The sequence below is a fragment of the Pseudomonas sp. Q12-87 genome (assembly GCF_001269755.1).
In the GTDB taxonomy this organism is placed as follows: Bacteria; Pseudomonadota; Gammaproteobacteria; order Pseudomonadales; family Pseudomonadaceae; genus Aquipseudomonas; species Aquipseudomonas fluorescens_S.
Map to the genome: position 1 here is coordinate 1 of NZ_LHVI01000037.1, position 57671 is coordinate 57671.

Genomic DNA, 57671 nt, shown 5'->3' on the forward strand with positions numbered 1-57671 from the left:
CGAAAGCTCCGGCTCGGTGAACTTCGTCACGCAAGACAACGCCCTGGCAGGCGGAGACAACCTGAGCGTCAAAATTGACGACGCCAAGGGCGGTAACTACGAAAAACTGGCTATCGACGAAAAACCGGCTGACACGTCGGTGACCGATACCCAGGACACCACTGGCCTCACTTTGACCGCGACCGACACGGTTACGGAAGGCGGCCAGATCACTTACACCGCAACACTGACTAACGCTGCTGGCTCGCCTGTCACCGTTACGTTGAGCAACGGCGCGGTCATCAACGTCGCTGCCGGCGCCACCACCGGCACCGTCACTGTCGACGCGCCAAAAGACGACGTCTACAAAGACGCCGGCAAGGTCGAAGTCAGCATTGATAAAACAACTGGCGGTAACTTCGAGAACCTCGTTCCGAGCACCACCCCAGCCGTCACCGACGTCACCGACACCATCGACACCAGCACTGTTTCGCTCTCAGCGACTTCGACCGTCGCTGAAGGCGGCACCGTGGTTTACACCGCTTCGGTCAACGCTCCAGTGACCGGCGCTCCGCTCGTTGTGACATTGAGCAACGGCCAAACCATCACCATCCCAGTCGGCGAAAGCTCCGGCTCGGTGAACTTCGTCACGCAGGACAACGCCCTCGCAGGCGGCGACCACCTGAGCGTCAAAATCGACGACGCCAAAGGTGGCAACTACGAAAAACTGGCCATCGACGGCAAGACCGCCGACACCTCGGTCACCGACACCCAAGACACCACCAGCCTGAACCTGAGCGCCACCGGCACGGTCGCCGAGGGTGGCCAGATCACCTACACCGCCACCCTGACCAACGCCGCCGGCTCGCCGGTCACCGTGACCTTGAGCAACGGCGCAGTCATCACTATTGACGCCGGCAAGACCACCGGCACGGTGAGCGTCGATGCACCAAAAGATGACGTCTACCTGGACTCCGGCAATGTCGCCGCAACCATCAAGACCGCCACCGGCGGCGGCTTCGAGAACCTCGTTCCGAACACCGCTGCGGCAGTTACCACCGTAACCGACACCGTCGACAACACCACCGTCAGCATCACCGGCAGCACATCGGTGACCGAAGGCCAGACCGCCACGTACACCGTCAGCCTGACCAACCCGGCGCAGACTGAAGTCACGCTCAAAATCGTCTACAGCGGCACCGCCGCAGACGGCACGGACTTCACCGGTGTCTACACCGTGAAAATCCCGGCCAACGCCACCAGCGCCACCTTCAACGTGGCGACGCTGGACGACAAGATCACCGAAGGCACCGAGAACATCGTGGTCAGGATCGACTCGGCCACGGGCGGCAACTTCGAGCACCTGGCAGTCAGCGGCACCAACGGCAGCGTCAGCACTTCGATCATCGACAACGACGCACCGCCGGCGCTCGACCTGGACGCCAACAACTCCAGCGGCAAGACCGGCGCCGATTACCAGGTGACCTTCACCGAAGGCACCACCGGACCGGGTGTGTCCATCGGCGACACGGACCTGAAAATCACCGACCCGGACAGCACGATGCTGACCGGCGCTACCATCGTGCTGACCAACCGTCAGCCCGGCGATGCGCTGAACCTGGGCAACAGCGTCAACGGCATCAGCATCAACGCCAACAGCACCGACGGCAAAGTCGTCCTGACACTGTCGGGCAACGCGACGCTGGCCGACTACATGCAGCAAATCAAGAACATCACCTTCATCAACACCAGTGAAGACCCGAGCACCGTACCGCGCATCATCACCGTGACGGTGACCGATGGCACCAGCTATTCCAACACCGCCACCACCACCGTGAACGTGGTCGGCGTCAACGATGCACCGGTGGCCACCGGCGGCGCGGTCACCGGCACCGAAGACACCGCGCTGGTTCTTGGCTGGTCGACTTTCGGCGTCAGCGACGTGGACAACTCCGCCGCCAGCCTGGGCGTAAAAATCACCGGGCTGCCGAGTGACGGCAAGCTGCAGTATCTGGACGGTGCAACCTGGAAGGACGTGGCCAACAACCAGACCTTCACCAAGGCTGACATCGACGCCGGCAAGCTGCGCTTCACCCCGGATGCCAACGAGTCCGGCGCCAATGGCAACCCGGCCGGCGTCGGCGATCAAAAGGCCGATTACGCACAGATCAGCTTCCAGCCAACCGATGGCCAGGCGCTGGGCAGTACCGGCACCGTGAAAATCGACATCACCCCGGTTGCCGATGCACCGAGCCTCAACGTCGCTGGCAACAACGTCACCTCCACCGGCCTGATCAAGGAAGTCTGGACCGGCCTTTCCGGCCTGGGCACCGATGGCAGCGGCGCGCCATCCGGCACGCTCAAGTCGGTGATCGATGCCGCCGGCGCGCCGAATAGCAGCACCAACGTGACCAACGTGCAGTCCGACAGCAACGTCAATCCTGGCACCGCATCGAAAACCTCGGGCCTGATTTTCCTCGAAGCCGGCAAGACCTACACCTTCAGTGGTGCCGGCGATGACAGCCTGTTGGTCACCATCGGAGGCAAGACTGCCGCGGCAACCACTTGGGGTGCGGGCGGCCAGTTGAACGGTTCGTTCACACCGACCACCAGCGGCTACTACACGCTGGACATCTACCACCACAACCAGACCGGCCCGGGCAGCTACGACGTGAACCTGTCGGTCAACGGCAGCACCCCGGTCGACCTGAGCAGCGCCGGCGTGCCGCTGTACACCGGCGTGACTGACTTGGCGAATGCCGGTGTGACCGTCTCCGACCTGCACGGTAGCAATGGCGAAGGCTACTACGACGGCTTCAAGCTCAACGAAGCCGCCGAAGGTACCAGCGTGCACCTGTCCAAGATCACCACCGGCCTGACCGACACCGACGGTTCGGAAAGCCTGAGCGTGAAGATCGGCGGCATTCCGGAAGGCAGCGTCCTGACCGACGGCGCCGGCCACACCGCGACCGTGGGCGCCAACGGCGAAGCCTTGGTCAGCGGCTGGAACCTGGGCAGCCTGACGCTGACGCCACCGACCTACTACAACGGCCAATTCAACCTGACCGTGACGTCCACCTCCACCGAAGCCCTCGGCGGCTCGGCCGTCAGCACAGCGCAGATCCCGGTCACTGTGTACCCGGCGACCTACAACACAATCACTGCCACCTCAGGCAATGACAACGTCACCGGCACCGATGGCAACGACATCGTGGTCGCTGACATCGGCGGGCTGACCGTGGTGCCGGGCGTCAACTACAACATCGCCTTCATGGTCGACAGCTCCGGCAGCATGAGTTCGTCGTCCATCACTGCGGCCAAGAACTCGTTGACCTCGGTGTTCGCCACCCTCAAGCAGAGCCTGGGCAGCAACTCCGGCACCGTGAACATCTTCCTGGCGGATTTCGACACGCAGGTGAACAAGAGCGTGTCGGTAAACCTCAACGACTCGAACGCGCTGACAATTCTGAAAAGCGTGCTCGATTCGATGGTTTCGGGCGGCAACACCAACTACGAAGACGTGTTCAAGACCACGGCGAACTTCTTCAATAGCACCCAGGCCCTGACCAACGCCGGCGCGAAGAACCTGACGTACTTCATCACCGACGGCCAGCCGAACCTTTACCAGTCCGGCGAACAGACCAACCCAACGTTGTACGGCAACGTTAAGCTCGATTCCGTATTGAGCGCGGCCAACTACACCGTGGGCAAGTTCTACACCCAGACGATCGACAGCACGCACAAATACACCATTTATGAAGACGGTGAGATGTACCTGTCGACCAAAAACGGCAAGAACTGGAATGACAGTTATGTCGGCACGGTGCATGCCGAGGGCAACGGTACGTTTGAACTCTCCTATACGGACGGTGGGTATTGGGACGCGGCAGCTGGCTCGACCGCCAGCTTCACCCTACTCAAAGGCCTGAGCAACGTCGAAGCCATCGGCCTGAACAACGGCGTGACGCTGAGCGATCTCTCGCCGTACGACTCCGATGGCAAACCACAGACCAACATCGATCCCAAGGACCTGGCCAACTCGATCATCGGTCACACCGAAGCCACCCTGCCGGGCGCCGACACGGTCAACGGCGGTGAAGGCAACGACATCCTGTTTGGCGATCTGGTGAGCTTCAACGGCGTTGCCGGCGAGGGCTACCAGGCCATTCAGGCCTTCGTCGCCCAACAGAGCGGCGTGGACGTGAGCAAGGTCACCACCAGCAACGTGCACCAGTACATCACCGAACACTACACCGCGTTCGATGTGTCCGGTGCCCACGATGGCAATGACACCCTGCTCGGCGGCGGCGGCAATGACATCATTTTCGGCCAGGGCGGTAACGACTCACTCGACGGCGGCAAGGGCAACGACATCCTCCTGGGTGGCACGGGTAATGACACGTTGATTGGCGGTCTGGGCAACGACACCCTGATCGGCGGCCTGGGCGGCGATACCTTTGTCTGGAAATCCGGTGACACCGGCAACGATGTGATCAAGGACTTCAAGGCCAGCGAGGGTGACCGGATCGACTTGCGGGATCTGTTGCAGGGCGAAACCGGGAGCACCATCGACCACTTCCTGAAAATCAGCACGGTCGATGGCGTGTCCTCCTTGCAAGTCAGCACCACTGGCCAGTTCAACGGGGCCAATGGTGCAGCGGCCACGCCGGACGTGACGATCAAGCTGGAAGGCAACAACTGGTCGAACGTCAACCTGAACTCGTTGATCGCCGGCAGTGACCCGACCATCAAGGTCGATCACAACAACAGCTGAGCCTGACACGAACCCGTGGCAAGGGAGCAAACTCCCTCGCTGCGGGATAAGTGTGCATACTCCCGCGCAGTTGGCCTATGCTGCCCAGCATGACGCCGCTTCATACATGAGGGATGCCCGATGTTTTATGTGCAACGCGATGCACAAGGCCTGCTGGTGCGCGTGGAAGCTGCCGCTTACGCCGAAGCCACCGAAACCCTGCCAGCCGACAACCACGAAATCCAGGATTGGTTCGCCAATCAAGCGGTAGAAAACAGCCTCAAGCAGCTCAAGCAGAGCGACCTGGAAATGATCCGGGTACTGGACGACCTGATCCAGGTGCTCACCACCAAAGGCGTAATCCGCGTCACCGACCTGCCACCGGCGGCCCAGGCCAAGCTGATGGACCGCAACCAGGCCCGGGAAGCGTTGGGCGGGTTGAGCCGGCTGATCGATGATGATGAGAAGGGGTTGATCTAGGCTGTACACAGCCTCCGTGGTGAAGGAGCTTGCTCCCGCTCGGCTGCGCAGCAGTCGCAAAACCAGGCAACGCGGTCTGCTTGAAGAACTGCTGGGGGCCTGCTGCGCAGGCCAGCGGGAGCAAGCTCCCTCGCCACGGGTCTTTGGTTGCCTGGGCTGCTCGCGATCGCGATCCTCAGTTCGTTACGGGCCTGTCAGCTCGGCGCTTGAACCTCCAGCCGATCCATCGCCCGCTCCACCAACAACTGCACCCCATCGGCCATCCGGCTGATCGCCAGGATCACACTGCGACGCGAGCCGTCGACATCGTCAGCCAGGTCGGCGGCGATGGCGCTGATGGACAGCAAGTCTTCGGAGGCGTTGGCCAGTAGGGTTTCGGTGTCGATGTCTGGGGAGACCATGAAGAGCTGGGCGGTTGGGGTTTTTCCCGGGGCTTCATCGGTTGGTTTGGGATTGAGGTAGTAGTCGAGGGCGCGCTCGGCGGCTTCGTCGAGTGTGTTGGAACTGTGTGAAGTGTGTTTGTTTCCGCTGTTGTCATTGGGAGCTCCTAAACGACTAGTAAGGAGCCTTTGCTACACAGCGAATCCAAAAATGAGATCGCTGAATGGCATGGGCCGTTTCGCCCTAAACAGATATTTCGGACTTGCACGTCCGTGTCACCGTTTTTTCGGTGACAAACCCAGACTAGCCACGAGGCAGATGCCGAACAAGTTCACTAAGTTCGCTACAACTCGAAGGAAATCTCCTAGGACCTTACTTTTAGAGGGGGGTGTATATCCGTTTCTGCGGTAACGGCCACTTAGGGTTCCGCCCTTACGGCGGCTCACTTTTGAGAAGCCTGCGCGGCCCGGCGAAAAGTAAGCAAAACGCTCTTGCCCCACCACTCGGCACCTCGCCTAGGCTCGGTGTGCCCTCACTCCGGCATTGCTCCGTGGGCCGCCGCGAAGGGCCATCCATGGCCCAGCGCGGCTATCCCGGCATCCATGCCGGGATGCCCACTGCGCAATGCCTGCGTTCGGCCAGCGTGGTTTAACGGGGCGCCCAAGATCAAAAGCCAGCGCGAGGCGGCCTGATAGCCGACCTGTTTCTTGGAGGGACCACGTTTCCCCTGTGGGAGCGGGCTTGCTCGCGAAAAGGCCGGCAAACCCAGCATCCATGTGACTGAACTACCGCTATCGCGAGCAGGCTCGTTCCCACATAGGTTTTTGGCCGTTTATAAGATCAGTGTTCACCGCCGGTCCCTGTGGGAGCCGAGCTTGCTCGCGATAGCGGTGGGTCTGCTTGTATCAATGCTGAATGTACCGCCGTCTTCGCGAGCAAGCCCGCTCCCACATGGTTTTTGGTCGTTTACAAGATCAGTGTCCACCGCCGATTACTGTGGGAGCCGAGCTTGCTCGCGATAGCGGTGGGTCTGCTTGTATCAATGCTGAATGTACCGCCGTCTTCGCGAGCAAGCCCGCTCCCACATGGTTTTTGGTCGTTTACAAGATCAGTGTCCACCGCCGATTACTGTGGGAGCCGAGCTTGCCCGCGATAGCGGTGGGTCTGCTTGCATCAATGCTGAATGTACCGCCGTCTTCGCGAGCAAGCCCGCTCCCACAGGGAAACGCGGTCCCCATCAAGAGCCAGGTCGGCTATAAGGCCGCCTCGCCGTGGACGTTGATCTCGGCGCCCCGTTAACCACGCTGGCCGAACGCAGGCATTGCGCAGTGGGCATCCCGGCATGGATGCCGGGATAGCTGCGCTGGGCCATGGATGGCCCTTCGCAGCGGGCCCACGGAGCAATGCCGGAGTGAGGGCACACCGAGCCTAGGCGAGGTGCCGAATGGTGGGGCATAAAGCGTTGCTTACTTTTGCGCTTCTCAAAAGTGAGCCGCCGTAAGGGCGGAACCATAAGTCGCCGTTACGAAAAGAACGGATATGTACTCGGTCAACAACATCCAGGCCGGCTACCAGGCCGCCTCGTCAACAAGCCTCACCCCCACCGCCTAGGCTCCCCAACCAACTGCCCCTGCACCCCAAACAACCCCATCTCCCGAATCACCGCCAACTCCCCCTCAGTCTCCACCCGCTCAGCAATCAAAGGCAGGTCAATACTGTGAGCAGCACGCTGGATCGCCTCGATAAACAAACGCTTATCGCTTTCCTGATCAATGGCGCGGATGTAACTGCCATCAATTTTCAAATAGGCCAGCCCCAGCCGAGACAAGTTGCCGATCATGCTGAAACGCCCACCAAAGCGCTGCAGGCTCAAGGAGAATCCAAGCTCGCGCAGACGACGGGTCAACTGCTCCAAAACCGCTTGCTCCGGCAGTTGTTCCTCGCCAATTTCCAAGGTCAGGCGCGGCCCAAGGTTGGAATGAGCACGCAGGATTTCGAAGATTTTGTTCAGCGCCTGCGGATCGGCCAAGGTCGCCGAGGACAGGTTGAGCGCGAGGGATTGGTCGTGCCCGACCATTTGCTTGAGCACCTGTTCAAGCATCAAGCGGTCCAGGCGCGCAGTCCAGCCGAAGCGCTCCAGCCAGGGCAGGAAGCGGCCGGCGGGAATGGTCTGGCCCTGATCGTCCAGCAGCCGCGACAGAACCTTGTAGTGCAGCACCACTTGGGTGTCCTGGGCGGCCACCACCGGTTGGAAGTACAGCTCGAATCGCTGATGACTCAAGGCCTGGTCGAGCAGCGTGTGCCAGGCATGGTGATCATCGCCAAAACTGGACACTGCGGCATGGTCCAGGCAGGCCCAGCTTGGCTCCCCCTGGCTTTCGGCCTGGGCCAGGGCCTGGTCGGCAAGCTGGAGCACCGATTGCGGCGAGTCGCCATGAACGAACGGTGCCAGTCCGATGGAAGCCACCGAGGCCACGTCGGTTGCGCCCGTGGCGTGCAGGCTCGCCAACGCGCTTTCAAGGTTCTGCGCCAGCTGCAGCGCTTCCTCGCGCACCAGGCCTGGCGCCAGTACGGCGAACTCGCCGCCACGGATGCGCGTCACCAGATTCTGGGTTTCGGGGTATCGGGCACTTTCACGCAGCAATTGCTCGCCGACCGCTTTGAGCAATTGATCGGTCCGCTGGCCGCCCAACCGCTGGTTCAGGCCGGCCAGGTCCTTGACCCGCAGCAACAGCAGATAACCGGAACTGGCCTGCTCCGTGTTGCTCACCCGGGCATTGAGTTGCATCTCGAAATAGCGTCGGTTGGCCAGGCCCGTGAGGTTGTCCTGGTAGGACTCGGCCCGCAGCTTCTCGCTGCGCTCGGCCTGCTCCTGGAACAATGCCTTGAGCTTTTCGACCATCTGGTTCATCGCCTGCACCACACGGCGCAGTTCCGGGGTGCGCGGCAGTTCCGGCAGGCTGAGGAACTCGCGTCGGGCGATGGCGTGGGACTGATGCACCATGTAGTCCAGCGGCTTGAGCTGGCGACGCAGCAGCAAGGCCCCCAGCACCGCGCTCACGGCGCCGCACAGCAGCAACCAGCCCAGGCTGCCCAATGCGCTCTGCCACAGCTTGGCGAGGGCGAACATCGGGTGGCTGACCACCTCCACCCGCGCTGCCTGCTCCCAACCGCGACTGACGATGGCATCGCCGCCGGCCGGTTCCAGGCCGATCAGCTTGACGAACCATTGCGGCACGGTGCCCGCGTCCGGCGTGCCCGTGCGCTCGACGAGGGTTTTGTCGGTGGCCACGTCCACCACGCGAATGCTCGCGTAGTAACCGCTGTCGAAGATCGAACTGACCATCAGTTCCACCATCGCCGGGTCGTCGATGTTCGGCGTCAGCGACAGCGCCAGCGCCGTGGCCGCGTCCTGGGCGTGGGAACGCAACTGGTTGACGTACTGGGCCCGCGAACTCTCCAGGCTGACCATGAAGCTGCCGCTGAAGGCAACCACCAGGAACAGACAGATAGCGATCAACAGCTGTTTGAACAAGGACATCTGAGCGCGCGCTCCTAGTTAGTCGTCTCGACCGGAAAACCTTCGGCCTGCATTTTTTTCAACACATCCTGCCACCGGGACAGGCGCTTGGTGTCACCCACTTTCTTGTTGCCCTTGGCACCCGGCAGCCACAACCCTTCGGCGTTGAAAGAGTAGACCGGCAGCAGGTCGGTTCGCTGGCTGGCCGGCTGGATGCCGTCGATCAGGCTGTCGAGCACCAGCGGCATCGCCTCGGGCGTGGCGTAATAGGTCAGCACCATGTGCGCACGGTTCTGTCGCAGGGCCTTGACGTAGGTGATGCGCAGCTTGTCACTGGAGACCCCGAGATGACGCAGGCTGAAGTACTTGGCGATGGCGTAATCCTCGCAATCGCCGGCGCCCTTCCACAGGGCCTGGATCGGCGTTTCCCAGTAGTCGACCTCATGCCACAGGTCGATGTCTTCCACGTAGCGCACCTGCTTGTTGAAGAACAGGTTCACCACCTTGAGCTGCTCCAGCTCCGGCGTCTGCTTCTGGGTCGCCAACAAGTGCTGCCAGGCGTCGATCCGCTGTTGCCCTTCGCCCAGCGGGCCATATAACGCCTGCGCCCGCCGGCTGATCTGCGTAAAGTCCCAATCCGCCCGCAACCCGCCCAGCATGAGGCCGGCCAGCAACAATGCCGAACACAGCCAGCGCAAGGACCTGGAAACGGGGAAAGGTGCAGCCAAGGGAATACGTCCGAAAGAGGCCGTTGGAAATTCGTTGGATGGTGAAGCCTGGGCAGGCAAAAAACAATGGCAAGGTGCAATCACCCTAGGCACGCTAAACTTTAGTTCAGCCCCAGGGCCGCGAGACTTTGACGGCGAGATAATCTGTAACTAATGTTCGCCTGGATCCAATTCGTTACTACCAGTCAGGATGCGCTGTCGTGACAAAGAAGCCCTCACCGTTAAGCACTATCCCGGTCAACGGGCCGATTCCCGCAGCCCAGGCACGCGCGATCATCGAAGAATCCCTGCGCGCGGCCATTCTCGACGGACGCCTGCCCTGCGGCACCGCCCTGCGCCAGCAGGAAATCGCGGATCTGTTCGGCGTCAGTCGCATGCCGGTGCGCGAAGCATTGCGCCAGCTTGAGGCGCAGTCATTGCTTAATGTGGTCCAGCACAAGGGTGCCGTGGTTGCCCCGCTGATCACCAGCAATGCGCTCGAGACCTATGCCCTGCGGTCGGTACTGGAAACCTTCGCCTTGCGCCTGTCCATCCCGCTACTCGATGACAACGACCTGGCAATGGCTGCCGGGTATATCGAACAGCTGGAAACAGAAACCAACCATGCCGAGATCGGTAAGCTCAACCGGCTGTACCACATGTCGCTTTATCACAAGGCGCCCAATGGCAAACTGCTGGACCTGATCGAACGCGAGCTCAACGAAGAGGAGCGCTTCTTGCGCTTCCATCTGTCGTCCATGGGCTTGGGCAAGTTGAGCCAGGACGACCATCGTGCACTGCTCGACGCCGCACGAGCGAAAGACATCGATACAGCGGTTGTCTTGCTCGAGCGTCATTTGGAAAAAGCCTCCGTCACCATGCGCCGCTATCTGGAACAGCAGTCGCATCAGTGATCCGACGCCGGCCGCCCGGCCGGCGTAAAACCTTCTTACATATCCTTCCTGGCCGCTTCTCGCCGACCCGGCGCGGCCAAGCAGCCGCTGCGACTCGCCGCCACAATCAGTTCAATGGCACTGCCATCGATTTGGGCTCACTCTTGCGTTTATCGATTCAAAAACAGACCTGAAGAAGTCAGCGCCGAGCTGCACAGCCCGGCGAATCGAAGCCAATAAGCAGGAGCTTGCGCACCGGCGGGATGATCGGACGTCCGACCGATCTCTCACCCATAAAAACATCCACACCCTAACTCCCCGTCCCTTGAAGTGCTCCGAGTGAGGCATTCACTCGAACTATTCGATTCTGATATCACCCAGTCGGAAGGAGCCTCTTCGCCTGAATAAAACTTATATTAAAAGTTTTAAAGAACCTCTTCGCGCCCAATAAAAGCCGCACTTTAAATAATTAAAAAATGACTTGCCGCTTAGTTGCCAGGTGTATTAGTTTTTTATTCGTCGAGTGGTTATCGACCGCTTATTACTTCCGTAGACCCACCAAAATTCGGCACTTCGCGCCGAAAAGTGGGTACTTATAAGCGCATCTTAGAGTGACTTTGTACTTCATGGATTCCGGTTCAGGCGCCCGCTCGCCTTCCTAAAAAAGCGGGCAACTAGCCGGGCACAACATCATTGATGAGGACGTTCCAATGCAGCCAACCAAAGAACAACTATTTCTGAAGAAACATGAACTTGGCCACCATCCGGTTTTTTCCGAAATTACATCAATTGATCTGTTACGCCGGTTTATGGAAAGCCATGTCTTTGCCGTCTGGGACTTCATGTCCCTGACCAAGCGGCTGCAACGCGAGCTCACTTGTGTCCACCTGCCCTGGCTGCCACCGGCCGATCCGCACGCGGCACGCTTGATCAATGAAATCGTCCTGGGCGAAGAGTCGGACGATCGTCCCGGAGCCGGTTATTGCAGCCATTTCGAACTGTACCTGGACGCCATGCGCGAGGTCGGTGCGGATACCCGCGCCATCGAGCAATTCATCACCCTGCAACAGGAAGGCGTCAGCCCCGAAACGGCACTGGAAAGCGTCGAGGTGGAACCGGCGGCGGCGCGCTTCGTTCGCCAGACCCTGCACACCGCCCTGCACGCCCCGGCCCACAGCGTGGCTGCGGCGTTCGTACACGGTCGCGAGAGCGTCATCCCGCAGATGTTTCAACGCATGCTGGACGCCTGGGGCATTGGCCTGGATCAGGCTCCGACCTTTCGCTACTACCTGCAGCGGCACATCGAAGTCGATTCCGAAGACCACGGTCCCGCCGCGGAAAAACTGCTGGCCCGGCTGATCGACGGCGACCCGCAGCGCGAAACCGAGGTGCTGGCCGCCGCCCTCGCCGCCGTCCACAGCCGCGCGGCCCTGTGGGACGGCTTGCGCGAGAGCATGGCGCAGCCGGTTGCGCAGGTGATGCCATGAACGCCATCCACTACCAGTCTTTCGCCGATGCCTGGGAAAGTCGCGCCACCATCCGCACCCGGCCACGGCGCCGGGTCGAAAACGACGACAAGCTGATCTTCCCCATGAGCCGCCAGCCGTTGGTGCACAGCCAGACCTTTCTCAGCCATTGCCCACAACTGCGCGATTTCGTGTTGGTGCAGAGCCTCTACAAGTTCATCAACGACGTGGTGATCTTCGAGACCGAACTGGTGGACCACACCGCTCGGCGCATCGCCAAGAACCGCTTCGGCATCGAGTTCCCGTTCGCCTGCCGCTACGACGCGATGACCGTGGTGGTGGATGAGGACTACCACGCCCTGGTGGCAATGGACTTCATGCAGCAGACCATCGACATGACCGGCATCGAGCCGATCCCGTTGCCGGCGCAAATCGAACTCAGCCGCGCGATACCGGCCACCTTGGCCCAGGCACCGACACATTTGCTCAGCGCCGTGGAGCTGATCTGCATCGCCATTGCCGAAAACACCGTGACCAACGAAGTGGCCGCCTTCGCCCGGGACGACTCGGTCAAGGCCTCGATCAAGGGGCTGATGGCCGACCACTTGCTGGACGAGGGACGGCATTCCGGTTTCTGGACGCGGCTGGTGCAGATCTACTGGCGCACCGCACCCGAGGAAGACCAGGAAACCATCGCCCGACTGATGCCCGGATTCATCGCCCAGTACCTGGCCAGCGACCTGCAGCAGGCGTTCGATTTCGAGCTGATCGCGCACCTGCCCGTCGACGAACCGGTGCGCCAGTCGCTGCGCGAAGACGCCAATGCGCTGGCCTACCCCATCAATCGTTTCCACCCGTTGGTGGGCAATATCACGCGTTTCTTTCGCAGCAGCTCAATGCTTGCGTCCCCCTGCGTGCGCGATGCCCTCGCCGATTACCTGACCCCATGAGGACCTTGCGATGAGACGCCTCGAAATTGCAGTGCCTGGCACCAGCCAGGCAATGGTCGAACTGGCCCGGGAACTGGAACTGCACGGCCATGGAGTCGTGAACTTTCAGTCGCCGGCCGATCACCCGGCGGTCGACTTGTTGATCGATGACGGTACGACGCCATGGGCCATTGACGCCCACACACGCCTACAGATTCGCGTGACGCTGCGCCCGGTGCCCGGTGAGGCACTGCCGCAACCGGTGCTGTTTTTTCACGACGGCCCACAGCGGCTCCTGGCCCGGGAGGTTATCCCCCAGCAAAGCTGCGGTAACGGCCAATCCTTGCGCCTGCGAACACTGGCGGCGGTGGTGGAGATCGGCGCGCGGATGGTCAGCGAGCTGTCACGGGATGAACACTGTTTCGAAAATTGGCCTTCGCCACCGGCCAATCTCATCGAACAGCCGCTGCTCGGGCTCGACGTGCTGGAGCCGCTGGCCTTTGCACACCGTTTCAATCGGCCACCGGTGCCCTGGCTCCTGGCCGCTGCCGAAGTGCCGGTCATGCACAGCATCGAACAGCGCATGCTGGATGACGCTGCGCAACCGGCCCTGTGGGTGGATGGGCAACTGACCGACTACAAAGCCTTGCGCAACCTGACCCTGAGGTTGCAACAAGCAATGCTGGAAAAACTCCAGGATGCAAGCGGCCGCCCAACGGTGATCGGCGTATGCCTGCCCAAATCCGCGCAGCTGTATGCGGCGATCCTGGCAGTGCTGGGCTGCGGCGCGGTGTACCTGCCGCTGGACCCGCAGCATCCGGCGCAACGTCGGCGTTTCATCCTCGAAAATGCCCAGGCCGACCTGCTGCTGCACGACGGCGACAGCGACCTCGGCGACCTTCTGTTGCCGAGCGTGAATGTGCATCGGCTGCCGCCGTCCAAGCCGGGCATTCCAGTCTCGTTGATCCGCCGCGTGCTGGACATCGACGAACCGGCCGTGGCGATCTACACCTCCGGCACCACCGGCCAGCCCAAGGGCGTATTGCTCAGCCATCGCAACCTCAGCCATTTCTGCGCCTGGTATGGCGACTACGTTGGCTTACAGCGCGACAGCCGGGCGTTGCAGTTTTCCACCATCAACTTTGACGCATCACTGCTGGACGTCCTGCCGACCTTCATTCATGGCGCCCTGCTGGTGGTGCCCAGCGAAGACCAGCGCCGCGATCCACAGCAATTGGTGGCGTTGATTCGCGAACAAAAGGTCACGCACGCCTTCCTGCCGCCCGCCCTGCTGAGCGTGATGCCGTTGGATACGCCGTTGGGCCTGGCGCACCTGATCACCGGCGGAGACGTCTGCGAGCCCTTCGTGATCGAACAGCTCGCGCCACAATGCCGGTTCCATAACATCTACGGCCCGACCGAAACCACGGTGCTGGCGACCACTCGGCTGTTCGGCGTCGGCGACAGCAATCGCAACCTCGGCGTCCCCATCACCAATGGCCAAGTGTTGATTCTGGATGAACAACAGCAACCGGTGCCCCAAGGCGCGCCCGGCGAGTTATACATCGCTGGGCCGGGGGTTGGCCTGGGCTATCTGAACGATCCGGCGCTGACCGCCAGCCGCTACCTCAACCTGACGTTGCCCACCGGGCAAACGCTGCGCGTCTATCGCACCGGTGATATCGGCCAGTGGACCGACAGCGGCATCGAGCTGAGCGGACGGCGTGATAACCAAGTGAAAATCCGCGGCTTCCGGGTCGAGCCGGAGGAAATCGAACATTGCCTGCGCGAAAGCCAGTTGTTTCGCCAGGTGGCGGTGGGTGTCGATGAGCGGCGGCGGATCCTGGCGTTCCTGGTTCATCCCGAGCAAGACCTGCCCGGCGCCGCGCTCCAGGCGTTGCGCGAGCACGTGCAGAACACGTTGCCCAGCTACATGCACCCGGTGGCCTACGTCGAGTTGCCCGCGCTGCCCTACACCAGTAACGGCAAGGTGGATCGTCGGGCGTTGCTGGCAACGGCGGTGCAGGTCCACATCGGCAGCCAGCGACGCCAGCCGCAAAACGCTCTGGAAACACAGCTGCAGCAACTGTGGGCCGAACTGCTGGAACTGCCAGTCGAAGACATCGCCACCGACGAAAGCTTCTTCAACCTGGGCGGGCATTCGATCCTGCTGTCGCGACTGCTGTTGAGCATTCGCCAGACGTTCGGTCGCAGCCTGTCGATCAATCGCTTCATTGAAGCGCCCACCTTGATCACCCTGGCGAAGTTGCTGGGCGATCCGGAGCAAGACAGTGCCCCAACCCTCAGTCCCCAGGCCTTCATCGATGCCGAGGCCGAACTCAACCTCGAGCCGTTGCCCATCAGCCAGTGCGGCGATGTGCACAAGGTAGTCGTGACGGGCGCCAACAGTTTTCTTGGGGTGCACATCGTCGAAGCCTTGCTGGCCTGGGGCGCCACCGAAGTCGCCTGCCTGGTGCGCGCCAGCGCCGGGCAGAGCGCGGCCGAGCGTTTCTCCCAGGCCCTCCAGGACAATCACCTGACCCACCTGGACCTGGACCGCGTCAGCGTTTACGCCGCCGACATCACCCAACACCAATTGGGCTTGCCGGACGAGGTCTACGCCCGCATCGACAGCACCTTCGGCGCGCTGGTGCACAACGCGGCCCACGTCAACCATGTGCTCGACTACGAGTCCCTGGCGCGGGACAACGTCGAGCCGATCTTCGAGTGCCTGCGCCTGTGCGAGGGGCGCAGCAAGAAGATTTTCAATTTCGTTTCCACGCTTTCCGCCTCCAGCGCCATGGACGCCGCTGGCCAGGTGCTGGAACAGCCCGCCGCGCCGACACCGCCGATCTACATCAAGAACGGCTACAACCTGTCCAAATGGGTCGGCGAACGGATCTTGCAACGGGCCCGGGATCGTGGGGTGTGGGTCAATCTGTTTCGCCCGGGCAACATCAGCTTCAACAGCCTGACCGGGGTCTGCCAGCCCCATAAGAATCGTCTGATGCTGATGCTCAAAGGCTCGATCCAGCTCGGCCAGGTGCCGGAACTGTCGCTCAATTTCGACCTGATGCCGGTGGACTTTCTGGCTCGCTTCATCGCCTTCCACGCCAGCCGTTACCAGCCGACGCAAGCGGTGTTCAACCTGCATAACCCCCAGCCGTTGAGCTGGGACGCTTACGTGGCGTCGTTTCGCGACAGCGGCCGGGAGTTTTCCCTGGTCAGTATCGCCGAGTGGCAGCGGCAATTGGCCCGGGTCGATGCCGACAATGCGCTGTTTGGCGTGCTGGGTTTCTACCTCAACGGCTTCGAGGAAGACATTGGCGACATCTCGCTGATCAGCCACGACAACGCCCGCGCCGGCGTGCGGCAAATGGGCGCCAGTTACCCGGAAAAATCCCCGGCCCTGCTACGCCGCGGCGCCGACTACCTCAAAGCCATCGACTTCATTTGAACCAACTCAACCCCAAGCAAGGAGCAAGACCATGAGTGCTTTTCAACCCGACACCCTGATCAAAAATCCCCACGCCTGCCAAGTCGAAACCTCGGTGGAAGTAGCCGCCGACGCGGCAAGCGTCTGGGACGTGGTGGGAAACTTTGGCCGATTCGATCGATTCATTCCGGCGCTTGAGCACATCGAAATGACGGGGGATGGGGTGAGGTCCCTGCGCAAGAAATTCTTCCGTGACGGCCAGAACCTGGTGGTGGAACAGCTCAACAGCCGGGACGACCAAGCCATGCATATGACCTGGACACTGATCTACAACACCCTGGGCATCGACAACCTGTGGGCGGCCATGCGCGTCGAACCCCTGGCGGACAACCGCTGCCGCGCCACCTGGACCATCATCGCCGACCACACCGATGCCCACACACCCTCGGGCTTCAGGGATTTCCTCCAGGGCTTCGCCGATGAAGCAATGGCGAATGTGCAAGTGATGTTCGCTTAAGGCATAGCCCATCCACGGTGTGGGAGCGGGCTTGCTCGCGAAAGCGGTGGTCCTGTGCCGGTGATGTTGGCTGGGCTGACGCCATCGCGAGCAAGCTCGCTCCCCACAATGGTTCCTGGGTGGGCCCGAGATCCAGGGTCACCGCCAATCCCCTGTGGGGGCGAGCTTGCTCGCGATGGCGGTGGGTCGGTTGGCGGCTGGGCGTCAGATTTTGAAGCTGTCTACCAGTTGCTTCAGCCGGTTGGCCTGTTGCGACAAGGCATCGCAGTCCTTCAGGGTTTCATTGAGGTTGGCCACGCTTTGCTGGTTCAGCAGGTTGATGTGGCTGACGTCCATGTTGAGGGTTTCCACCACGGCGGTCTGTTCTTCGGTTGCGGCAGCCACCGACTGGTTCATGCCGTCGATCTCGCCGATGCGCTGGGTCACGCTGACCAATCGCAAGCCGGCCTGGTTGGCGACTTCCACGCTTTCTTCGCTGGAGGTCTGGCTGGCGTTCATCGTGGTCACCGCTTCACGGGAGCCGACCTGGAGCGAGGTAATCATCTTGTGGATTTCTTCCGCCGATTCCTGGGTGCGATGCGCCAGGTTGCGCACTTCATCGGCCACCACCGCAAAACCGCGTCCTGCTTCCCCAGCACGGGCCGCTTCGATGGCCGCGTTGAGGGCCAGCAGGTTGGTTTGCTGGGAGATGCCCTTGATCACATCCAGAATGTGCCCGATGTTATCGGTGCTGGCATTCAGGGTTTCGATCTGAGTGCACGAAAGACTGATTTTCTGCGACAACTCGGTCATGGCCTGGATGGTTTTTTCCACCACCTGGCGACCATCATCGGCCTGCTCGCTGGCGCCGCTGGCATGTTGCGAAGCATCGGCGGCATTGCGGGCGATTTCCTGGGTAGCAGCGCCCAATTGGTTGATCGCCGCGGCGACGCTGTTGGTGCGAGCACTCTGTTCATCGGAGCCAACCAGCGAAGCGTTGGACGAGCTCATCACCCGCTGCGAAAGGTCATGCACTTGGCGGGTAGCGGAAGACACTTCCGAAATCGACGCGTGAATCCGCTCTACGAACTGGTTGAACGAACCACCCAACACAGCGAACTCGTCCTTGCCCTGCACGACCAGGCGACGGGTCAGGTCGCCTTCACCTTGGGCAATGTCCTGCATGGCACGGCCCATGGTGGTCAACGGACGCATCAGCACTTGGATCAACAAGCTCAGCAGCAACGCAATGGCGGCGACCGCGACAAACATGGCAATCAGCGCAGACGTGCGGAACTGGCTCAGCGGCGCGTAGGCCTTGTCCTTGTCGATCGACAGGCCGATGTGCCACTCAGCGTTCGGCAAGCCAGTGACCGGGGTGAAGGAAAGAATGCGGTCCTGCCCGTTCAGCTCGACCTCCTGGATGCCTTTGCCAATGCGTACCGGCGTTCCAGGATAGATGTCCTTGAGGTTTTTCATCACTTGGTCTTTGTCCGGGCTGACAATCACCTGACCGTCGCCGCTGACCAGGAACGCATGGCCAATACCACCGAAGTCCACGGAGTTGATGATTTTCACCAGGGTCTCCAGGCTCAGGTCACCGCCCACCACACCCAGCAATTCCCCGTTGTGCTTCACCGGCAGGGCGATGGTCACGACCAGGCCACCGACTGCTGCCGAGTAAGGCGGGGTCAGCATGGTTTTATCGGCACTGACCGCCTGCTTGTACCAAGGACGCTGGCGTGGGTCATAGCCGTCGGGCATTTTCGCGTCAGGGCGCTGAGTGAAGACCCCATTGGCCTGGCCCACGTAAGTGAACTGGAAATTCGACGTCAACGCCGGCTGGTCGACCAGCCCCGGCAGATCGGCACCGGAGCCCTGGTGCGCGATGTTCTGCGCAAGGTTTTCCAGCACCAATATCCGGCCACTCATCCAGTTCTGGACGCTACTGGCCGTCAGGTCGCCGGACTGTTCAATCGACGACTCGAGGCTGCGAGCAATGGTGTTGCGCTGCAGGTAGTCGTTGTAGAGCGTAAACAAGGCGAAAGCCAAAACCACCACACCAGAGGCGGCCAGAAGGATTTTATGACTGAATTTTAGATTCATCGACGGGACTTCTTATGCAGGGAGTGGGGGTGCATTCCGGTTGCAACATTCCATGTAGCAGCGCGGGCGAGACGCGAGGTCTGCTCCACTTTGGTGCACGCTTACCACTCTGTCGGCCAGTCCCCAAAAAAAATGAGCATTTTGTAGGACAAGTCGACGAGGGGTCCCCCAGCAGCTTTCTCAACCCCTTACCGTATCCCCCCTATCGCGCACCCTCTCTTCTTGGCGCACGAACCGATTCGCCCGGGCAAAGGTGCCAAAATCATTGAACCGCACGCCCATCTCCCGCATCACTTTGTGCGCCACCGGCACCGTCAATTGGCGAATATAGAACGGCTCCTTCACCACGAAATGATGAATCCCGTGGCTGCTGCCGAAGTTGAAGCAGAACGCCTGCAACGGCCACAACCACCAAGGGTTGAGCACCTGGGTTTGCTGGATGACATTGCCCGGCTCGATGTCGCCGTAGTAATGCATGTTCGAGCTGATGAAGTGCAGGCAAAAGGTGCGTAAAACATTCGGCCCGATGATCACCACCGCCGCGATATCGATCATCTGCATCATGGACAGCGTGCTCGCCGACCAGTCGATCGACGTACCCAGTAGGCTCGCGACGCCGTTCGCCCCGTGGAAACCGAGGAACACATACCAGGCGCCCCAATGCAGCAGCGCCAGCGGGAAGTACACCTTCAGCGTGCGCTTGAGGATGCTGCGCTTGTGGGCCCAGGTCTTGGCCCGCAACAGGCGAATGAACGCGGACATGACGTTGTCGCCGACCATCAGCAACCGCGCCGGCCCCCAGGGTTCGCCGTTGGTGATGGCTCGCTCCTCCATGTCGGCTTCGCTGCCGGACACCTTGTGATGGTTGAGGTGCAAATGGCGACGGATCCACGGATTGATGGTGCTCGGCCGCGCCAGCCAGACCAGGCCCATCATCAGGTTGTGGGGCAGGCGTTGCTTGCGAAAATACATACTGTGGATCAGGTCGTGTTCCAGCTCGTGGGTCAGGGACGCGAAAAAAGCGTTGAGCAGCAGGCACGCCCACCCGGGCATGTCACCGTTGATATACAGCCATGCCGAACCGAACATCCCGGCCAGGGCGAACGCCAGGATGCCCGCGCCCAGCGCATCCTGGTGGCGCAAGATCGGATAGCGCTGGCGCAGTTCTTCGCCTTGCGCCAATACCACTTGGCGAATATGGGCGGATCGCTGTTGTGCATTCAATCGCTCGGGGCTTGCGCAAGTGCCGTGCATGGCTTACATCCTCTGTTAGAGATGTGCTCATCCTGCCGGGCGTTGTCCCATGGGGTGGTAGCCGTAAACGCCAACCTGTTGACCGCAAGCGCCAATCGTCATGACTGAACCGACTTCCCTCGCCAGCTGGACCCGCGCCCTGCGCAAACAGCTCGATGCGCTGGGCCTGGACAGCCATGCCCTGTGCGTCGAGGCCGGCCTCGATCCGCAGTGGATGGACGACCCGAACGCCCGCTACCCGCTGTCGGCCACCACGCGCCTGTGGACATTGGCGGTGCAGGCCAGTGGCGATGCGGCTATCGGCTTGCGGGTGTCGCGCTTCGTCAGCCCCACCACCTTTCACGCGCTGGGTTATGCCTTGGTCGCCAGCGGCAGCCTTCGCGAAGTGTTCGAACGCATCGTGCGTTACCACCCGGTGGTCAGCGATGCGCTGACGCTGCAACTGAGCCGCGGCGAAGATCGCTACCGCTTCAGCCTGGATGTACCTGTGGGCCGTCCGGCGCCGGCCTTCGAAGCCATCGATGCATTCGCGGCAATTTACGTGCGCACCTGTCGCAACCGGCTGGGTCGCGACTACGCACCGCTGGCCGTATACCTGCGACGCCCGGAACCGTCTGACCCAAGCCCCTGGCACAAAGTGTTCCGCTCGCCGGTGTATTTCAGCGCCGGGCAGGACTGCCTGGAGTTTGACCTCACGGATTTCGACAGTCACTTGGACGACGCCAACCCGGAGCTGGCCGAACACAACGAAACGGTGCTCAAGCGCACCCTCGCGCAGCTCCAACCGCTGACATGGGAGCGCAAGGTACGAGCCGCCATCGAGGCTCAACTGCCCGAAGGCGAACCCAGCGCCGAGCGCATCGCCCAAGCCATGCACCTGAGCCTGCGCAGCCTGCAGCGGCACCTCGCCGACGAAGGCTGCCGCTTCGACGCGCTGCTCAATGAATGCCGGGAAAACCTCGCGCTGCTGCACCTGCGTGACCCGCAATGCTCGCTGAGCGAAGTCAGTTATCTACTGGGGTTTGCCGATACCAGCAGCTTCAGCCGCGCATTCAAGCGCTGGACCGGAATGACCCCGGGGCAGTTTCGGGATGGGTTGGGTTAAGGACCTGCGGCGGCTATGCGGGCCTCTTCGCGAGCAAGCTCGCTCCCACATTGGGAGCGGTGTGACCGCGCTATCTGCGGCAACACTCGCTCCCACAGGGTTCAGGTCGGTTTCAGATTGTGGTCAAGGTTCGCAGCCGCTCGATATCCAGGATTTCGATCTCGCCATAACCAAGGTGGAGAATGCCCTGGGCCTGCAGCTCCTTGAGGATCTGGTTGGTGGTCTGGCGCGACAGCGAGAGCATCAGCGCCAGCTGCTCCTGGGGCAGTTGCAAGCTGCGGCGTGCCGGTTCGATTTCGCCGTAGCCTTCGGCGATCTGGAGCAAGCGGTGGGCCACGCGTGCCGGGGCGGGCATCAGGCTCAGGTGTTCGAGGTTGATGAAGGTCAGGCGCAGTTTTTGGCTCATGAGCAACGCAAGATGCCGCCAGTAAAGCGGTTGTTCTTCCAGCAATGTCAGCAACGGCAGCTGTGGCACGTGCAGCAGCGTACATTGGCCCACCGCCACCGCATCGTGGGTACGCGGCTGGCCATCGAACAGGCAAATTTCGCCGAACCAGTGGGGAGCTTCCACCACGCTCAGCAGCGCCTCCTTGCCCTGTTCGTTCACCGAACCGACTCGTACCGCGCCTTCCAGCACGGCGTACATGCCGCAGGGAGGGTCGCCGCGCTGGAACAGCCGATGACCCGGCGGCAGGCGGCGCACCCGCGCCATCGCCAGCAGACTATTCTGTAACTCAACAGGCAAATGGCTGTACCAGTGGCCGGCCGTCAGGTGCGAGTGCCAGGGATGCGCATTCATGGAAACTCCGGGACAAATGTCGGCTAGCTGACAGAACACCGTGTAGAACCTGGGCATCATGCAGGCATCACCTCAGGAGGAACAACAATGAAAAGCCTCGTCGATCATCTCAGTCAATACGCCGCGTACCACCGTGATCCACGCAATATCGCCAGCCATTTCATCGGCATTCCGCTGATCTTCGTCGCTGTCGCCGTACTGCTCTCACGGCCGGGCTGGCCGGTGGGCGCGCTCCTGGTGTCGCCAGCGCTGCTGGTCGCCGTGGCCAGTGCCTGGTTCTATCTGCGCCTGGAAGTGCGCCTGGGTGTGCTGATGACGGTACTGCTGGGCCTGGCGGTCTGGCTGGGCCAGACACTGGCGGCGCAAAGCACGGCGGTTTGGCTGGGCAGTGGCCTGGGCATGTTTGTGGTGGGTTGGGTGATCCAGTTTGTCGGTCACTATTACGAAGGTCGCAAACCGGCGTTCGTCGATGACCTTACCGGCCTGATCGTCGGGCCGCTGTTTGTGGTGGTCGAGGCGGGGTTTCTGTTGGGGCTTCGCGGCGAACTCAAGCGCGTCATTGAAGAACGCGCGGGACCGGTGGCCCTGCGCAACCAACGCTCGGCGGCCTGAACACAACGCAACGCCAGCAGCCCCCTCTGTGGGGGCCTAGGCGACCGGAAAGATCAGGTTTAACCCCAATCTCCTGTGGGAGCGAGCTTGCTCGCGATGCTTTTACAGGTTGGAAACCTTCTGCCAGACCTTCGGCTTGAAGAACAACGTCTCGCCCTTCGCCAGGCCCACCAGGCTGTCGTGATCCTTGACCACTTCAGCTTCGATCAGCTCGCTCTGGCCTTCTACCTTCAGGGTCACCCGAGTGGTGGCGCCCAGCGGACGAATGTCCCGCACTTCGGCAGCGTGGTGATCTTCCAGCTCCGAACGTGACAGTGAAACTTCATGGGGGCGGAACAGCACGTGCCGATCCTCGCCCAAGTGCAGGCGGTTCGAGTCGCCGAGGAAGTGATAGACAAAATCGCTGGCCGGGTTCTCGTAAACGTCGCCCGGAGAGCCGATCTGCTCGATCACGCCTTTGTTCATCACCACGATCCGGTCGGCGACTTCCATGGCTTCTTCCTGGTCGTGGGTCACGAACACCGACGTCAGGTTGATGTCTTCGTGCAGCCGCGCCAGCCAGCGGCGCAGTTCCTTGCGAACCTTGGCGTCGAGGGCGCCGAAGGGTTCGTCGAGCAGCAGTACCTTGGGCTCTACCGCCAGTGCGCGAGCCAGGGCGATACGCTGGCGCTGGCCGCCGGACAACTGCTCCGGGTAACGGTCGGCGAGCCAATCCAGTTGCACCATGTTCAGCAGTTCGTGAACCTTGGTCGCGATCTGGCTTTCGTTCGGGCGCTGGTTCTTGGGCTTCATGCGCAAGCCGAAGGCGACGTTGTCGAACACCGTCATATGGCGGAACAAGGCGTAGTGCTGGAACACAAAACCTACGTTGCGATCGCGCACGTCGTGGCCGGACACGTCCTCGCCGTGGAACACGATGTTGCCCTGGTCCGGGGTTTCGAGGCCGGCGATGATCCGCAGCAAGGTGGTCTTGCCGCAGCCCGACGGGCCCAGCAGCGCCACCAGCTCGCCGCTCTGGATGTCCAGGCTGATGTCGTCCAGGGCCCTGAAGGCATTGAAATTCTTACTGACGTTACGGACTTCGATCGACATGACTTATTCCTCCGCGGCGCTGGCGCGCAGGCGGTTGATTCGGTTTTCGCTCCACTGCTTGAGCAGCAGGATGAAGAGCGCCAGGATCAGCAACAGGCTCGCCACGGCGAACGCGGCCACGTGGTTGTATTCGTTGTAGAGGATCTCGACGTGCAGCGGCAGAGTGTTGGTGACTCCGCGGATGTGCCCGGACACCACCGACACGGCGCCGAACTCACCCATGGCCCGGGCGGTACACAGCACCACACCGTAGATCAGGCCCCACTTGATGTTCGGCACGGTGACATGCCAGAACATCTGCCAGCCATTGGCGCCCAACAGGCGCGCCGCCTCTTCTTCCTGGGTACCCTGCTCCTGCATCAGCGGGATCAGTTCCCGGGCCACGAACGGCACAGTCACGAAAATCGTCGCCAGGACGATGCCCGGCAGCGCAAACACAATCTGGATGTCGTGATCCGACAGCCACGGCCCGAACAGGCCCTGGGCGCCAAACATCAGCACGTAGACCAGGCCGGCAATGACCGGCGACACCGAGAACGGCAGGTCGATCAGCGTTACCAGCATGCTCTTGCCACGGAATGAATACTTGCTCACGCACCACGCGGCGCTGACACCGAACACCAGGTTCAACGGCACCGAGATCAGCACGGCGATCACCGTGAGCTTGAGCGCCGACAGGGCGTCGGGTTCGAAGATCGCAGTGAAGAATGCGCCCAGCCCGGACTTCAGCCCCTGGGACACCACGATGAACAGCGGCAACAGCAAAAACAACGCAAAAACCAGCCAGCCGAGGCCGATCAGCACGCGCCGCGACGTCGCACTGCCACGGCGGGCGGCGTTGCTGGCGGAGGCTGCGGAAATAGACGATTGGGACATGTTCGCGCCTCCTTATGGGGTTTCGATGCGCCGCTGCAGCAAGTTGATCAGCAGCAACAGGACGAAGGAAACCACCAGCATCAGCACGCCAATGGAAGTGGCGCCGGTGTAATCGTATTGGTCGAGCTTGACCATGATCAGCAGCGGCAGGATTTCGGTTTTCATCGGCATGTTGCCAGCGATGAAAATCACCGAGCCGTACTCGCCCACACCTCGGGCAAACGCCAGGGCGAAGCCGGTCAGCCAGGCCGGTAGCAGGGCTGGCACGAGGATGTGGCGAAACACTTGCCAAGGCTTGGCGCCGAGGCAGGCGGCAGCCTCTTCGACCTCACGGGGAATATCAGCCAATACTGGCTGCACCGTGCGCACCACGAACGGCAGCGTCACGAAGGTCAGCGCCAGGGTGATGCCCAGCGGCGTGTAGGCAATCTTGAAGCCCAGGTCGGTGGCGAACTGGCCCACCAGGCCGGTCGGCGCATACAACGCCGTCAGGGCGATGCCGGCCACGGCGGTGGGCAGCGCGAAGGGCAGGTCGATCATCGCGTCGATGATCTTGCGCCCGGGGAAGGTGTACCGCACCAGCACCCAGGCCAGCAGCGTGCCGATCACGCCGTTGATGACTGCGGCGTACAGCGCGGTGCCGAAACTGAGCTTCAGGGCCGCCAGCACCCTGGGTGCCGAGATGATCGCCCAGAACTGTTCCCAGGTGAGTTGGGCGGCATGCACGAACATCGCCGCCAGGGGGATGAGCACAATCAGACTGAGGTACACCAGGGTGTAGCCCAGCGTCAGCCCGAAGCCGGGTATGACGGGGGATATGCGACGCGACATAGAAGTCCTTGGTTGAGAACAGCAAAGCCCCGACGGTCATTGCAATGTGATTCGCTGGCGAGTGAATCCGTGGCGAGGGAGCTTGCTCCCGCTGGGCTGCGTAGCAGCCCCGTTTTTGTGAGCGCTTCGCACTCAAGCGGGAGCAAGCTCCCTCGCCACAAAGAATCCTTCAAGCCTTGAGTAAACAACATTGCAACAGCAGTCAGAGCCCATTTTATGGCCTGTCCAGCTTACTGCGCCTGATAGATCTGGTCGAACACGCCGCCATCATTGAAGAATTTCGGCTGGGCGGCTTTCCAGCCACCGAAGTCCTTGTCGATGGTCACCAAGTCCAGTTTCGGGAACTGCCGGGAGTATTTGGCAGCCACGTCCTTGTCACGAGGACGATAGAAGTTCTTCGCGGCGATTTCCTGGCCGGCCGGGCTGTACAGGTGCTTGAGGTAGGCTTCGGCGATCTCGGCGTTACCCTTTTTCTCGGCATTCTTGTCCACCACCGCCACCGGCGGTTCAGCGAGGATCGACAGCGACGGCACGACGATGTCGAACTTGTCGGCGCCACCGTCTTCCTTCAGCGCCAGGAAGGCTTCGTTTTCCCAGGCCAGCAGCACGTCACCCTGACCGTTGTTGACGAAGGTAATGGTCGAGCCACGGGCACCGGTGTCGAGGATCGGCACGTGCTTGAACAGCGCTTGTACGTATTCCTTGGCCTTGGCTTCGTCACCACCGTTGGCCTTCAGGCCATAGGCCCAGGCCGCGAGGAAGTTCCAGCGAGCGCCACCGGAGGTTTTCGGGTTGGGGGTGATGACCGACACGTCATTCTTGATCAGGTCGCCCCAATCCTTGATGCCCTTGGGGTTGCCCTTGCGTACCAGGAACACGATGGTGGAGGTGTAAGGCGTGCTGGCATCTGGCAGGCGTGTCTGCCAATCCGCCGGCAAGGATTTGCCCAGCTTGGCGATTTCATCGATGTCACCGGCCAGGGCCAGGGTTACCACGTCGGCCCGCAGACCGTCGATCACTGCTCGGCCTTGCTTGCCCGAACCACCGTGGGACTGTTGGATTTTCACGCTGTCGTCCGGATGCGCTTTCTTCCAGAAGCTGGCGAATTCGGCGTTGTAATCCTGATACAGCTCGCGGGTCGGGTCGTAGGACACGTTGAGCAGCTCGTAATCCTTGGCGACAGCCGAACCTGCAAAAACAGCGCTGGCCAAGGCGGCCAAGGCATAACGGCGAATTGACGACATGGTGAAAGCTCCTGGAATTCTGTTTTTAGTATGGCTTCGAAATCGTGTGCCCTGAAAACATCGCAGCCTTCGGCAGCGCCTAAACCAAGCTCCCCTTAGGCGCTGCCGAAGACTGCGATCTATTGAGTTTTCAAGACGGCTTATGGCTCGGTTGCTGCAGTCGGAATTTTTCCTTGCGTTCGATCTGGACCACCTGCGCGTTGTGCACGGTGATTTCCACGGCCCCAAAGCGCAGATCGCGCAATGCGCTCTGGATCTCGCGCAAGATGGTTGCTTCGTCCTGGCCGTCAACGCTACGTAGGGATGCGCTCATGCTGCTGCTCCTTTGAATGAATGCCTGGCAGTGGGCGGCACTGCTTGCGGCGTGGGAGCAATACTAGATAAAGCGGGATATTCTTAAAAAGACTATTTAAGAATTTTTATATAACTAAATCAGCGGTAGCGGAACAAAGTCCTACGGAAGGTGCTAACGCTGGGCTTTTCCTTGCCAATTCCTCGGATATTTCCTTCAAGACGCCGGGCTGTTCATGAACTAGGCACACTGGTTTTGCACCGTTAACCTTTGTTCGTCATCGCAAAAAACGATGACGCGGACGTGCAAGTCCGATCTCAGGTGCATTCGGTTATGGCTATTCGTCGAGCATTTTTCTATGCTCGCCGATCGTTATGGCGGCTGCGCGTGGGAGACCTTCGGGTCTGCCGGGTTCCTGAGACCGGTCTTGCACACCTACGTACAGCTGCCACCTTTTTTCGAAGTGCAATCGAGGGGTGTCGGTCCCAACTCTCAGGATCTTCACTATGTTCAAAGTAACTCCTAATCCGCCGCAAAACGGCCACAAATCCCGTGTCCAAGCGCAGGAAGAAAAAAAGCTCGATGACGCCGCCACCCGCGCCCTCGACTACTACCTCAACCCCAAGCCCGCCTCACCGCCAGAGCCCGACAAAAACCAGCTCTTTATCGTGTCCCCCCACATAGACACCGAAACCCTGCTCGCCAACGCCTCCGAAGACCTGCTATCCATCAGCATCATCGCCGCCGACCTGGCCGACGACGTCGACGAATCACGCCGCCGCGTAGCCCTGGCGATCAGTCGCATGGCCGATGGGGTGCAGTTGTTGGTCGAGCGGGCGTTGGATCATCTGGAGACAAAGGAGACGGTGACGCCTGGCGCCAAGGTGTAGCGCTTTGCATTGATGCAGGCTGAACCGGCGCCATCGCGAGCAAGCTCGCTCCCACAGGGTTCTGTGTCGAACCGAATCCCAAGTTCAACGCTAATCCACTGTGGGAGCGAGCTTGCTCGCGAAGGCAGAGTGTCAGTCAACATCAATGCCACTGACGATCAAGCAATGACTGGCGCGCAGTCCCAATCCAACTGCGCCGCCGCCACCGGCCGGCCAAACCAGTAGCCCTGCCCCAACTCACAAGCCTGTTCCAGTAAAAATGCCGCCTGTTCGCGCTGTTCAATGCCTTCGGCATGCACTTGCATACCCATGCTCCGGGCCAGGGCGATAATCACCCGGACAATCGCCGCGTCGTCCTCATCCCACGGCAACCCAGCAACAAACCCCTGATCGATCTTGAGCTTCTGCACTGGCAAGCGCTTAAGCCGCAACAGCGACGAATAGCCCGTGCCGAAATCGTCGATGGCCAGGCGCACACCCAACTCGCGCAGGCGGTGCATCTGTTCCAGCGCCACTTCCGGGTCTTCCATTACCGCACTTTCGGTGACTTCCAGCTCCAGGCAAGCCGGGGCCAGGCCCGTGTCGTGCAACACCTTGGCAACCTGTTCGTACAGCTCTCGATGGGCAAACAACCGGCTCGATACGTTGACGGCGACGAACGACAACACCACGCCTGTCTGTTGCCACAAGCACATCTGCCGACAGGCCTGGTCCATGACCCAGGCATCGACTTGGGCAATCAGACCGGTACGCTCGGCGATGGGAATGAACTCCGCCGGCGACACCAGCCCTCGCGTGGGATGCTGCCAGCGCACTAGCGCCTCGACACCGATCAGGCGGCTGGTCGCCAAGTCGTGGACCGGTTGGTAGTGCACCCGCAGCTCCTGCTGTTCGAGGGCACGGCGCAGTTCGGTGGCGATCTCGACCCGCTGCTGAGCGTGAGCAGTCAGTTCTTCGGTGTACAGGGCATAGCCGTCGCGCCCGGCGCTCTTGGCCTTGAACAACGCCGAATCGGCATTGCGCAGCAGTTGCCCGGCGTTAAGGGCATCGCCAGGAAACAGGCTGATACCGACGCTGGCATTGATGAACAATGCGCGACCGTCGAAGCGCAGCGGCTCTTGCAACGCATCGAGGATACGCCGGGCCAGTGCCGCCGCCTGCCCAGGCTGCGAGCAGTTTTCCACCAGCACCGCGAATTCGTCGCCTCCCAGCCGAGCCAGGGTGATGCCCGGCGCGAACAGCCCGCGAAACCGTTCGGCCACGCCTTTGAGCAATTCGTCGCCTACGTTGTGGCCCAGGCTGTCATTAATATTTTTGAAATGATCGAGGTCCACCAGCAGCAACGCGCAGCCGCGCTTGTGCAACTGCGCAGAAGCCAGGGCTTGTTCGGCGCGGTCAGAAAACAGCAGGCGGTTGGGCAAGCCGGTCAAGGGGTCGTGATGGGCCAGGTGCGCCAGTTCATGCTCGGAGTCCTTGATGGCGCTGATATCGGAAAACACGGCAACGTACTGGCTGACCTGACCGCTGTCATCGCGAATGACGCGGATCGTCTGCCATTGAGGGAAGATCTCACCGCTTTTGCGCCGGTTCCAGATCTCACCGCTCCATTCGCCACGGCTGCCCAGCGACGCGAACATGTCCCGGTAGAATTGCGCCCCGTGTCGGCCGGACTTGAACAGGTTGGGTCGCTGGCCCAGCACTTCGTCCCGCCCATAGCCGGTGATCGTCATGAAGGCGCGGTTGACGTGCACGATCAGGCCGTCGCGGTCCGTCACCAATACGCCTTCGCGGGTGCAATCGAAAACGGCGGCGGCCTGGCGCAGGCGCTCGCGATCGGCACCGTGATCGCCCCTGACGAAAAACCTGGCCTTGCGTGCCAGGAAGATCAGCAAGGCGCTGATCAGGACCCAGGCGTAACCGTTGATCAGCAGCCAGCGAAGCCGGTCGGCAGATTGATCGAAGAAACTGCTCGATAAATAACCAACAAGCTGTAACCAGACGACTGACAGCCCCAGATAAAGCAACGCTGCACGCATGGCATTGCGGTGATGAACAGTCATTCGGTCGTCCATGTCCTTACCCATTGGGGGGAATTATAGAGGAAGAAACATCCAGGCACTCTTATCTGAAAGGCCGACTGGTTTTATCTGTCGGGCCGGTGATAATGCAACGGCAGTTTTCATCTTTATCGAGGGCCCTACAGCCTATGTGGTACGAAGGTTTTCTTGGCTTGTCACCCTGGTCGCTGGTGGCAGTCACCCTGCTGATGACCCATGTCACGATCATTGGCGTCACGGTCTACCTGCACCGTTATTCGGCTCATCGCTCCCTGGAGCTCAACGCCGGCCTCAAGCATTTCTTCCGTTTCTGGTTGTGGCTGACCACGGCACAGAACACCCGCGAATGGACCGCCATCCACCGCAAGCACCACGCCAAATGCGAAACCGTCGACGATCCCCACAGCCCGGTCATCAAGGGCTTGTCCACCGTGTTGCGCAAGGGCGCCGAACTGTATCGCGCCGAGGCGGAAAACCCGGAAACCCTGCGCATCTACGGCAAGAACTGCCCCGATGACTGGATCGAGCGCAACCTCTACAGCCGCTTCCCGCTGCTGGGCGTAGCGATCATGGGCGTCATCGACCTGCTGCTGTTCGGCACCATCGGCATCACCATCTGGGCCATCCAGATGATGTGGATTCCGGTTTGGGCCGCTGGCGTGGTCAATGGGTTGGGCCATGCGGTGGGCTATCGCAACTTCGAATGCCGTGACGCGGCGACCAATCTGGTGCCGTGGGGCATCCTGATCGGTGGCGAAGAACTGCATAACAACCACCACACCTACCCCAACTCGGCCAAGCTGTCGGTTCGCAAATGGGAATTCGACCTGGGGTGGGCCTGGATCCAGGTGTTCAGCTTCCTGCGCCTGGCCAAGGTCCAGCGGGTCGCGCCGATTGCCCACCGGGTCGAAGGCAAGGGCCACCTGGACATGGACACGGCCATGGCGATTCTCAACAACCGCTTCCAGATCATGGCGCAGTACCGTCGGCTGGTTATCGCGCCGCTGGTCAAGCAGGAACTGGAAAAGGTCGATCACTCGGTACGCCACCAGTTCCACCGTGCCAAACGCCTGCTGTCGCGGGAAACCAGCCTGCTGGATGACCGCCACCATGTACGCATCCAGAACATGCTCGAACACAGCCAGGCGCTGAAGGTGATCTACGAAAAACGCCTGGCCCTGCAGCAGATCTGGGTCAAGACCAGCAGCAATGGTCACGACATGCTCGCCGCCATCAAGGAATGGGTCCACGAAGCCGAAGCCAGTGGCATCCAGTCCCTGCGCGATTTCGCTGACCAGCTCAAGACCTACTCGCTGCGGCCCGCCACTGCCTGACAGGGCAACGCCGTAGAAGGGCTTTTGTGGCGAGGGCGCGTGCTCCCGCCAGGCTGCCCAGCAGCCTTCAACCCGCTGGCCCAGAGCCTCAGGATCCATCGGATTTGTCCTGGGGCTGCTTCGCAGCCCAGCGGGAGCAAGCTCCCTCGCCACGGGGTTCAACCTTCAGTTTTGGACTGGCTAAATCCCCCGCCCTTCGTCGCCTGAAAAGGAACTTCGCCCCGAATCCCTTATCTCAAAGAGCACTTCGCCATCCAGGCGGGCTTTGGAGTAAGCGCGTGCGAACCAACAGCTGTGCACGCTCTTTGAGATTTGTGCCGATGGTCGACAAGAACCTGCAGGATTCATCCCTACCTCATTGGCCCGAGGCGGCCCAGACGCTCATGGCGTTGATGCACGCCCAAGGCGAAGTGGCGCGCCTGAGCGAGCGTGAGCAGCTGTTCAGCTCGTTGCTGGTCAGCGTCAACGCCGTGCTTTGGGCGTTCAATTGGGAAACCCGGCAAGTGCTCTATGTCAGCCCCGCCTACGAGCGCATCTTCGGTCGCCCCGCCGGGCTGGTGCTGGCGGACTTCAACGAATGGCGCGACGCAATCTATCCCGACGACCTGGAATACGCCGAACGAAGCCTGGCCGAAGTGCTGGTCAAAGGCGCCGTCGAGGACCGTGAGTACCGCATCATTGCCGCCGATGGCCAAGTTCGCTGGCTGAGCGATAAATGCTTCATCAACCGCAAGGACGAGCCGGGGCAACCGGTCATCGTGGTCGGGATCGCCGAGGACATCACCGAAAAGAAGCTGCTGGAAAGCGAACTGCAGCGACTGGCAACCACCGATGTGCTGACCCAAAGCAGCAATCGCCGCCATTTTTTCGAATGCGCCCACCGCGAGTTCGAACAGGCTCGGCTACAAGGGATTCCCATGGCGTTCCTGTTGCTGGACATCGATGATTTCAAGCTGATCAACGACACCTACGGTCACCAGGAAGGCGACACCGTGTTGCAGAAGATCGCCGAAAGCGGACGGTCGGTGCTCAGGCGCGGCGATCTGTTCGGGCGCATCGGTGGTGAGGAATTCGCCGCCGTATTCCCCGGCTGTGCCCCAGACATGGCCTTGCAAGTGGCCGAGCGGTTGCAGCGGGAAATCCAGCGTCTGATGTTTCGCTGCGGCGAGAAGAGCTTCGGCATCACCGTCAGCCAGGGCTTGACCAGCATCACCGCCGAGGACCAAAGCCTCGACAGCTTGTTCGCCCGCGCCGACGCCGCCATGTACGAAGCCAAGCGCCAGGGTAAAAACCGCATAATCGCCGCTTGAAAGAAAGATCCCCGTCATAGATTGACTGTGACAAGCGGGCTTGCTCGCGAATGCGGTTTCCCAGTGAAGCAGATGTCGACTGATATGCCGATTCGCGAGCAAACCCGCTCCACAGAGGTAGGCGGTGCCCTTACTTGCGGCGCAACCGCATCAGCTCCGGCAAGCCGATCTTCAGCAGACGTGCCGTGCGACCACGGGCCAGTTCTTCCAGCCCTTCATGGGCCGGCAGATGCGCCATCTGCGCCGCCATGTTCATGACCAGCGCTTCACGGGAATAAACCCCGCCGCCAAGGCCATAGACCGCCGCGATCAATTCTCGCAGCTCCAACGGCAGGCGCCAGCGGGCACGTAACGCCGAGCCGAAACTGGCGCCGAACTTGTCCAGCGAATCCCCCACCTCCTGCGGCTCATCCAGTTCGCCACCGGCCTGTTTCCATTCCTCCAGGCAGCGCAACAGCGCCAGGTCGCCCAAGCGATGCAGCAGGCCGGCGCAATAGCAGCGCTCTTGCTCCAGATCCAGCAGCCGGGCCATCGTCCGGGCATATTCGGCGGTGTGCAGCGACAGTTCCCAATAGCGCTCGGCATAGTCCGCCAGGCTCGGGACGCTGAGCCGAGCGCAACGTTTGAGGGTCAGGCCGAGGATCAGGTTCATGCTTTGCCCTGTACCGAGCTGATGCAGCGCCTGGGCCACGGTCTGGACAGCGCCGCCGCCCTGATGCTGGGCAGCACTGCTGGCCGCTGCGATCAGGACGGCGGTGATTTGCGGGTCGGTGCGGATCTCTTCTTCCAGCAGCTTCAGGTCCAGGCCGCCGGGGTTGAGGCTGCGTTTGACGGCAATTTGCACGTCGGTCATCAACGGCGCGCCTTCGGAGACATCGCGCCGCCGCTCCAGGAACGTGGCCAAGGTCAGGCCCGGTCCCGGGCTCGGCGCTTCGTTAGACGCTCGCTCACCGCCACCCAATAACAACCCCTGCAAACGCTGGATCAGGTTTTCCCGGCTCAGGGGCTTGGTCAAATATGCGGTCGGTGCCAGCGGCAAGATTTCGCGCACACTGGCGCTGTCGTTGCGCCGGCTCATCAGGATGAACGGCATCGGTGGGGTGCGATGCTGCTGGCGAAGGCCGCGCAGGATCGCCAGGCCATCGACACCTGGCAGTTCCCAATCGGCGATCACCAGGTCGTAAGGGTTGTTTGCCAGCAAATCCAAAGCCTGCTTGCCCTCGCCGCACGTATCCACCCGGGCATCACAACGCACAATCGACAACACCTGCTCAAGCAGCTCACAGGACGCCGGATCGGCCTCGGCGATCAACACGCGGGGTACAGCGGGTAAATCCACAGCAGCCATGCAGGACACTCCCTTGCGATACTTGCACCTTAGACCTTGCCGGCCGTTCCAGACAGCTCGAAATCCGCAGGGCAGCTTCGCGAATATGAAAAAACCCGCCAAAAGGCGGGTTTTTGTGGATCAGCGCACAGCCCAGGGGCTTAGAGCTCGGAGAAGCACTCTTCGATAATCGCCAGGCCCTTGTCCAGTTGCTCGTCCGGCGAGGTCAGCGGCACCAGCACCCGCAGAACGTTGCCGTAGGTGCCGCAGGACAGCAGGATCAGACCCTTGTCGCGAGCCTTGGCCACGACCTGGGCCACTGCTGCGGCGTTCGGCTTGTGGGAGTCACCGTTTTCGAACAGTTCGACGGCAATCATCGCGCCCAGGGCTCGAACTTCACCGATGACCGGGTACTTTTTCTGGATGGCCTTGAGGCCAGTCACCAAGCGCTCGCCTACAGCCTTGCAGCGATCCAGCAGATGCTCTTCTTCGAACACTTCCATCACCGCCAGCGCAGCCGCGCAAGCGATCGGGCTGCCCGCGTAGGTGCCGCCCAGGCCACCCGGAGCAATGGCATCCATGTATTCAGCCTTGCCGCAGACACCGGCCAACGGGAAGCCGCCGGCGATGGATTTGGCGAAGGTGGTCAGGTCCGCCGCAACGCCCATCTGCTCCATGGCGAAGAACGTGCCGGTACGGCCGGCGCCGGTCTGTACTTCGTCAGCGATCAGCAAGATGCCGTGCTGGTCGCACAGGGCGCGAAGGCGCTTCATGAATTCCTTGGGCGCCACATAGAAACCACCCTCGCCCTGTACCGGCTCGATGATGATTGCCGCGATGTCACGCGGTTCGGCGTCGTTCTTGAAGATGCGTTCAATGCTGGCAATGGAATCGTCGATGCTCACGCCGTGCAGTTCGTTCGGGTACAGCGCACGGAAGATACCGCCGGGCATCAGGCCCATGCCGGCCGAGTACGGCACGACTTTACCGGTCAGGCCCAGGGTCATCATGGTGCGACCGTGATAGGCACCTGTAAAGGCGATTACACCGGCACGGCCCGTAGCGGCGCGGGCGATCTTCACGGCGTTTTCCACCGCTTCGGAACCGGTGGTTACCAGCAGGGTTTTCTTGGCGAAGTCACCTGGTACCTTGGCGTTGATTTTTTCGCACAGTTCCACGTAGGGCTCGTAGGCCAGGACTTGGAAGCAGGTGTGGGTCAGCTTGTTCAGCTGTTCGGTCACGGCAGCGATGATTTTCGGGTGCACGTGGCCGGTGTTCAGCACGGCGATGCCGCCGGCGAAGTCGATGAATTCACGACCTTCAACGTCGGTTACCGTGGCGTTCTTCGCCGATTCGGCAAAGATCGGGTGGATCTGGCCGACACCGCGGGGTACGGCGGCTTCGCGGCGTTTCATCAGGGAAGCGTTGGTCTTGCTCATCAAATAGGTCCTCATTCGCAGCTCAGGGCGGCGTGGCGCAAGGAATACATGGCGGGGAGGCAACTGCGACAGCATGCGATGATCGACTGTCGCAGCGTTCCGGCCACAAGAAACAGAACGGTTGAAACACGCAAAGGGACAGCGCTCTCGTGCCCTTTGCGCTTGAAGCCAATCAGATACCCAGGCAGAGGTATTTGATTTCCAGGTAGTCCTCGATGCCGTACTTGGAGCCTTCACGGCCCAGGCCCGACGCCTTGATACCGCCAAACGGCGCGACTTCGTTGGAGATCAAACCGGTGTTGACGCCGACCATGCCGTATTCCAGGGCCTCGGCCACACGGAACACACGGCCCAGGTCGCGGGCATAAAAGTACGAGGCCAGGCCGAACTCGGTGTCGTTGGACATCGCGATCACTTCGGCTTCGTCTTTGAAGCGGAACAGCGGCGCCAGCGGGCCGAAGGTTTCTTCCTTCGCCACGGCAGCGTTCTTCGGCACGTTGGTCAGGATGGTCGGTTCGAAGAAGTTGCCTTCCATCGCCTTGCCGCCCGACAGGATGGTTGCGCCTTTGCTGACGGCATCCGCGATGTGTTCCTGCACCTTGGCGACCGCTTTCTCATCGATCAGGGGACCGGTGGTGGTGCCGTCATCCAGACCGTTGCCGATCTTGAGCTTGGCCACTGCGGCCTTGAGTTTTTCAGCGAACGCGTCGTACACCGAATCCTGGATGTACAGACGGTTGGCGCAGACGCAGGTCTGGCCATTGTTGCGGTATTTGGAAATGATCGCGCCTTCGACGGCCTTATCCAGGTCTGCGTCGTCGAACACGATGAACGGCGCGTTGCCGCCCAGTTCCAGGGAGACCTTCTTGATGTCCTTGGCGCATTCGGCCATCAGTTGGCGACCGATTTCGGTCGAGCCGGTGAAAGACAGTTTGCGCACGATCGGGTTACTGGTCAGCTCTCCACCGATGTCGCCGGCGCTGCCGGTGACTACGCTCAGTACGCCTTGCGGAATGCCGGCACGGTGCGCCAATTCCACCAAGGCCAGGGCCGAGAATGGGGTTTGCGATGCAGGCTTGATGACCATGGTGCAGCCGGCAGCCAAGGCCGGACCGGCCTTGCGGGTGATCATCGCGGCCGGGAAGTTCCATGGGGTAATGGCCGCGGTCACGCCGATCGGCTGCTTGATCACGATCAGGCGCTTGTCGGGCTGGTGGCCGGGGATCACATCGCCGTAGATGCGCTTGGCTTCCTCAGCGAACCATTCGATGAACGACGCCGCATAAACGATTTCGCCCTTGGCTTCGGCCAGCGGCTTGCCCTGTTCCAGCGTCATCAGGCGACCGAGGTCGTCCTGGTTTTCGATCAGCAATTCGTACCAGCGGCGCAGCTTGTTGGCGCGCTCCTTGGCGGTCAGCGCACGCCAGGCCGGCAACGCCTTGTCGGCGGCTTCAATCGCCCGGCGGGTTTCGGCAGCGCCCATTTTCGGTACCGTGCCCAATACTTCGCCCGTGGCCGGGTTGGTGACCTTGATCGTCTGACCATTGTCCGCATCGACCCAAGCGCCATCGATAAAGGCTTGCTGGCGGAACAACTGGGTGTCTTTAAGCTGCATGTCGGCTTTCCTTAACAGCACCGCGCGCGCGCGGAGCGAATTAGAGTTGTAGAAAGGCGCCTCGAGGGCTGCCGTCAGGGAAATCATTCACCGGGCTGAAGCACAGAAATAACGCACATAAGCACAGACGTGCGGTTCAGCACCCAGACAAGAGCGTTTGAAATCTCAAACGAATCCTAGGGCCGATAGGGGTGAAGGACAATAGGCTGTTCGAAAAAAAGAACAAAAAAGCCCCATTTGCCCGTTTTTTCTGATCAGCGTAGCCGATACCCGCGCAACGCCTGGAAAACAACGGCAAATCAGCAGCATGGACGCCCGCCATGCATATGAGTATCATGGCGCCCGCATTGCACCAGTAGCTCAGCTGGATAGAGTACTGCCCTCCGAAGGCAGGGGTCGTGGGTTCGAATCCCGCCTGGTGCACCACACATGGAAAATCAAAAGCCCCAGTCCTCACGGATTGGGGCTTTTTTTATGGAACTGTTTATTTCATAGGAACTTGTCCGCCTCCGGCAGACACTCAGTGGTCGAGATCGGCCTCGAGTTGTTCAGGAGCCGGCTCAATATCTCCTAAGGACTTCACCACAAGTCCGCATTTCTGAGCTTTGGAGTAAAGACCCACGTCATGAGTCCAGACCTCATCAGCGTTGGTTGCAAGGGCGGTCGCAATTATCTGGCGATCAAAACGTAACTTGGCTTTCGTTGCTGTCGGGTCAAGCACCTTCAGCTCGTTGTCATCTACCATACGAGCACATTCGACCGCAGCAATCTGATCGAACGATATGATTTCAAAACACGAAAAGCCGTTTATGACATCCAGATGGCTCTGGTGGAAATTCCGATCAATACCCACTAGATATTCAGCCAATGCAGGTGTTGGTATCAGCACCGTCCCACCTCTTGCGTCGACCATTTCGATTAGGGCCTCAGCCCTAGCCTCCGCCCTATCAACGTTATGTCCAGTGGCCGGATCAACCAAAACGATTCCGTCCTTTGCGTTTCCCAAGGCTTGGACGAGAACGTTGGTATCGAGAACTATGCGCACCTCATCCCCTTAGGTTCTGAATCGTTCCATGGGGATCATCCATCTCGCTCCAAGCGATACCACCCAATTCCTTGAGCTGGGTAACCGCACTACGCAAAGAGGTTTTTTCAAGCCTCTCGTAAGACTGAATGAACATTTTTCTCAGCCGCCAGCCACCATGCGGTCGACTTTCCCACTCACCCTTTCCATGAACGCGAACATACTTGAACAAGAGCTTGCCCAATTGCTCAGCCAATGCCGTATCGGCTTCACAAAGAAGAGTTTCGCCACCAGCACCCTCAAGCCGAACAGGAACCGTCTCGTCCTTTCCGCCAACGACATACAACCGCCCCTGAACGCTCCCTTGCTTGATGACGACCATGGGAGGAGGAGCAGTCTTTGCTTTGGGGAATTGGAGAATGTTCGCATCTGCGGCTTGCAAGACACCGTCCACTCGATCTTGCTCCATTAACGCAGAGAGTTGCAGGTACGCCTTCCTTGCGCGCTTGGGACCAACTCCTTGAGCGGCTTCACGCACTCTGTTCAGGACGTGTGGGTACTTGTCGTCTTCCACCCAAGTATTCAGGCAAACACAACCTTCGGTGACAGAGTCGAAATGAACATTATCTTGCGAGCCGAAAAGCTCTGCGAGCTCGCACAGATAATCCGTCAAGCGAGCCATAGAGAGCTTGCTTGGGTCGGTTCCGTCGAGTTCGAGCATCAGCTTTTTCATGCTGGCGAGTATAGTTGCGCTCATGTAATCCTGCTATGCCCGCATTTGTAACGCCACTCCCGAATGTCACCGCCTGGCCAGTGATTTTCCAGCCTTTGGATCAGTGGCGTTCCAATACCCAACCTTTATGCCCGAAGTTTCTATTTTGCGTTGGTTCGATCAACGTTTTTGCAACGCTTCCAACCGCGCCGGCAAGTCCTCTTTGGGGAAGCGCTGGTGCAGGATAAGCAGCTTTTCGTCAGCAGCCTTGGTCTGCTCCGCCTCACGCAAACGCAGGATTTCCATCAAGCCCTGCTCAAGCGATGGCGGTGCGGCGGGCGCGGATTTGCTCATTTTTGCCGCTGACTTCTCCGCCAGGGACTGCATCGGGCTTGCCGGGGCCCGGGCCAGTTCGCCTTGGGGTGCCATGCGGGTGGTCGGTGCAGGGGCGGGCATGGCCGGTGGCGGTGCAGCGGCAACGGCGGGCTCTTGCCGCTCGGCGGAAAAATCCATCGAGGCGGGTGAGGACAGCTTCTCTTGGGGCACGGGTGAGCGCAGCACCAGGCCAATCATCAGCGCCACACCGGCGACCGTGGCGAATGCCATCTGCCAGCGCGGCCGTTGGCAGGCCTGGAGCCAGCGCTGCCACAAGCTTGGCACGGGCGCCGGGGCTTCGCGGTGGGCAGCGGCCAGAATGAAAGCGTCCAAGGAGGCTGGCGGCTCGCCGCTGGCGTGTTGGCGGAAATGCTCGACCAGCAATTCGTCGTTGGGGTCCGGGGTGTGTTGGGAATCGATCATGCGGGTACCTCCTCGGCCAACAGTCGATGCAATTTCTGTTGGGCGTAACGCAAGCGGCTCTTGACCGTCTCCAGCGGGGCGCCGGTCAGGGCGGCGATTTGCGGCAACTCCAGGTCGCCATGCAGGCGCAGCAGGAAGACTTCGCGCTGATCCTCGGGCAAGACCTGCAACGCAGCGTCCAAGCGAGCCTGATCGCGGCTCAGGCTCAACTGCTGCTCGGGGCTGGCGCTGTCGTCGGGCTGGACGTGAAGGCGCTCATCGTAACTGTCGTGCAACGGGTTGTGGACGCCGTGCTTGCGCCAATGGTCGATCAAGCGGTTGCGGGCAATCTGGAACAACCAGGTACGAAAACTCGCTCGGCCTTGTGGCTGGCTGGCGCTGCGGATCAGGCTAAGCCAGGTTTCTTGGAAGACTTCCTCGGCCAGCTCGGCCTTGTTGCTCAAGGCCACGAGAAAACGATAAAGCCCCAGCCGATGACGGGCGTACAGGACTTCGAAAGAAGCCCCGTCACCGTTGCGGTAGCGGGCCAGCAGCGATTCATCGCTGGGAGGATCAAGCGCAGCGGGCATGTCGGTGACGAGCTCCTTTCGATGTTGAACACGGTCTTGCCGATTGCAAAGGATTCTGTGGGAGCCGGGCTTGCTCGCGAAGGCGGCGTGTCAGACGAAACTTTCCTACCTGACACATCGCCTTCGCAGGCAAGCCAGCTCCCATATTTTTATCCTCGTCGTGGTCAGAATCAGCGTTTAGCCGCAGGCTGAAGACTCTGGGCAAGCTCAACCAACTGCACAAACTCGGCCCGCAACCCGAACGGATCATCACCGCGGGCCGAGCGTGCCAATTGCGCGGTGTCCTTCAAACTCATCGAGCCAGTGTAACGCCCATCGCCCTTGAGCTGCTGGGCGAAAGCCGCCACGGCAGCCGAGAAGCGCAAGTCATCGCTGGTCTTGCCTTCGTCCTGCGTGCTGGCGATAGGATGTTCGATCAATCGGCTGCTGCCGCCTTCAGCGGGCTTGTAGCGTACGCGCAACATCGCCAATTCCCCCGCCTTGCCGTCCTGCTTCGGCGTGCTGGCGTAGCGCAGCGGCTCCAACCAGCCCTTCTCGCCCGCAGGGACAATTTCATACAACGCCGTCACCGTATGCCCGGCGCCGATTTCGCCCGCATCGACCTTGTCGTTGTTGAAATCCTCACGCTTGAGCGCGCGGTTCTCGTAACCCAACAGACGATACTCGCTGACCTGTGCGTGGTTGAATTCCACCTGCAATTTCACGTCCTGCGCCACCGTTGCCAGAGTAGAGCTGAGCTGGTCCACCAAGACCTTGCGCGCTTCGAGCAGGTTGTCGATGTAGGCATAGTTGCCGTTACCGGCATCGGCCAGTTGCTCCATCAGGTGTTCGTTGTAGTTATCCACGCCGAAGCCCAGCGTCGTCAGGGATACGCCGCTTTTGCGCTGGTCCACCGCCATCTGCTTGAGGCTGTCGAAATCACTGGTGCCGACGTTGAAGTCGCCGTCGGTGGCCAGCAGGATGCGGTTGATGCCTTTGTCGATAAAGCTCTCCCGGGCCATCTGATAAGCCAATTCGATACCCGACGCCCCAGCGGTGGAGCCTCCGGCATCGAGTTGGTCGATGGCGTTGCGGATCTTCACCTTGTCACGGCCCGAAGTGGGCTTGAGCACCACCCGGGATTCGCCGGCATAAACCACCAGGGATACGCGGTCCTGATCGCGCAATTGGTCCACCAGCAGTTTCAGCGTGCTCTTTACCAGTGGCAGGCCTTCGCGGCGGTCCATGGAGCCGGAAACGTCCACCAGGAATACCAGGTTGGCCGGGGCCAGGTCCGCCACGGCGCGGTCGCTCGCCTTGATGCCTATGCGCAACAAGCGGGTGTGGGGGTTCCACGGCGTCGGGGCCAGCTCGGTGGTCACGCCAAAGGGCGAGCCGTCAGTAGGTAGGGCGTAGTTGTACGAAAAGTAATTGACCATTTCCTCCAGCCTCACAGCCCCTTCGGGCGGCAGGCTGCCTTGAATGAGGAAACGGCGCACGTTGGCATAGCTGCCGGTATCGACATCTGCGCTGAAGGTGGAAACCGGCGTTTCGGCAACGCTATGGATGGGGTTGTCCGCCAGCTTGTCGTATAGCTCGCGCGATTCGGCACGGTCGTTCGCCGCAACAGCATCGTTCGCCACGCCAGGGGCGGGCATCGCGGCCGGCTTCAGGAGCATGCGCTTGGTCGTCGACTGGCGCACTTCGGCAATCTCGCCTTGCGGCACGACGCTGGGCGCCACCGCCAACGGTTCGGACGGCTCGGCAGCGTCCCGGGACGAAGACATTCCACAACCGGCCAGCGCCACTAGCAAAGTCACGGCGAAGCCCTGGGCAGCAGGACGCATAAAGGGGAGTGGACGGAACATGGGCTGAACCTCGTGAATGAATGATTCGTACACAAGCTCAGACGTACCCTGTCCGGCGTTCGGGTTAACCCTCAGAGAATATTTTTGCGAAGGGATCAGGCAAGGCGCTGACTACCCACTTTTTTGCCTCAAGTTACCGCCACCGAGGTCGAGACACTAAAGTGCCATCAATCCTATAAGGACATTCCGTGTTCAAAACATTCCTCAAGGCCACCGCCTTCGTCGCCACTCTGTCGATGACCGGTTGCGTGTCCTACACCGTCACCGGCCCAGTGGGCGCACCGCAGCACCCGGCTCCCGTCAGCAGCCCGCGCACCGCCCAAATCGCCGATGTCGCCGTGACCGCACCTGATGTCAACGATGCCAATCGCACGGCCATCAGCCGTTCGCTGACGGCCCAGCTCAATCAGTACGTGCAGACCGGCGGTTACTTCAAGCAGGTCACCGAGTACCCGACCCGTCTGGGCGAGAACGACGTGCTGTTGAAGTTCAACATGACCTCGCTCAAAGGCCATCGCGGCGTGCATCCAGGCTATGTGCCTGGCGCACTGCTGACACTGACTCTCTGGATCTGGGTAAACGGCCCTATCAATGTCGACAGCTACGACGTCGCCGGGAACCTGACCATCGTCGACCGTGACGGCAAAGAACTGGCCGCAGCCAAGGAAGAGATCAAGCTCGAGCGCAACGTAGGCCTGTACGGCCGCGAATATTGGGCCCCGACCATGGGCGCCAAGGAACTGAATCAGCTGGTGGCGCAACTTCTGGACAACGCTACCGCGCGCTTGGCGAAACAATAATTTTCAGGAGCAACACATGATGGGTTTCATCAAACACAGCCTGGTGCTTGCCGCCGTCCTGCTGACCGGTTGCGTGTCCTATTCGCAACATGAATTGCCCGACGTGAAGACCTGGCCGCCGGTCGCCGCCGCACCCACGGCAAAACCCAGCGCCTTCCTGCGCACGACCGCACAGAACCAGGTCAACAGTGGCCCAGCCGTTGCCGCCTCGGGCGCCCAGGCCACCGCGTGGGAAACGTCGGTGCTTGAGACCTTCCGCGACTCCGGACGCTTCGCCCGAGTCAGCACCGCCAAGGTCGACTCGGATATCTACGCCGAAGCCACCCTGCGCAACAACGAACAGTTCAGCATGGCCTCGGCCATCATCACCGGGGCGACCTTCTTCGTGATCCCGTCCACGAGCGAGAACACCTTTACCCTCGAAACGGTGTTCAAGGACAAGGATGGCAAGGAGCTGGGGCGCGTGCAGAAGAGTGAATCGGTTCGCACCTGGATGCACTTGGTGCTGATCTTTGGCATTCCGTTCCAGCAGGACACCCGCGACGTAGTGCAGGCGCTGACGCGCAGTACGCTGGATGAGGCGGTACAGCGGCAGTTGCTGTAACCGATTGCTCCCGCAACGGCGCAGGCATCGTGGCGAGGGACCTTGCTCCCGATTGAGTGCGAAGCACTCATATAAATGGGGTCTGCTGCGCAGCCCAGCGGGAGCAAGCTCCCTCGCCACGGGGTCATTCCAATCTTGGAGCGTATTGCGGCCGGGCTTTACTGAGCCTCAATTTCCACCACTGTTTTGCCTTTCCCCCGCCCCTCGGCTACCTGCGCAAAGGCCTCATTGACATCGCCCAGGCCAAACCGGGCTGGATCGACCTTGATCCGCAACGCTCCGGCTTCGACCAACGCCGCTGCCTCCCGCAAAATGTGGCCGTGGTGCTCGCGCCCCTTGCCGGTCAGCAGCGGCATCAAGGTGAACACTCCGGAATAGCTCGCTCCTCGAAACGACAGCGGCGCCAGACTGTGTTGCCCCCAGCCGAGGCAACTGAGCACATGGCCGGTGTAGGTTTTCACCGCGTTGAACGATGCATCCAGGGTCGGTCCACCGACGGTGTCGTAGACGATGTCGAAGCCCTCGCCATCGGTATGCAGGCGTACATAGCTTTCGACATCCTGGGTGCGGTAGTCGATGGGGGTTGCGCCCAGTTCGCGAATGAAGTCCAGACTGCTGGCCGAGCCGGTGGCGTAGACCTCGGCGCCACGGGCCTTGGCGATTTGCACGGCCATTTGGCCGACACCGCCCGCGCCGCCGTGGATCAACACTTGCTGGCCCTCCCGGACATTGGCACGGTCAACCAACCCTTCCCAAGCGGTGATGAAGACCAGTGGCAACGCCGCCGCTTCACGCATGCTCAATGCCTGGGGCTTGAGCGCAATCAGGCGGGCATCGACGACGATGTATTCAGCCAGGGCACCTTGGACGCCGCCGATTCCGCCAGCCATCCCGAATACCTCATCGCCAAGGGCGAAATCGTTCACACCTTCCCCCAGCTCGATCACTGTGCCGGCCAGGTCGATGCCCAGTACGGCGGGCAATGGCTGGCGGGCATGAGCACCGCCGCCCATCGCGATCTTGGTGTCCAGCGGGTTGATACCTACAGCATGAACCTTGATCGATACCTGCCCCTTGCCGGGCACGGGGCGAGGCATGTGGCGAACGGCCAGAGGGGCTTGGGCGGTTTCGGCAACGGCGGCGAGCATGGTGTTGTTCATGACGGTGAACCTCCAATGAGTGGGTGAGTTCATATTGCGGTCGCCGTTGCATTCCGATAAGTAAGCAACAATGAATAGAATTTATTCCACGAAGAGGCCAAATCCTTATGGATCTGTTCGAGGCAATGCAAATGTTCGTGCGGGTGGTGGAGCGCGGCTCGTTCTCGGCCGTCGCCAGGGAGCTGAACCTGGGCCAACCAGCGGTGAGCAAACAGATCCGCGCGTTGGAACAGTATCTGGGCGGAGCGTTGCTTGCCCGCAGCACCCGCCAGCTCTCGCTGACCGACCAGGGCCAGCGCTTCTACATCGAGAGCAAGGAAATACTCGCCAGCCTGGACAGCGCCCGACTCAGTTTCGCCAACGGGCAGGAACAGATCGCCGGGCCCCTGCGCGTGGCGGCGCCGGTAAGTTTCGGGAGGCTGTGCATCGCACCTTTGGTCGGCGAGTTCCTGGCGCGTCATCCGCAGGTGCGTATCGACCTGAGGCTGAGCGATCAAAACGAGGATGTGCTCAAGGAAAACATCGACCTCGCCATTCGCATCGGCGTGGTGAAGAGCGAAGGGCTGGTGGCCGTGTCACTCGGCGACAGCCCACGCCGCGTCTACGCCTCCCCCGCGTATCTGCAACAGCAGGGCACGCCCCTCGAACCCGCCGACCTGGCCCGCCATAACTGCTTGGCTTTCACGCTGCTGGAACACTACGACGTCTGGCGATTCGACCAGGATGGCAAACAGCACAGCGTGACGATTGGGGGCAACATAACCAGCAACAGCAGCGAGGCCATCCGGGAAATGGTGCTATCGGGGCTGGGTGTTTCGCTTTCCCCCCAGTGGTTGTTCGCCGCCGACATTCGCCAGGGAACCGTGTCGGAACTGCTTGCCGACTACCAGCCAATGCCGCTGCCCATCAGCGCGGTATTCAGCCACGACCGCCGCCGCTCGGCACGAACCCGCGCGTTTGTGGATTTTCTGCGGGAGCGGCTTTAAAGCCCGACTCGCAGGGCGCGCCTCAAGCAAGCTCAGGACTCACACACCAAGGACGACCGCGCCGACTTGGTGTCCCGCGCCGGAAAATACATCGCCGCCGCCATCCCAACGCCCCCCATCACAGCGCAATACCCCACGCACACCCACGGGCTCCACGGCACCAGCGCAATCAGCAACAACGGCGTCATGCTGGCCCACAGCGCGTAGGCGATGTTGTAGGTGAACGAGATGCCCGACACGCGGATTTTGGGTGGGAACAGGCTGACCATCACCGAAGGCACCGCGCCAACCACGCCGCAACCCAGGCCGGCCACGGCGTAGGCCAGGCCCAGCCAGGCGCCGCCACTGATCAGGCTGGCGTAGAGCACGCCGATGCCCAGGGGCAGTAACAGACTGTAGAGCATGACGGTGCGCCACGCGCCGATGCGGTCGACGACAAGGCCGGCCAGGACACAGCCGATGTTCAGGAAGACGATGCCCAGGCTGCTCAGGGCGAAGGTGTGGCCGGGGGTCATGCCGAAGCTCTTTTGCATCACGGTCGGGGTGATGACCACGAACACCACTACGGCGGAGGTCAGCACGCAAGTCAGGATGACGGCGGGGAGCAAGGCCTGCCGGTGGTCCCGCAGGACCGTGCGCAGCGGCAATTCCGCCGCGTCTTCGCGATTGGCTTGCAGGGCCACGAAGATTGGCGTTTCGCTCAGCCAGCGGCGCAGCCAGACGCCAAGCACGCCGAAGACACCGCCCAGCAGAAAAGGCAGGCGCCAGGCGTAATCGAGAATCTCCTGCGGCGTGTAGATCCGCGCCAGCGCCGTGGCAGTCAAGGCGCCCAGCAAGTAGCCGAACGTGAGGCCGGCCTGGAGGAAGCCCAGGGCGTAGCCGCGGTGATGCAGCGGCGCATGCTCGGCCACGAACACCCAGGCACTGGGCACTTCACCGCCCACCGCGGCGCCCTGCAGGATGCGCAACGCCAGCAACAGCAACGGGGCGAAATATCCGATTTGCGCGTAGGTCGGCATCACGCCGATGAGCAGGCATGGCAAGGCCATCATCAGGATGCTCAGGCTGAACACCCGTTTGCGCCCCAGGCGATCGGCAAAGTGCGCCATCAAGATGCCGCCCAGCGGCCGGGCCAGGTAACCCGTGGCGAAAATCCCGAAGCTTTGCAGCAAGCGCAGCCAATCAGGCATTTGCGGCGGGAAGAACAACTGGCTGAGGGTCAGCGCGAAGAATACGAAGACGATGAAGTCGTAGATCTCCAGCGCGCCGCCCAAGGCCGCGAGGCCCAGGGTCCTGTAGTCGGATCGGCTGAAGCGTTCGCCTGGTAGATGAGTGGTGGCAGTCATAGGCAGATTTTGAACAAAAGGTTGTGAAAGGGAGATAACTCAGTCGTCACGACCGTTATCCAAAGGCTCAGCCGGCGGTTGGCCTGGCGCGGCGTCTTCGGCCTCGTCGGCAGGCAAGAAGTCCTTGCGGCTCTGGGCGATAGCCCGGCGTATTTCGTCACCCTTGGTGGGGCAGTTCAGGAGGCGGGCGATGCCGTCGGGTTTCTGCGTCATCGCCTTCCTCCGGCATGAGTGGACAGGGGCTCGATAGTGCTCGCTTTTGGCCCATCATGCCAATTTTGTAGTTAGGGCTGCCTTGCAGCCCAGCAGGAGTTTGCGTTGCCTGGCTTAGCGGTGGTAGCGGCGCACTACGCTGCTGTTGCGCAGGACATGGCCGTTGATCTTTTCCATCAGTTGAGCGCGTGTCAGGCCGGCAGGCAGCGCATCCGGCGGCAGGTCCAAGGCAAAGAGCTGGATCAAGTAATGATGGGCGCTGTCGCCGATGGGCGGGCAAGGACCGATGTAGCCGTGGGTGTTCTTGCTGTTGATACCGGTCATGCCTTCCAGCGCAGGCTTGGTGCCCGCACCTGCCGGAATCTGCCGCGTGGAGGCCTTGATGCCGTAATAGACCCAGTGGTCGACGCCCTGCCCCCTTTGGCCGTCCGGGTCCAACATGACGATGGCATAGCTCAGGGTACCGGGCGGCCCGGCGTTCCAGCTCAGGGCCGGGGAAATATTCTTGCCGCCACAATTGTTGGCATCGCTGGCCGCCGCAGCGGTGAACAGGCGGTCGTCCGACACGCCGGGGATGTTAAGGGTGAAACGCTCCTCGGCCTGGGCAACCCCTTGTGCGCACAGCACCAGGGCGACGGCCGCCAGCCAGGAAGTTGGGGAGTTCAATCGGGTCATACCGGGCACCTTGTGCGGATCAGGCCATGGACGGCATGCGAACTATAGCCGCAGCGCCCGAAAGGTTGCAGTGACAATTATGCTGAACCTCACGGCGTTGCGCCGACTCCAACGGGAAACGCCTGCCGGAGACCGACCATGCCACTGCATCAAGTCGCCCGCCTCGCCGATGTGCGCGAAGATCGCGGCCTGGAAGTCAGCATCGACGACAAGCCTATCCTGCTGCTGCGCTCAGGCGGCCAGGTGCGCGCCTTCCAGGGCAAATGCCCACATGCCGGCGCGCCCCTGGCCAAGGGCGCGGTATGCCATGGGCGGTTGATCTGCCCTTGGCACAAGGCTGCGTTCCGGGCCGAAGACGGCGCCCTGTGCGAGCCGCCGGCCCTCGACAGCCTGGAGCGCTATCACGTAGAGATACGCGACAGCGAAGTCTGGGTCGATGACCAACCGTTGCCGTCCGAACGAATCCCGCCGGCCGATGATCCACGGACCTTCGCCATCATCGGGGCCGGGGCAGCCGGCACGGCTTGCGCGGCGGCGTTGCGCGAGAAGGGTTTTGGCGGGCGCATCCAGCTGATCGACCGTGAAGCCGAGGCCGGATACGACCGCACGGTGCTGAGCAAATACGTGTTGGCCGGCGACATGGCACTCGACAAGACCCCGCCGCTGCGCGATGAAACGTATTACACCCAGCAACGCATCGAGAGAATTCGCGCAGAGGTCACGCATCTGGATTCCAAGACCCGACAGATCCAGCTCGGCGATGGTCAGCGCTTGGGCTATGACGCGGTGCTCATTGCTACAGGTGGGGTTCCCAAGACACCAGACCTGCCCGGTATCGATTTACCGCAGGTCTTCGTGCTGCGCTCGATAGACCATACCCGGCAGATCCTCGACAGCGCTCAGCCGGGACAACGAGCGGTGATCATCGGCGACAGTTTTATCGCCATGGAAGTCGCCTCGTCACTGCGCAAGCGCGAGCTGAGCGTCACCGTGCTGGCCCGGCATGCGGTGCCGTTCGCCGCGCAGCTGGGGGACAGCATCGGCAAGGCAATATTGGCCCGACATCGGGCCAACGGCGTGGTGTACCACAGCGATGGCGAAGCAGTGCGGATCGAGGGCACGGACAAAGTCGAAGCCGTGGTGCTGGATAACGGCCAGCGCTTTGCCACAGACCTGGTCATCATCGGCGTCGGCGTGCGACCCGCCACCGAGCCGTTTTCGGGCTTGCCACGGGAACAGGATCAGTCACTGACCGTGGATGCCGGCATGCGCGTCACCGACGGTGTATGGGCGGTCGGCGATATCGCGACGTTTCCCCTCAGCGGCCAGCCGCAGCGCATCGAACATTGGCGCCTGGCCCAGCAACAGGCGCGCATCGCCGCAGCGAACATGCTCGGTGGCGAGGAACACTACCTGGATGTGCCGTTTTTCTGGACCTATCACTTCGGCAAGCGCTACGACTACCTCGGCCATGCCGAGCAATGGGATGAAGTGGAGTTCAAGGGCACGCCCGAACATCCACCCTTTATCGCGCTGCTGGGCAAAAACGGCCTGGTCGCCGCCGCGGTGGCCTGCGATGAAGGCCGGGCCATGGCCGCGCTGGCACAGCGCATGAAACAACCGCTGCCGCTGGACGAGGCGTGGCGCTTGGTGCGGGATTTTTCGTCTTAGTATTGCTGTTGGCTGACCACCGCAATCGCGAGCAAGCTCGCTCCCACATTGGCTCTGGTTGGCCACGATATCCGCGACTAATCAGTTCTCTGGGGAGCGAGCTTGCTCGCGATGGCGTCCGCTCAGCGTGCCTCAATGCACGGACTGATCAGCCGGCAAGTGGATCACCCGTGGCCGTTCCAGCGGTGCCAGGGGCGGTGGCTGCAACTCAGGGCCGAGCAGATGGAAATGCGGCACGACATGGCTGATGTCGCCATCCTGATTGTTATGGATGATCTTCGAGCCAGGTTGGCGCAACGTATCCAGGCGTCCATCGGTCAATTTGAAACTGTCGCTGAGGCCTTGGTCGTCCACCACCGGAGCCGGCAGTCGACGCTGGGCGAAGCTGCGGCTTTTACGCTGCTGATAACGCGCCCAGGCGATCAGGACGACCGCGTTGACCAACGCAATCCAGCCGTAGATTTGCAGCGTCCCGAGGGTGTCGAAGGCCGAGCCGCCGAGTCGCGGGCCGGCGTGGCTGTCGAACAGCGGCCACAATCCACTAACCAGCAGGTACAGCAACCCAACCCACGCCAACACCGTAAACAGCACATCGATGACCACCAGGAAGGGCCGTTGCCGGGTCCGGATAATTTTCATCGGATGACTTCCTCTTCCTGATCGTCGAACGGTTTGATCCCGCGGTCCGGGCTGACCCAACGCGCACGCTTCTGATGCTGCCCGAACAGCACTTTTGGAAAGCTCACCAGGGTGGTGAACAGGCTGATCAGCCAGAACACCAATGGGTACCAGACCACCCAGAACATGATGTGCCACAAGCCTTTTTCGTAGCGCCGATCGATCAGGATGCTTACCGCGAACTGCAACAGGCACACCACTGCCAGCAACAGCCCGGTGAAGGCCGGCGGCATGAGGTGATCCACCGCGATAGCGGCCGGCATCTCGACGAATTTACCGGCACCCCAGAAGATCACCGACAGCAGGAAGGTGAATGCCCAGCCGGTGGACAGGCAATATTCGAACAGCAGCGGCCACAGATAGCGGTGGCGGTATTGCCAGATGCCTCGGATGTTCTTGAACAGCACCTCGGCGCCACCCTGGGCCCAACGTAGCCGCTGCCGCCACAAGCCACGCAGGGTTTCGGGCATGAGAATCCAGCACAGCGCCCGAGGCTCGTAGAAAATGCTCCAGTGGTCCAGCTGCAGCTTCCAACTGATGTCGATGTCTTCGGTGATCATGTCCGGACTCCAGTAGCCAACCCGGTGCAGGGCCGTGCGACGGAACGCGACGATGACGCCGGAGACGGTAAAGATCCGTCCGAAAACCCGCTGGGTGCGCTTGATCAGGCCGATGATCGAGGAGAATTCGCCGACCTGGACCCGGCCCACCAAAGTAGAACGGGTGCGAATGCGCGGGTTGCCGGTCACCGCGCCGAGGCGGGCGTTGTCGAGCATCGGCGCCACCAGATAGGCGCACGTGTTGGGTGCCAGCAATGCGTCCCCATCGATGCACACCAAATATTCACTGCGCGCAGCGATGGCGCCCATACGCAGGGCCACGGCTTTGCCCTGGTTTTCTGCCAAGTGCAGCACCCGCAGGCGCGGATCCTCGGCGGCCAGTTGGTCGAGCATCTGGGCGGTGTTGTCCTTCGAGCCGTCGTTGATTGCGATGACTTCGATGTTCGGGTAGTGCTGGCCCAGCGCCGCGTGGATGGTGTCGACGACGTTGTCACCTTCGTTGAAGCAAGGAACCAGGATGCTGATCAGCGGCTCGCCGGCCAACGGCGGTGGCAAGGTGTCGTCCTTCCATGGCCAATGGCGCTCCCAGTGCAGCCAGAAATACAGGCCGCCGGCGATCCACAGCCCGGACATGAACAATGGGTAAAAGAACACGAAGTCCATCAGGAATTGCCCGGTGACCAGGAAGATCAGGCCCAGGGGCACCCCAAGGACGATCGCCAGCACCAGCAGGGCGAGCAGTCTGTCGAGCATGTCAAGGATTCCACTTGTTGGAGAGCGCCGGCCGCACGGTTTTCACAGGGGGCTGGTCTTCGATGAAGTTGTCCGGGTAGTAGCCAAAACTGGTCACGCCTTTGCGCTTGAGCCGCCCCATCCAGTCGGCCAATTGTTCGCCGTCGATGTCGCTGACCGGCTTGCTGTCCCAGTCACGAGCCTGCAGTTCGAACACCGTGCGCTTGAGCGCGCCGGGGCGAGCCTTGACGGTGTCCACCAAGCGCTCGAGCCAGGGGCCTGACTGCTTGCGGGTCTGCTTCTCCATCAGCGGCATGGCCATCGGTGCAGTCCAGTCGTAGGCGCCGAGGAAGTCGTCGAGGTTCTGGGCGAACCAGGCTTCGCTTTGCGGATTGAGCATCGGCTCGGCAAAGATATTGCGCGCCGTCAGTACCTGCGGGCCGCGAATCGCCCGGACCTTGGCGGTCAGCTCCTGAGTGAAGTCGATCAGGTAGCGGCTCTTGAAGCGGGTCCAGCGCTGCATCGCCGCCGGATCGTCCCGCAGGGCAGCGATGGACGCCGGCAAGCCGTTGGCGCCGTAGACTTTCAAGGCCGCCGGGCCGGCATCCTCAAAGTCGGAGAACACCGCGTCGTCGTGGTACAGGACGCCGTCCAGGGAACTCATCCGCGCCAGGTCTTCATAGATTTCGCCGATGACCTTGCGCACCGCCGGGTCGAACGGCGACAAGCGCACATACTGATCCGGGGCAACACCGGTCTTGCCCGTTTCCGGATCCCAGCGTTGTACCCGTTGCAGTTTCGCGTCCAGGGCGAAACTGAGCACCGGCATCCAGGCATAGACCTTGGCATTGGCCCGGGTGCGCAATTGCCAGGCAACCCGGTCGAACAAGTCGGCCCGTACCGGCAGGTGGCGGTTGGGGAAGTACAGTGAGTGCACCAGACCGTCGCCTTTCGGATCGGCAAAGGCTTGCAGGAATACCGTGTTGGCGCCGAGGTCGGAAATGCGTTGGATCAACCTGCCGACGTTGGCTTCCTGCTGCACGGGATCCGGGTCGTAAACGTAATCCAAATCGACATGCACCACGCGCATCGGCTCAAGCGTCTGCACGGATACGACGCTTTCGGCGAAATGAGCGCCATCCGGATCGGACGACACCAGAAAGCGCGGGCCACTCATCAAGTTATCGAGGCTGTCGAGACCATCCTCCAGGGTCAGGGCCATTTCATAACCCTCGCTGCCAATCACCTGTAGCGCGGTGCCGTCGGCTTCCCCATAAGGCCAGACCCAGACGCGTGGGCTGTAGCCGGTGACCTTACGAATTTTTTCGGAAATGGCGGCGACGTCCTTACGCAGGCGTGCCTGGAAATCGGCTTCGGTTTCATAGTTTCCGGTGGCCGGATCGTAGCGCCGTGTCGTCGCCGCAGGCTGTTGGTTGCCTTGCGGGTTGGCGAGTACACCTTTGTGATTGGCGTCGGTGTGGGCGGCGATTTCCACCAGGCCCGACTTTGAAACTTCGCGAATCTGCTCCCAGGTCAAGAACTCGGAACGCTTGCGCGGGACGCCGGCGAAATCCACCGGCTGGTTCAACGGCGTGTCCACCCAGCTGCCGACCGGAGCCAGGATCGCCGGCCAGTTATAGGCACGCAGAATAGGCATGACGCGGGTGTAGAAGCTCGAATAGCCATCGTCGAAGCTCAGCAGCACCGCACGGGGCGGCAGTTCGGGGCCGCCATTGCGGGCGGTAATGATCTGGTCGACGGTGACCGGCTGATAGTTGTTTTCCCGCAGCCATGCCAGTTGCTCGATCAGCCGCTCGGTACGCACGGCCACCAGCGCCTGGTCCGGGTCAAGGTCCTCGACGTCGTGGTAGGCGATGCCGAGCACATGGTTCTTGGGCCATGGCGCATCGTTGGCGGCCAGCGGACGCAGCGAGGGCGGCGTGAACGCCGGGGCTTGCTGGGCACAAGCGCTGATCAGCAAGACCCCCAGCAGAAGGATGAATCGCGAAATAACGGGCATCTTCAAACTCTTCTAGAAGCGGTAGGTGAGGTCGACAAGCAGGCGCAGGTCGCTTTCGCGATCGCCGTCGTAAGGGCGGTTGAGCCAGCTCAGCGTGGCGCCGGCCTCGACCACATCGTTCCAGAGGAAACGCTGGCCATAGCTGAGCAACCCCATGGCAGCGGTGCTGTAGTCGCGTTGGCTGTAAGTACCGGCACCGACCTGGAACTGCTGGCTCCAGGTGGTTTCGTAGCGGCGATACAACACGTGATTGGCGCTCACGGTCGGCATGACGCTGAAGTCCGACTTGGGATTGAAGTAAGGCACTTCGTTGGAACCGCTGTTGCGGCTGGCCGCCACGTCCAGCCCCAGCTGAACTTGCAGGCGCGGCGTGCTGTAGACGCCTTCGCGACCGGTCAACTGGGTCTCCAGACGGTGATTGCCATCGCTGAAGTGCGATGGGCTGACAGCCAACCGCCACTCACGGCTTTCATTGGCTCGCCATCGAACGAAACCACTCCCACCGTTGGCGCGTACGCCACTGTTGAGCGCCCGCAGCGGAGTGTTGGCCGAGAGGTAATCCAGGCTACCGCCGTACTGCCAGTGATCATCGATGTCCCGGGCCACGGCCAGGCGCGCGCCCTGCTTGTCGCCGGAACCGTAGGAATGACTGGAAACCTCGGCTTCCAATGTCATGTCCCGGGTGCGGCGCTCCACACCCAGGCGCTGCCAACGATGGTGCCCGGTGCCTTCCTCGAAATCACCGGTGGCGTAGCCGGCGCCGCCGAATAACCGCCAGTCCTCGTCGATGGGCGGGCTGTAGAGCAGGGTTTCGATACCAAAGTCACGGCTGCCAGTGACCGCACCGGCGTCGCCGTTACCGCCGCCATAACTCTTGCCGGTGTAGGCTTCGATGCGCAGTTCGGCCATGTCGTGCACGTCGCGCTGGCGTTGCAGGCGTTTGACGTGGGCATTTTCTGAATAGCGGGCGACCACGTCGTCGGTCAGCGCATCCAACTGTCGCCACTCCTGCAAGTCCATGGCGGCACGGGCCTGGGCGATTTCCAGGTCACGGTTGCGCGGGATCGTGGCCTCAACTTCCTTGAGCAAGCTTTCCGAGCGGCGCGGCCAATCACGGGCCTGATAAAGATCGGCCTGGGCCAGGCGCATGCCGGTGTTGCCAGGGCCCTGATTGACCAATTCTTCCAGGCGCGCTTCGGCAGAGGGCAAGTCGGCGCCGTAGGTCCCCGCCTGGGCGGCGAGCTGTTGGGCGTCCATCCATTCATCGTTGGGGTTGCCGATCGGCAGGCCCTTGAGCTCGATGCGTGGACGCTGGGATTTCGCCATGTCTTCGGCCAGCGCACGGGCCTCTTCGGATTGTTCGCCTTCCAGCAGCGCGTAGTAGAGCGCGGTATTGTCTTCGAAACGGTCCGCCGGATCGGCGTCAGGCGCCGCCAGCACGCGACGGTAAAGGTCGATAGCGATTTCCGGCTGGCGCTGTTCCAGGTACGAAGACGCTACCCAGCGCAAGGCATAAGTCGGAATGCTCACGCCTTCTGCGATGAGCTTTTGATATTCGGTGATCACTTCAGCCCGACGGGCGCGGGCGTTGAGCGCCCCCATGCGATCGATGCGCCAACGGAGCACGTCGTCATGGGCCTGCGCCAAGGGCGTCCAGGTGGCGAGTAGCTTGTCGTAGTCGGCCAGGGCACGGTCAGCAATGACGAAACGCTCCGACTCGCTGCGGCTCGTCATGTCGGACAGGCGTACCCGCTCAGCCGCTACGTCGCCCTCCAAACGTCGTTGCACGCCACGGTCAATCAGCCCCGGCTGTAGACGTGCCAGACGCAGCGCCGGTTCGGGCAGCCGGGCACGTTGCAGGGCAATGATGTATTCACGCGCCACTTCCGGCTTGTTGCCAGCGCGAGTGAAGGCCTGATCGTATTCGAACAGCGCTTCATGAGGGTTGTTTGCGCGGGTCAGAGCGTAGCCTAGCGCCAATCGACGCATGGGGTCTGTCGGCTTGGCGGCGACCATGGCCCGGGCCCGACTGACGGCTTCGTCGGGCTTGCCACCGTCGGCTTGGGTCAGGGCGAGGCCCAGTTGCAGATCGGCACTTTGAGGGTCGATAACCAAGGCCTGGCGATAGAGCTCAGCGGCCGAATCCCAGCGCTTGAGGTTGCGATAGGCCCGTGCGGTTGCCGTCAGTGCCTGGATTGGCAAGTCGCGATGCCGCCCTTGGCTTTCATAGACATCCACCACCTCGGCATCGAGGCCAGCCCAACTGGCGATCTGCAGGTGATCGCTGATTTGTGCGGTGCTGGCTTGGCCCGCCGGCACCTGGCGCAGTTCGCTCAGTGCCGGCATGTAATGGCCGGCACGGGCGTCTAGCACCTTCTGGTCATAGGCGGAATCGGCGCACGCCAACAGCGGCCAGCACAATTGGCTGCACAGCGCGACGCGAAACAACGGGCGCAAACCACGTTGAATAAAAGGACCCACAGTACGCGGCATTCGTCAGCATCCTTACATGGCCAGCCGGGTCGCAGTGCCCCCTTGCCCATCAAACAGGAAGCCGGATCAAGGAAATCCAGCCAAGCTCTAATGGGCTTAGTCTTGCACTCTCGGGCAGGCCATTTTTCAGAACGCCATAATTCTTCAGAATCGATACAGATTTGCCGGCCAATCGACAGGCATAAAAAAACCCGGTCGTGCGCAAGTTGCACGAACCGGGTTTTGTATTGCTTGAAAAGATTACTCCACGGCGACGCCGCCGCCGCCGAGCTTGTTCATCACAAACGCCGTAAATTGCTCTACGGTCATTTTCTGGCCGTTGAAATCAACCTGATTGTTGGCGTAGTGCAACTTGGTAACCACGTCGTTGCCTTCCAGGGTCGCCAGCTGAGAACCGACCGCCATGGCACTGAACATGTCGCTGGTGGCAGTGGCCTGGTCAGCGATCAGCTTGGCATCGGTCTGGCCTTCCATTTGTGCCTGCAAGGTCATCAGGTCAACCAGCATTGGCTTGGAGACTTTGACGTTGAAATCCAGCAGGGCGAGCAACTGACGGCCCAACTCATCCGGTGGCAGGTCCATGGACTGCGGCTTGGCCAGGTCGATGGTGAGGTTGGCGCGGCTTTCACCGTTCGCAGTATTGAACGAAAGGTTCTCCAACGCCACTTGTGGGGCGCCGGCCAGGAGCTTCGCCAGATCAGCTTTGACTTGCGCTTCTTCGGCTTCGGTCAGGTTCAACTCAGGCGTTGGTTCACCGGCTGCAGCGGCCTCGGCAGCGGCCTTCTCGTAGGGTTGCAGCTTGGTCTGGTAGATCTGCATCAGCGACATGGTGGCCGGGATGTCCAGGTTCTTCACGCTGACGGCCATTTGGGCCGCACCAACGGCTTTATCGTTGAACGACAATTCACCGATCTTGTAATCGGCCCGGCCCGAAGCGCTGGTGCCGCTCTCGGTGCTGCTGTTCTTCATCTCGAAATTCTTCAAGCCCAGCACCGACTTCGGCTCGCCGAAGGTGGCCTTGGTGCTGCTCAGTAGCAGGGTGTTGTCACCCATGTAGTAACCGTAGGAACTCTTGGTCAGGTTGCTGGCCAATGTCAGGCCATTGAGCTCAACCTGAACCGGCGTCTGGTCCTCAGAGACAGTGGTCAGCTTGAAGCTGTCCATGTAGCCGTCGGCCTTGATTTTCTGTCCTTGCGCGCTGGCGGCCAGGTCGATCTTGAAGCCGGAGAATGTCAGCTGGGTTTGCTCATCCAGCTTGGTATCCAGGGGCAGCAGCTCGTAGGTGCCATTGATGGACTCGTCATAGCCCAGGTTGACCACGCCTTGGAGCGGTGACTTGTCCTTGCTGGCGGCGAACCACTTATCGGTCAACGGATTGCGCTCAAGCGCGGTGTGACTGGTGGCCATGACCGGCAGCCACTTGAGCGTTACCAGGCGCGAGAACGGCAGCGGACCGTGTTCGATCTTGTCGACGAAGAGCAGCTCAACCGGCTCCCCTCCAAAGATTTCGCCTTCGCCCTTGAGGCGGTAGTGGGCTGTGCTGCTGAATGTTCCGCGGTC

General features: G+C 61.2%; 43 protein-coding genes, 1 tRNA gene and 2 pseudogenes (1 of these 46 running past the window's edge). 17 read left to right on the plus strand and 29 right to left on the minus strand.

Annotation, left to right across the window (positions count from 1 at the left end; translation table 11 throughout):
* Nucleotides 1-4753: pseudogene (locus AD663_RS27045) on the plus strand (LapA family giant adhesin); the annotation flags it as partial.
* Between the two features lie 120 nt (nucleotides 4754-4873).
* Nucleotides 4874-5212 (plus strand): hypothetical protein, encoded by a 339-nt coding sequence (locus AD663_RS27050; protein ID WP_003186932.1) that lies wholly within the window; start codon nucleotides 4874-4876, stop codon nucleotides 5210-5212.
* Nucleotides 5213-5406: 194 nt separating this feature from the next.
* Here the strand turns inward: AD663_RS27050 and AD663_RS27055 are convergent.
* The 3 genes and pseudogenes from AD663_RS27055 to lapG all read right to left on the minus strand — a co-directional run.
* Nucleotides 5407-5709, minus strand: a pseudogene (locus AD663_RS27055) (DUF6124 family protein); the annotation flags it as partial.
* Between the two features lie 1478 nt (nucleotides 5710-7187).
* On the minus strand, nucleotides 7188-9134 hold the full coding sequence (gene lapD, locus AD663_RS27060; protein ID WP_053214857.1) for a cyclic di-GMP receptor LapD: 1947 nt from the start codon (nucleotides 9132-9134) through the stop codon (nucleotides 7188-7190).
* Nucleotides 9135-9148: 14 nt separating this feature from the next.
* Nucleotides 9149-9772 carry a cysteine protease LapG gene (gene lapG / locus AD663_RS27065; protein WP_371261253.1) on the minus strand — a complete coding sequence of 208 codons (624 nt, stop codon included), beginning with the start codon at nucleotides 9770-9772 and terminating at the stop codon, nucleotides 9149-9151.
* A gap of 269 nt (nucleotides 9773-10041) precedes the next feature.
* Here lapG and AD663_RS27070 point away from each other — a divergent pair, with 269 nt between their 5' ends.
* The 5 genes from AD663_RS27070 to AD663_RS27090 all read left to right on the plus strand — a co-directional run bounded on the left by AD663_RS27070 (nucleotide 10042) and on the right by AD663_RS27090 (nucleotide 17061).
* Nucleotides 10042-10734: a GntR family transcriptional regulator gene (locus AD663_RS27070; protein ID WP_003186941.1), complete on the plus strand. Its 693-nt coding sequence runs from the start codon at nucleotides 10042-10044 to the stop codon at nucleotides 10732-10734.
* Between the two features lie 689 nt (nucleotides 10735-11423).
* Nucleotides 11424-12200, plus strand: a complete 777-nt coding sequence (locus AD663_RS27075) for a DUF3050 domain-containing protein (protein ID WP_003186943.1) — start codon at nucleotides 11424-11426, stop codon at nucleotides 12198-12200.
* Nucleotides 12197-13129, plus strand: a complete 933-nt coding sequence (locus AD663_RS27080; protein WP_003186946.1) for a diiron oxygenase — start codon at nucleotides 12197-12199, stop codon at nucleotides 13127-13129. Before AD663_RS27075 ends, AD663_RS27080 begins: the two co-directional genes overlap by 4 nt.
* Before the next feature lie 10 nt (nucleotides 13130-13139).
* The gene (locus AD663_RS27085) at nucleotides 13140-16565 is read left to right on the plus strand and encodes a non-ribosomal peptide synthetase (RefSeq protein WP_053214858.1); all 3426 of its coding nucleotides are present in this window, start codon (nucleotides 13140-13142) and stop codon (nucleotides 16563-16565) included.
* 31 nt (nucleotides 16566-16596) lie between these two features.
* Nucleotides 16597-17061 carry an SRPBCC family protein gene (locus AD663_RS27090; RefSeq protein ID WP_003186950.1) on the plus strand — a complete coding sequence of 155 codons (465 nt, stop codon included), beginning with the start codon at nucleotides 16597-16599 and terminating at the stop codon, nucleotides 17059-17061.
* A 204-nt stretch (nucleotides 17062-17265) separates the two neighbouring features.
* Here the strand turns inward: AD663_RS27090 and AD663_RS27095 are convergent, their stop codons facing one another.
* Together AD663_RS27095 and AD663_RS27100 are read right to left on the minus strand one after the other, a co-directional pair.
* The gene (locus AD663_RS27095; RefSeq protein WP_053214859.1) at nucleotides 17266-19146 is read right to left on the minus strand and encodes a methyl-accepting chemotaxis protein; all 1881 of its coding nucleotides are present in this window, start codon (nucleotides 19144-19146) and stop codon (nucleotides 17266-17268) included.
* A 180-nt stretch (nucleotides 19147-19326) separates the two neighbouring features.
* Nucleotides 19327-20400, minus strand: coding sequence for a fatty acid desaturase (locus tag AD663_RS27100; RefSeq protein WP_003186957.1), 1074 nt, complete (start codon nucleotides 20398-20400; stop codon nucleotides 19327-19329).
* A gap of 100 nt (nucleotides 20401-20500) precedes the next feature.
* Here AD663_RS27100 and AD663_RS27105 point away from each other — a divergent pair, with 100 nt between their 5' ends.
* Nucleotides 20501-21505: an AraC family transcriptional regulator gene (locus tag AD663_RS27105; RefSeq protein WP_003186958.1), complete on the plus strand. Its 1005-nt coding sequence runs from the start codon at nucleotides 20501-20503 to the stop codon at nucleotides 21503-21505.
* A gap of 112 nt (nucleotides 21506-21617) precedes the next feature.
* On the opposite strand, the gene AD663_RS27110 is transcribed toward AD663_RS27105, so the two are convergent.
* Entirely contained in the window at nucleotides 21618-22304 is a 687-nt protein-coding gene (locus AD663_RS27110; protein WP_003186960.1) for a Crp/Fnr family transcriptional regulator, read from the minus strand.
* An 87-nt stretch (nucleotides 22305-22391) separates the two neighbouring features.
* Between AD663_RS27110 and AD663_RS27115 the strand changes: the two genes are divergently transcribed.
* Nucleotides 22392-22916, plus strand: coding sequence for a DUF962 domain-containing protein (locus tag AD663_RS27115; protein WP_003186961.1), 525 nt, complete (start codon nucleotides 22392-22394; stop codon nucleotides 22914-22916).
* 102 nt (nucleotides 22917-23018) lie between these two features.
* Here AD663_RS27115 and AD663_RS27120 read toward each other — a convergent pair whose 3' ends face one another.
* The 5 genes from AD663_RS27120 to oscA form a co-directional block, all read right to left on the minus strand.
* A complete protein-coding gene (locus AD663_RS27120; protein ID WP_003186962.1) occupies nucleotides 23019-24008 on the minus strand; it encodes a sulfate/molybdate ABC transporter ATP-binding protein in 990 nt (329 codons plus the stop codon).
* Nucleotides 24009-24011: 3 nt separating this feature from the next.
* Entirely contained in the window at nucleotides 24012-24884 is an 873-nt protein-coding gene (gene cysW, locus AD663_RS27125) for a sulfate ABC transporter permease subunit CysW (protein ID WP_003186963.1), read from the minus strand.
* A 12-nt stretch (nucleotides 24885-24896) separates the two neighbouring features.
* Complete coding sequence (cysT, locus tag AD663_RS27130) at nucleotides 24897-25715, minus strand: sulfate ABC transporter permease subunit CysT (RefSeq protein ID WP_003186964.1); 819 nt, start codon at nucleotides 25713-25715, stop codon at nucleotides 24897-24899.
* 230 nt (nucleotides 25716-25945) lie between these two features.
* Nucleotides 25946-26959 carry a sulfate ABC transporter substrate-binding protein gene (locus tag AD663_RS27135; protein WP_053214860.1) on the minus strand — a complete coding sequence of 338 codons (1014 nt, stop codon included), beginning with the start codon at nucleotides 26957-26959 and terminating at the stop codon, nucleotides 25946-25948.
* Nucleotides 26960-27089: 130 nt separating this feature from the next.
* Complete coding sequence (gene oscA, locus AD663_RS27140; RefSeq protein WP_003186967.1) at nucleotides 27090-27272, minus strand: sulfur starvation response protein OscA; 183 nt, start codon at nucleotides 27270-27272, stop codon at nucleotides 27090-27092.
* A 485-nt stretch (nucleotides 27273-27757) separates the two neighbouring features.
* On the opposite strand from oscA, the gene AD663_RS27145 reads away from it, so the two are divergent.
* Nucleotides 27758-28141, plus strand: a complete 384-nt coding sequence (locus tag AD663_RS27145) for a DUF6124 family protein (protein WP_003186969.1) — start codon at nucleotides 27758-27760, stop codon at nucleotides 28139-28141.
* Nucleotides 28142-28299: 158 nt separating this feature from the next.
* Here the strand turns inward: AD663_RS27145 and dibA are convergent, their stop codons facing one another.
* Nucleotides 28300-30201: a phosphodiesterase DibA gene (gene dibA, locus AD663_RS27150; RefSeq protein ID WP_003186971.1), complete on the minus strand. Its 1902-nt coding sequence runs from the start codon at nucleotides 30199-30201 to the stop codon at nucleotides 28300-28302.
* Nucleotides 30202-30347: 146 nt separating this feature from the next.
* Between dibA and desA the strand changes: the two genes are divergently transcribed.
* Together desA and AD663_RS27160 are read left to right on the plus strand one after the other, a co-directional pair.
* Nucleotides 30348-31532 (plus strand): delta-9 fatty acid desaturase DesA, encoded by a 1185-nt coding sequence (gene desA / locus AD663_RS27155; RefSeq protein ID WP_003186972.1) that lies wholly within the window; start codon nucleotides 30348-30350, stop codon nucleotides 31530-31532.
* A 320-nt stretch (nucleotides 31533-31852) separates the two neighbouring features.
* Nucleotides 31853-32842, plus strand: coding sequence for a sensor domain-containing diguanylate cyclase (locus tag AD663_RS27160; RefSeq protein ID WP_003186973.1), 990 nt, complete (start codon nucleotides 31853-31855; stop codon nucleotides 32840-32842).
* Between the two features lie 130 nt (nucleotides 32843-32972).
* Here the strand turns inward: AD663_RS27160 and AD663_RS27165 are convergent, their stop codons facing one another.
* The 3 genes from AD663_RS27165 to gabD all read right to left on the minus strand — a co-directional run bounded on the left by AD663_RS27165 (nucleotide 32973) and on the right by gabD (nucleotide 37223).
* Nucleotides 32973-34190 (minus strand): HDOD domain-containing protein, encoded by a 1218-nt coding sequence (locus AD663_RS27165; RefSeq protein ID WP_003186975.1) that lies wholly within the window; start codon nucleotides 34188-34190, stop codon nucleotides 32973-32975.
* Between the two features lie 140 nt (nucleotides 34191-34330).
* The gene (gene gabT / locus AD663_RS27170) at nucleotides 34331-35608 is read right to left on the minus strand and encodes a 4-aminobutyrate--2-oxoglutarate transaminase (RefSeq protein WP_003186977.1); all 1278 of its coding nucleotides are present in this window, start codon (nucleotides 35606-35608) and stop codon (nucleotides 34331-34333) included.
* Between the two features lie 172 nt (nucleotides 35609-35780).
* Nucleotides 35781-37223: an NADP-dependent succinate-semialdehyde dehydrogenase gene (gene gabD, locus AD663_RS27175; protein WP_003186978.1), complete on the minus strand. Its 1443-nt coding sequence runs from the start codon at nucleotides 37221-37223 to the stop codon at nucleotides 35781-35783.
* Between the two features lie 349 nt (nucleotides 37224-37572).
* On the opposite strand from gabD, the gene AD663_RS27180 reads away from it, so the two are divergent.
* Nucleotides 37573-37649, plus strand: a tRNA-Arg gene (locus AD663_RS27180).
* A 94-nt stretch (nucleotides 37650-37743) separates the two neighbouring features.
* Here AD663_RS27180 and AD663_RS27185 read toward each other — a convergent pair.
* From AD663_RS27185 to AD663_RS27205, 5 genes are all read right to left on the minus strand, one after another.
* Complete coding sequence (locus tag AD663_RS27185; protein ID WP_033046350.1) at nucleotides 37744-38268, minus strand: PIN domain-containing protein; 525 nt, start codon at nucleotides 38266-38268, stop codon at nucleotides 37744-37746.
* A gap of 1 nt (nucleotide 38269) precedes the next feature.
* Nucleotides 38270-39004, minus strand: a complete 735-nt coding sequence (locus AD663_RS27190) for a hypothetical protein (protein ID WP_003186980.1) — start codon at nucleotides 39002-39004, stop codon at nucleotides 38270-38272.
* 135 nt (nucleotides 39005-39139) lie between these two features.
* On the minus strand, nucleotides 39140-39757 hold the full coding sequence (locus tag AD663_RS27195) for a hypothetical protein (protein WP_053214861.1): 618 nt from the start codon (nucleotides 39755-39757) through the stop codon (nucleotides 39140-39142).
* Nucleotides 39754-40326 carry an RNA polymerase sigma factor gene (locus tag AD663_RS27200; RefSeq protein ID WP_003186983.1) on the minus strand — a complete coding sequence of 191 codons (573 nt, stop codon included), beginning with the start codon at nucleotides 40324-40326 and terminating at the stop codon, nucleotides 39754-39756. Before AD663_RS27200 ends, AD663_RS27195 begins: the two co-directional genes overlap by 4 nt.
* A gap of 170 nt (nucleotides 40327-40496) precedes the next feature.
* Nucleotides 40497-42173 carry a VWA domain-containing protein gene (locus tag AD663_RS27205; protein WP_053214862.1) on the minus strand — a complete coding sequence of 559 codons (1677 nt, stop codon included), beginning with the start codon at nucleotides 42171-42173 and terminating at the stop codon, nucleotides 40497-40499.
* Between the two features lie 236 nt (nucleotides 42174-42409).
* On the opposite strand from AD663_RS27205, the gene AD663_RS27210 reads away from it, so the two are divergent.
* Nucleotides 42410-42973 (plus strand): hypothetical protein, encoded by a 564-nt coding sequence (locus AD663_RS27210; RefSeq protein WP_371261254.1) that lies wholly within the window; start codon nucleotides 42410-42412, stop codon nucleotides 42971-42973.
* Between the two features lie 16 nt (nucleotides 42974-42989).
* Complete coding sequence (locus tag AD663_RS27215) at nucleotides 42990-43577, plus strand: hypothetical protein (protein ID WP_003186988.1); 588 nt, start codon at nucleotides 42990-42992, stop codon at nucleotides 43575-43577.
* A gap of 158 nt (nucleotides 43578-43735) precedes the next feature.
* Here the strand turns inward: AD663_RS27215 and AD663_RS27220 are convergent, their stop codons facing one another.
* Nucleotides 43736-44737 (minus strand): zinc-dependent alcohol dehydrogenase family protein, encoded by a 1002-nt coding sequence (locus AD663_RS27220; protein WP_033046351.1) that lies wholly within the window; start codon nucleotides 44735-44737, stop codon nucleotides 43736-43738.
* Between the two features lie 107 nt (nucleotides 44738-44844).
* Here AD663_RS27220 and AD663_RS27225 point away from each other — a divergent pair, with 107 nt between their 5' ends.
* A complete protein-coding gene (locus AD663_RS27225) occupies nucleotides 44845-45723 on the plus strand; it encodes a LysR family transcriptional regulator (protein ID WP_003186991.1) in 879 nt (292 codons plus the stop codon).
* A gap of 32 nt (nucleotides 45724-45755) precedes the next feature.
* On the opposite strand, the gene AD663_RS27230 is transcribed toward AD663_RS27225, so the two are convergent.
* From AD663_RS27230 to AD663_RS27235, 3 genes are all read right to left on the minus strand, one after another.
* The gene (locus tag AD663_RS27230) at nucleotides 45756-47069 is read right to left on the minus strand and encodes an MFS transporter (RefSeq protein WP_003186992.1); all 1314 of its coding nucleotides are present in this window, start codon (nucleotides 47067-47069) and stop codon (nucleotides 45756-45758) included.
* Nucleotides 47070-47108: 39 nt separating this feature from the next.
* Nucleotides 47109-47282, minus strand: a complete 174-nt coding sequence (locus AD663_RS29155; protein WP_003186993.1) for a hypothetical protein — start codon at nucleotides 47280-47282, stop codon at nucleotides 47109-47111.
* Between the two features lie 114 nt (nucleotides 47283-47396).
* Nucleotides 47397-47957, minus strand: coding sequence for a YbhB/YbcL family Raf kinase inhibitor-like protein (locus AD663_RS27235; RefSeq protein ID WP_003186994.1), 561 nt, complete (start codon nucleotides 47955-47957; stop codon nucleotides 47397-47399).
* A 138-nt stretch (nucleotides 47958-48095) separates the two neighbouring features.
* Here AD663_RS27235 and AD663_RS27240 point away from each other — a divergent pair, with 138 nt between their 5' ends.
* The gene (locus tag AD663_RS27240) at nucleotides 48096-49628 is read left to right on the plus strand and encodes an FAD-dependent oxidoreductase (protein WP_003186996.1); all 1533 of its coding nucleotides are present in this window, start codon (nucleotides 48096-48098) and stop codon (nucleotides 49626-49628) included.
* Nucleotides 49629-49760: 132 nt separating this feature from the next.
* On the opposite strand, the gene pgaD is transcribed toward AD663_RS27240, so the two are convergent.
* The 5 genes from pgaD to AD663_RS27265 form a co-directional block, all read right to left on the minus strand.
* Complete coding sequence (gene pgaD / locus AD663_RS27245; protein ID WP_003186997.1) at nucleotides 49761-50267, minus strand: poly-beta-1,6-N-acetyl-D-glucosamine biosynthesis protein PgaD; 507 nt, start codon at nucleotides 50265-50267, stop codon at nucleotides 49761-49763.
* Complete coding sequence (gene pgaC, locus AD663_RS27250) at nucleotides 50264-51619, minus strand: poly-beta-1,6-N-acetyl-D-glucosamine synthase (RefSeq protein WP_003186999.1); 1356 nt, start codon at nucleotides 51617-51619, stop codon at nucleotides 50264-50266. Before pgaC ends, pgaD begins: the two co-directional genes overlap by 4 nt.
* 1 nt (nucleotide 51620) lies before the next feature.
* On the minus strand, nucleotides 51621-53618 hold the full coding sequence (pgaB, locus tag AD663_RS27255; RefSeq protein WP_003187000.1) for a poly-beta-1,6-N-acetyl-D-glucosamine N-deacetylase PgaB: 1998 nt from the start codon (nucleotides 53616-53618) through the stop codon (nucleotides 51621-51623).
* Nucleotides 53619-53630: 12 nt separating this feature from the next.
* Nucleotides 53631-56111 carry a poly-beta-1,6 N-acetyl-D-glucosamine export porin PgaA gene (gene pgaA, locus AD663_RS27260; protein ID WP_053214863.1) on the minus strand — a complete coding sequence of 827 codons (2481 nt, stop codon included), beginning with the start codon at nucleotides 56109-56111 and terminating at the stop codon, nucleotides 53631-53633.
* A gap of 240 nt (nucleotides 56112-56351) precedes the next feature.
* Nucleotides 56352-57671: the 3' portion of a YdgA family protein gene (locus tag AD663_RS27265; RefSeq protein WP_053214864.1), read on the minus strand. Its footprint extends 189 nt past the window's final position; only the last 1320 of its 1509 coding nucleotides appear in the window; the start codon falls outside the window, past its right edge; its stop codon occupies nucleotides 56352-56354.

Bases quoted from the DNA above. Each gene is read 5' to 3' on its own strand.
- pgaD (WP_003186997.1), bottom strand. From the start codon at position 50,267: ATGAAAATTATCCGGACCCGGCAACGGCCCTTCCTGGTGGTCATCGAT.
- cysT (WP_003186964.1), bottom strand. From the start codon at position 25,715: ATGTCGCGTCGCATATCCCCCGTCATACCCGGCTTCGGGCTGACGCTG.
- AD663_RS27195 (WP_053214861.1), bottom strand. From the start codon at position 39,757: ATGATCGATTCCCAACACACCCCGGACCCCAACGACGAATTGCTGGTC.
- AD663_RS27100 (WP_003186957.1), bottom strand. From the start codon at position 20,400: ATGCACGGCACTTGCGCAAGCCCCGAGCGATTGAATGCACAACAGCGA.
- cysW (WP_003186963.1), bottom strand. From the start codon at position 24,884: ATGTCCCAATCGTCTATTTCCGCAGCCTCCGCCAGCAACGCCGCCCGC.
- lapG (WP_371261253.1), bottom strand. From the start codon at position 9,772: ATGCTGGGCGGGTTGCGGGCGGATTGGGACTTTACGCAGATCAGCCGG.
- AD663_RS27160 (WP_003186973.1), top strand. From the start codon at position 31,853: ATGGTCGACAAGAACCTGCAGGATTCATCCCTACCTCATTGGCCCGAG.
- desA (WP_003186972.1), top strand. From the start codon at position 30,348: ATGTGGTACGAAGGTTTTCTTGGCTTGTCACCCTGGTCGCTGGTGGCA.
- AD663_RS27120 (WP_003186962.1), bottom strand. From the start codon at position 24,008: ATGTCGATCGAAGTCCGTAACGTCAGTAAGAATTTCAATGCCTTCAGG.
- oscA (WP_003186967.1), bottom strand. From the start codon at position 27,272: ATGAGCGCATCCCTACGTAGCGTTGACGGCCAGGACGAAGCAACCATC.
- AD663_RS27165 (WP_003186975.1), bottom strand. From the start codon at position 34,190: ATGGCTGCTGTGGATTTACCCGCTGTACCCCGCGTGTTGATCGCCGAG.
- AD663_RS27205 (WP_053214862.1), bottom strand. From the start codon at position 42,173: ATGTTCCGTCCACTCCCCTTTATGCGTCCTGCTGCCCAGGGCTTCGCC.
- AD663_RS29155 (WP_003186993.1), bottom strand. From the start codon at position 47,282: ATGACGCAGAAACCCGACGGCATCGCCCGCCTCCTGAACTGCCCCACC.
- AD663_RS27075 (WP_003186943.1), top strand. From the start codon at position 11,424: ATGCAGCCAACCAAAGAACAACTATTTCTGAAGAAACATGAACTTGGC.
- AD663_RS27230 (WP_003186992.1), bottom strand. From the start codon at position 47,069: ATGACTGCCACCACTCATCTACCAGGCGAACGCTTCAGCCGATCCGAC.
- AD663_RS27190 (WP_003186980.1), bottom strand. From the start codon at position 39,004: ATGAGCGCAACTATACTCGCCAGCATGAAAAAGCTGATGCTCGAACTC.
- lapD (WP_053214857.1), bottom strand. From the start codon at position 9,134: ATGTCCTTGTTCAAACAGCTGTTGATCGCTATCTGTCTGTTCCTGGTG.
- AD663_RS27080 (WP_003186946.1), top strand. From the start codon at position 12,197: ATGAACGCCATCCACTACCAGTCTTTCGCCGATGCCTGGGAAAGTCGC.
- AD663_RS27235 (WP_003186994.1), bottom strand. From the start codon at position 47,957: ATGACCCGATTGAACTCCCCAACTTCCTGGCTGGCGGCCGTCGCCCTG.
- dibA (WP_003186971.1), bottom strand. From the start codon at position 30,201: ATGACTGTTCATCACCGCAATGCCATGCGTGCAGCGTTGCTTTATCTG.
- AD663_RS27145 (WP_003186969.1), top strand. From the start codon at position 27,758: ATGTTCAAAGTAACTCCTAATCCGCCGCAAAACGGCCACAAATCCCGT.
- AD663_RS27225 (WP_003186991.1), top strand. From the start codon at position 44,845: ATGGATCTGTTCGAGGCAATGCAAATGTTCGTGCGGGTGGTGGAGCGC.
- AD663_RS27240 (WP_003186996.1), top strand. From the start codon at position 48,096: ATGCCACTGCATCAAGTCGCCCGCCTCGCCGATGTGCGCGAAGATCGC.
- AD663_RS27215 (WP_003186988.1), top strand. From the start codon at position 42,990: ATGATGGGTTTCATCAAACACAGCCTGGTGCTTGCCGCCGTCCTGCTG.
- AD663_RS27110 (WP_003186960.1), bottom strand. From the start codon at position 22,304: ATGAATGCGCATCCCTGGCACTCGCACCTGACGGCCGGCCACTGGTAC.
- pgaA (WP_053214863.1), bottom strand. From the start codon at position 56,111: ATGCCGCGTACTGTGGGTCCTTTTATTCAACGTGGTTTGCGCCCGTTG.
- pgaB (WP_003187000.1), bottom strand. From the start codon at position 53,618: ATGCCCGTTATTTCGCGATTCATCCTTCTGCTGGGGGTCTTGCTGATC.
- AD663_RS27200 (WP_003186983.1), bottom strand. From the start codon at position 40,326: ATGCCCGCTGCGCTTGATCCTCCCAGCGATGAATCGCTGCTGGCCCGC.
- AD663_RS27095 (WP_053214859.1), bottom strand. From the start codon at position 19,146: ATGAATCTAAAATTCAGTCATAAAATCCTTCTGGCCGCCTCTGGTGTG.
- gabD (WP_003186978.1), bottom strand. From the start codon at position 37,223: ATGCAGCTTAAAGACACCCAGTTGTTCCGCCAGCAAGCCTTTATCGAT.
- AD663_RS27105 (WP_003186958.1), top strand. From the start codon at position 20,501: ATGACTGAACCGACTTCCCTCGCCAGCTGGACCCGCGCCCTGCGCAAA.
- AD663_RS27220 (WP_033046351.1), bottom strand. From the start codon at position 44,737: ATGAACAACACCATGCTCGCCGCCGTTGCCGAAACCGCCCAAGCCCCT.
- gabT (WP_003186977.1), bottom strand. From the start codon at position 35,608: ATGAGCAAGACCAACGCTTCCCTGATGAAACGCCGCGAAGCCGCCGTA.
- AD663_RS27050 (WP_003186932.1), top strand. From the start codon at position 4,874: ATGTTTTATGTGCAACGCGATGCACAAGGCCTGCTGGTGCGCGTGGAA.
- pgaC (WP_003186999.1), bottom strand. From the start codon at position 51,619: ATGCTCGACAGACTGCTCGCCCTGCTGGTGCTGGCGATCGTCCTTGGG.
- AD663_RS27135 (WP_053214860.1), bottom strand. From the start codon at position 26,959: ATGTCGTCAATTCGCCGTTATGCCTTGGCCGCCTTGGCCAGCGCTGTT.
- AD663_RS27115 (WP_003186961.1), top strand. From the start codon at position 22,392: ATGAAAAGCCTCGTCGATCATCTCAGTCAATACGCCGCGTACCACCGT.
- AD663_RS27085 (WP_053214858.1), top strand. From the start codon at position 13,140: ATGAGACGCCTCGAAATTGCAGTGCCTGGCACCAGCCAGGCAATGGTC.
- AD663_RS27090 (WP_003186950.1), top strand. From the start codon at position 16,597: ATGAGTGCTTTTCAACCCGACACCCTGATCAAAAATCCCCACGCCTGC.
- AD663_RS27210 (WP_371261254.1), top strand. From the start codon at position 42,410: ATGACCGGTTGCGTGTCCTACACCGTCACCGGCCCAGTGGGCGCACCG.